Source organism: Sphingomonas sp. TREG-RG-20F-R18-01 (genome assembly GCF_022662475.1).
Taxonomy (GTDB): domain Bacteria; phylum Pseudomonadota; class Alphaproteobacteria; order Sphingomonadales; family Sphingomonadaceae; genus Sphingomonas.
Genome location: NZ_JAKNQQ010000011.1, coordinates 1 through 55,250 on the forward strand (window position 1 = coordinate 1; position 55,250 = coordinate 55,250).

The window sequence follows — 55,250 nt, forward strand, 5'->3', positions numbered from 1 at the left end:
GCGTCGACATCAACGATCCGATCTTTGCAAAAACGGGCTCATCCAAGGGCAAGCGGCTAAGGTGCTTCCTTCAGACCGCCGATAATAAAACCGCAATCCACGCGCTTCAGGCGCTCTGGCAATACCGGTGTGATCTGATCGCCTTGAACGAGTTGGACGACCCGATCTCGAATGCTGAGGCGCGGTTGCTCACCGTCGTTCAACGGCTGAGCGAATCCGCGAACGTGTCGCTAGTGACTCCGCTGGCGAAGGTGTATTCCGCGCAGCAATTTCTCGACCTCAGACGCGAGCTAGAACGGGTCCGCGATTTGCTCCCTCATCCGCGCGGGACGGCGTTTGAGGGCTTCCTCAAGCATGCGTTCGATGTTTTTGGTCTCGCCGCTCGCAACCAATTCAAGATCCGTCACGAACAGATCGACGGCAGCTTCGTGCTCGGTCATGAGACCTACCTGCTCGAAGCCAAATGGCATAAAGGCCGCATCGACGCGGCGACGTTGCGCATCTTCCAGGCAAAACTCGAAGCTATGTCAGCTTGGACGCGGGGCGTGTTTGTCAGCTTCAACGGCTTCACACTGCCGGGCCTGGACAGCTTCGGTGGCGGGAAAAGACTGATCTGCGTCGACGGCAAAGATATTCACAGCGCCCGCGTCCGCGAAATTCCACTCGACACCATGCTCGAGAGAAAAGTCCGACATCTCGCGGAGACGGGCGAACCCTTTATTCCGGTCGCACTGCTATTCCCGGAGCGGGAGTTGAAGCCCGACCCGCCGGGCCGCTGAGCCATCGTCATGACGTCAATTCACAGCCCCGCCTCGCCGGTGAAAGGCTGTCTCAAACACCCCACCGCCAACTACCGTCTCCTACTCGGAGGTGGAGGTGTGCCACGTGGCACATCCCGATCCGGTTGTGGCTCGTTTAGCACACGATCCCGTGCGTCTTTGACCCGTTTCTCGGCATCGCGAAGCATCATATCCGGCACCGTCTCGATCCGCGCGCGCTCCTGAATGAACTTCCGGACATGGCCGGCGAGCTGCCGGTCTTCGCGGTTGCCGGTACGATCGAGGCGGTCCGCCGCGGCCTCGTAGCGCCGTTTCGTGTCCTGCCACCGTGCCCGCGTCTTGGTCGCCAGCGCTGGCTGCTGGGCCTTGCCGAGCGCGATTTGCATCGCCTCACGCGCTTGCCGCAGATCGGCATCAGTAGGCTGGCGGGACGCACCGTTGCGTATGCGCGCGCGCAACTGCGTCAGCGCCATACTGGTGCCCGCCCTCCCCTGTCCCCGTGTATAGCGCGGCGTTGCCTCTGCCTCGACACCGCGACTGCGCAGCGCTTCGGCGAACGCCTCGCGGAATCGAAACAAATCCTCGCGACGGGGATCGAAGCGCTTGCGGTCCATTCCTTCGGCTTGAACCGTCAGATGGACGTGCGGCCTGGGTGTGTCGGTGTGAAGAGCGAGGACGTAGTCGTGATTGTCACCAATCAAGCGTTCGGCCGCTTCCCTGACGGACTCCCTCACCTTGTCGGCGTTGGTGCCTGCCGGCATCGAGAACACCATCGCAACGGCCGAAACCGATGTCCCCTGCCGCCAATAAAGCGGGTCGGACCATTCGTCCGCGATCTGATGCGCATCATCTTTCGACGTGATCCGCTCGCCATCCCGTGTCTCGATCGCGATGTCGCCGTGGCGGCCAATATAATCGAGATGCGCGGCTAGGTGCTTCGCGCCCTTCTTCCGCCCTGTCACCTTGACCAGCACCTCCGGCGTGCGGTGAACAACCCGCGCAAGAGTGGCCCGAACGGCCGAGGCTGTCGGTGCGACGTTATGTCGGGGGGCGAACGCCCCTGTGCCGTTGACGATGCTCTTGGCGTAACGCGCGTTCGGATCGCCCACGATGCGCGGCTTGAACCGCGGTTTCATTGCCTCCCACAGCTCATCCTCGCGCTCGCCGAAGGGCATCAGTCCGCGACCTCCCAATAGGCGGCGTCGCCACGAAGCGCGCCGCCCAGCGCGTCGACCTGTTCCGTGATCTCCTCGCGCATGTCGGCAATGCGACGCAGCTCCCGTTCGATCTGCAGGCCGCTGTCCGCCATAAGAGAGGCGTTGCCCGCCTTCATTGCCTGGTTGAGGTTTCGTCCGATGCGTTGGAGCTGCATCCGGATCGGGGCGAGCGCATCGCGCAAACCGTCGTCGACGTTGCCTTTCAACCCCAAATGACGTCGCACCAGTGCTTTGATCCAACGCGAACGGTCGACGCCGCGATCGGCCGCTCGCCGATCGAGCAGCGCCAGCTCGGCATCGGTGAAGCTGAGCGTCACGCGGTTACCGGCACCATCCGCGCGTGGCGCGATCCGAGGTGCGTCGATCACCTGTTTCAATGACTGCTGAAGCACGGTCCGGAGGAGCGCGCTCCGCCCTCCCCTACCCTCTGCGACAGCATCGAACGCGGCCAACAGGTCGCGATCAATGCGCGCCGTCAGCATCGCGTTCGGTTTGGTTGGGGATGCAGGTTGCGAGGCCGCGGTCATATCACAAAAGGATAATGTAATACGGCAACCACAGCAATACCTATCCTGCCATTAAACATCCCCAACTAAAATCCTTCTCGCAAGTGTGCCACGTGGCACACTCAATCAGTCTTGAATGAAGCGATTTCGCGGAAGGAAAGAAGGTGTGCGAATGCGGGCGAAGATCACCATCGGCGCTCTCCGTTCAACGGCTGGCGATCAGCGCCAACTCACGATCCGGGGCGTGTCTTCGCCGTCGAAGTGGAGTAGCGCTTCCACGACAATCGCACGCTGACCATCCACCTCGATCGTCGGCCGCTCGATCTTCTGCTTGCCACCCTTTGCCTTTGCGGACCGGGGGGCAGGGGCACTCGCGCTAGAGACCGCCGTCAACGGGACCGGTGTCGCATCCTGAGCGCGCTCGGCAAGCTCGTCCCTAATCTCATCCGTTGTCGGAGCGGGAGGATTGACCGGGGTTTCGTCGCTCGCTATTTCAGGCTCGCCCTCCGCGCCTGGTTGCACGACAGGCGCGGGGGCAGGAGCCTCGACCGGTGCGCTCGTCTTCTTCGCTCCCACGTCGCGCGCTAACCGTTCGCACGCCAACACGGTCATATCCTCGGTCGCCGTGTTCGCGATAAAGGTCCGCGTTGCCGCATCGTCCACCTTGGCTGCCTGGGTAAGGGCAACGGCGCTCCGCATCGAAATATCGGCCAGCAGCGCAGAGATGTAGTCGGGGGCGCTTGCGAGGCCATGATACCGGGTCAGCAGCGTGCGGTTCCGGCCTGTCTGCCGCGCTAAGTCCGCGAGCGTGCGGCCAGACGCAACCTCCTTGGCGACGAATGCCACCACGTCGGCTGTCGACAGGTTTTCGCGCTGATCGTTCTCGATGAATTGGTCGATGCGGACCTGCGCGGGATCGTCCGCCTTGGCGACGATCGCGCGAACCTTGATGCCGAGTTGCTTGCATGCGCGCCAGCGACGTTCGCCGAACTGGATGCGATAGCGCCCTTCCTCGTCCTTCGGGGCGACCGTTACAGGCTGGAGCTGACCTCGCGCTTCGATCGTCCCGGCCATCTCGTTGATCGTAGCCGGATCGATGTCGCGCCGGACGTTCTCGGGATCGGGATAGAGCTGATCCGGATCGAGGAGCAGAACACGATCGGCGTCTGCGACCTCGGCCTTGTCACTGAAGACGTCGAAATTGTCGAAGTCCATTATCCGTTGCTCCCGATCCGGGTCATGGCTTCCTCGAGAAAAGCGCGCATCGCCGGCAGCGATCCTCGCACGTCCTTGTTCAAGCGCCACACTGGCACGCGCTCTTGAAGCGCCTGGCTGTAGTGTGCGCGATCGGGGAGGTAGCTGGTGAACAGGTTTTTGCCGACCTTTTCCCGGATCGCCGCGAGCATTTCCATCTGCGCGCGATCATTAGCCTTCACCCGGTTGGCGACCAGGCCAGCGACATGGATCGGCTTCGTTCGACCGCGCTGGTTTACCGTGGCGATCGAGTCCGACACTTGCTTGGTCGATGCCGGACCAAACGGCCCCAACTCGACGGGAATTATCAGCGAGTCCGCTACCATCAGCGCCGCGAAGTTGATCCAGGACCAGGAGGGAGGCGTGTCGATCACGCAGAAATCGAACGCAGGACCAAGCTGCGGAAAGTTGGTCCGGATGTTTCCGAGCGCCTTCGTGTAATCCGCGTCATACTCGCCGCCCATGCGGTTCGAGTAGATCGACAGGCGAGGCGCGGAAGCGGGCGGCGAGTAGCGGGGCTCGAACAGAGGCTTGCACGTGCCGAGGCTCTCGAACTCTGCCAGCGCCGCGGTCGCGTTGCACTGGCGATCAAGGTCGAGGAACAAGACGCGATGGCCGGCGTCGGCCAGAATCCAGGCCAGATGGCAGGCGATCGTCGTCTTGCCGGCGCCGCCCTTTTCTACGTTGATGGCAATAGTCTTCACGTCCTACCAGCCACGATCCGACAAGTTGTTCCAATGGTCGTAGCCGCGGTAGTTGGAATCGGTGCGCGTGTTGCGCCGCGCCTCTTCGTCAGGCGTGTCGCCGCTCCAGACGCGCGGGTTCTCGCTGCGGCCCATACCCGACAGCAGACCCCAGCCGAGGAATACGAGAAACCCGATCGTTAGTAGGTGGTCCAACATGGCCTCAGCCTCCGTCGCCTTGATGAAAGGCCGATCCTGTAATAAGTGGTATCTAAATCCTCGTCAATATGAGATACCAACAATTCTATGACGACGAATGACTCTAGCAAGCTCGGCTCGGTCGGTCGCCCGCGGATTAACGCAGAGCAGACGATGGCCCGATTTCCGCCGGGGACATTGGTCCGGATCAAGGCATTGCTGCGCCCGGGAGAAACAGTTGCCGATTTCATGCGCGAGTCCGTCGAGATGGAAATGCGGCGGCGGGAAGGGCCGCCGGTAGGCGGCCCCGACCGTACCTAGTCGCGGTCCTCCGAACCCTTGGCGAGGATCGCGAAGCCGTCAGCGATCAGCTCGACCGTATAGCGCTTGCCATCGGCCACGTCGTAGGAGTTCTGCCGAACCCGGCCGGTGATATGGACTAGATCGCCCTTCTGCGATTTGGCGGCGCGCTCGATTAGCTTGCCGAACACCGTCACCTCGTTCCAGTGCGTGTCCGTCACCCACTCGCCGTTCTCCTGGCGGTTGTAGTTGGCGGCGACGCTGACCTTCGTCACCTTGTCATGCTCGGTGATCTTGCCAACCCGGCCGATGATCCGAAACTCCGCGATGTTCTGCATGGTCCTGTCCTTCGATCGATCAGGCTAATTCCTGATGGGAATTGAAGGGGAGCGCGGGCGCCGCGATCAAGCGAAAAAACGGAGGGTCCGCGGAGCGGAAACAGTAGGCGAAGCCGGTTATTCGCTTGATCGTAGAAGGCGGCGAGCGCCCATTTTTCCATCGACATAGGAATAGCCGGGCGAAGGGCTCGACCTGGGCCTTCGCGATCGGTGTGGTGTCGGCCAGTGCCAGGATCTCGGTATGTGGTGACGATGGCGCCAGTTCGGTTCGGCCTGCGGGGAAACCGGGTGTCGACAACGTAGAAAGGGGATGATGCCGGTGACTACCGCGCCGCCCTTGTTGGGAACTTGGCGCTACGGCCGCGATCATGCCCGAAAAACGGTTCGACCAAGCACTAGCTCAACCATTTGGGCGCAACAGAAGACGCATGCTCCCCTCGGGAGCACCGCGCCGTAGGCGCGTCCGCCGGTTGGGCTTGGTGTAGGTGGTGCTGTGGAGTGTCCCGGTTGGGTTCTGCGTCTCTTTGCCGTCAGGCATTAGAGCGTTGGCCGGCTAGGCCAACTCCACTTGAACATAGAATAGATGAATCTGGGAGCGGTTGACCATTTTTTTGAGACTCTTGTTTCTCGATGCCGATGGCGAGGCGCATCATGACGCTACGCAGGCCGGCGTCGTCGATGTCCTCGGCGACAACTTGGCGTGGCGAGCGCCATAGCCGCATCGCCTCGATCTCTTCGATACGATCGGCATCCCGCTGCACCACGTCGTCCGGCAGGGGAGAGGGGCGGAAGCATCGCGGAAGGAAGCCGACCAGACGGTTCGGGAACCGCATCCGATAGACGTTGGACGTTTGCTCGAAGCGCGCTTTCGGGCGATCGGGCGTCGGTTCAACCGGGACGCATCGCCGCTGCTTGTCGAGCAACCCCATCTTGGCAAGGATCGACAGGCCGCGCCCCACGCTCGCACGCGACAACCCAGTGTGTGTCTCGATCCACTCCCAAGTCGGGAAAACCTTGCCGGCGCAGGTGCGGGCGAGCTGCGTAAGCTGCTCGAACACCCGCACTGCCGCGGGCGTAATCAGCGTGACGAGGCGCTCGGTCTCGGTGAGCTGGCGAGCCTCAGTGCGGGCAAGGCGCCGGATAGCGTTCTTGCGCTTAAGCAGCTCGACGGCGTTCCGATAAAGCCGGTCGGTCTCGCCCTTCGCGTAGGTGTAGAAGAAGTCGTCCTCGAACGTGCCGGCCTTTCGACTGTGGGGATGCACATGCGCACGCGTCGGGTTCGGTGCGCCAGATCGCGACCTGGCCCGCTCGTTCGTCACCCTTTCGAGCACCATGAAGCTCGCGCGCGCAATCGTAATAGCTCCCATCGTCCGTCCCCTCTTCGGAGGCCGGGACCAGGCAAAACAAGAGCGTGGCGCGAAGCGCGCTCCCTTGAACCGAGGCTCGAGAACGGGTATGAGGAGGGTGTCTTACGTCCCGATCGATGCCGCCAAGCATCGCTCATCACGTTCCAGGGTGCCCGGCCTCGTGCCGGGCATTCGTTTATGTGGTCACGGCCGTTTCCTGTTTTCCGCCGCACGCCTACCGCGATCGACATGATGATTTTTGCAGAAATCACGTCGCCAGCGAACAACTACAATTCGTGCTTTGGCGGACTGGAGCCGAAAAAAACTCGTGCTTTTGCGGACCTGAAGGGCTGCCGTTCGTGCTTTTGCGGACTGGCTCTCGTGCTTTTGCGGACCGGTCTTCGTGCTTTGAAGGACCAGCGACACTGTGACCGCTTAGCCGATTCGGTAAGCCGCTCAGGAAGCGGGCAGCGACGCCTTGGGTGTAATCGTCACCGTACTGGCGGCAGTCGTCCGCCGGGTTCCCTTTAGTGTCTCCACAGAAGGACCGTCACCCATGGCGATATGGTAGTCCGGAATGCAGTTCTCCTCCGCGATGCTCTTCATCACGTGGCGAAAGTGCTTCAACGAATTCTGGTAGCCGAGCTGGAGGCGCAGATCGTCCAAGCCCACTTGGACCGCGCCGTCTTGGCACGTGGATCGCGCGACTTCGTAAAGCCGACGTTCGACCGGTCCTAGCTGGAAGTAGGACGGAGAATATTCCAGCACGCGGCGATCGCGGAGGATCGCGCGATAGAGCCAGTCGCACAGGCGGACCTTCACGCCCTTCAGGCGCTTTTCGCCCCGCGCGTTCTTCTGATAGTGAAGCTGGGCTTCCGACAGCCAGGAAAAGAAGCCCGCCTGTCCCTCGCCGCCAGCCTCGATGTTGGTCTTGATCTGGGTGCCCTGCAATCTTTCCAAGGCATCCGACAGCCGCGAATAGGACCGAGCCGAGCCATTGACGCCTGTGACGCGGAACAGGTCGTGGGCGGTGAAGTAAAAGTCCTGTGCGACGGTCTCTCCGGCGTCGAGCTTCGCCACCAGAAGGCTGGCGATATAGAGCAGTACTTCCTTGTCGTAGATGGTCGCTACGCCACGGGGACCGGGACCGATCTCGATCGACACCGATTCCGTCTTGTAGATCAGCGACCGCTTCCACGCCGTCTTGGTCAGCGCGAAGAAGGGATACGCCATCAGCGACTGCTCGCCGCGGATCTCTGTCAGCAAGGGGCTGTCGAGGACGAACAGGTCGCCTTGGCCTGGAGCACGAGAGCTCATGCGGGGACGTCCATGAGCGGCACAGTCCCTCGGGTCCGCGAAAGCACGAAAGGGAAGGGGCCGCGGTCCGTGAAAGCACGAAGGAGGGAGTGCCCGCCCTCGTAATAAGGCGTCAGGCATCCCCTTGGATAGCAATTCTCGTGCTTTCGCGGACCTACGTCGCAGATGGCAGCATCGACGCGTCCCTGTCTCGCAAACGATCGGGGCTGTTGAAAAACACCGGGCACGTTGATCTCTTCCCTACATTTCGCTTCCAAGGATAAAGGAGCGGCGCCATGATGGGCACGGCTTGCGATAACGGAAGGTCCGGGCCGGGCTCCCGAACCATAGATGGCATGTTGCCGCGCGACCACCTTCTTCGACGTGTCGACCGGCTGCTCGACATGGGCAAGCTGAAGGCCGCGTTGGCCCAGCATTACAGCCAGCGCGGTCGCCCCTCGGTTGATCCCGAGCTGCTGATCCGGATGGCGCTGGTCGGTCGCATCTACGCTATCAGGTCGGAGCGTCGACTGTGCGAGGAGCTGCGCTACAATCTCGCTTACCGCTGGTTCTGTCGCCTTTCGGCAGGTGCATCCGTCCCGCATCATTCTACCTTCAGCAAGAACCGGCATGGCCGCTTCCGCGATGCCGACGTGTTCCGTTTGCTGTTCGAGAACACGGTCCAGCGCTGCATCTCGAAGGGGCTGGTTGCCGGCAAAGACGCCGCGATCGACGCATCGTTCATCGCCGCGGATGCGAGCTGGCAGCGCAAGGTACTCCCGGTCAACCTGCCTGACGCGAACTGTGCGACCCGCCCGGTGCGCGAGTGGCTGACCGATCGGGCGAGGGCTCCAGCGCCGCTCACCGACATGAACAAGGGCTTCCCAGGCGTGTCGCGCACTGATCCTGCCGCGGCTTGGTCGGCTCGCACCGTACGAGGGCGGTTCGGCTATGCCCTTAATGTCCTGATCGATACTCCGAGTGGAGCCGCGCTCGATGTCGAAGCGACTCCCGCCCGCTTCGCGGACGAGGTGGACGCGGGACGCAATATGCTGGTGCGAGCCGCTGATCGGTTCGATTACCGGCCAAGACGTGTCGCCGCTGACAAGGCTTATGGCAGCGCCACGTTCCTCGCCTTCGTACGCGATCAAGGGGCACTCCCCCACATTCCTGTGATTGAGCGCTCCGAGCAGACCAAGGGGAAGTTCGCGCGCGAAGCGTTCACCTATCATCGCGATCGTGACTGCTACACCTGTCCTGCCGGGAACATGCTCGCGCACCGCGGTTTTCACCGGCCGACCGGGGTGCATCGATATACCGCCCGACCGAACGACTGTCAGGCATGTTCCTTGCGCAAGCAATGTACGGGGGGCCGTCACCGCGGGCTGTGCCGTATGGAGGACGAGGACGCACGCGATCTTGCGCGGGCCGAGATGCGAACGGGCCTGTTCAAGCGATCGATGCGGCTGCGGCGCGGCGTTGAACGGCTGTTCGCCGATGCCAAGGTGAAGCACGGGATGACCCGGCTCCATCTCCGCGGCCTTCGAGGGGCAGAGGAAGAGTTTCTTGTCGAAGCGGCCGTGCTGAACCTCCTGCTGTTGGCGCGGTCGGATCATGCTGGCTCCCGATCGCTCGCCGGGAAATGTCGATAAAATGTTGAGCGGCCGACTTGCAGCAGTTTTGCGACCTTGGCGGGACTATCACCTGCCGCGAGCAGCTTGCGCGCAGTGTCAAGCATGTCGGTGGTCATCACAGATTTGCGGCCCCCGCCGGTGCCACCTCTCGCGCGAGCCGCTGCCAGGCCAGCGATCGTCCGTTCCTTTATCAACTCGCGCTCCATCTCGGCGACCGAGGCGAGAATATGGAACAGCAGCCGACCCGAAGGAGTGGCCGTGTCGAACCCGTCCGTCAAAGATCGAAAATCGACCTTGCGGGCGGACAGGTCGGCCGCCAATTCGATCAAACCTTGGATCGAGCGGCCAAGCCGGTCGAGCTTCCAGATCACCAGTGTGTCGCCGGCACGCACGAACTCGAGGGCTTCAGCCAACCCTGGCCGGTTTGCCTTCGCGCCGCTCGCCTTGTCGGTAAAGAGCTTCTCACACCCGGCTTTGGTCAGTGCATCGGTTTGCAGCGCCAAATCCTGATCGGCCGTCGAGACGCGCGCGTAGCCGATCAGCATTTGTCCCGAAACTCCATCCCAATCAGCCAATTTCGGGACTTATATTTCGGGAACAGGTTTTGGGAAAGCGAAACCTGCTATCTGGATGCTTCGGAGGTTCGATGCCAGCCGTCCCGTTGGAGGTTCCCAATCGGGAAAGCGCTATACCCGCATAACGTGTCAGGTGTCGTCGCATCCGCAGTCGCAGACGAAACGTAATTAACCGCATGACGTGCCGTCCTTCCGCTACATGGGGACCGTAGGCGCCTATACGTTCGCAAGGTTGCGGCGGAGCGCACCTGCCGGCTCACGTGAGCGAGCATCGGACAGGAAGGGCGACCGTGGGAGCTAGATTTCAGTTCCGTCCCGGCAGAGCGGCACTGGCGATGTGCTGTTCGCTGACGATGGCGAGCGCAGCGCAAGCCCATGTGAAGTGGTTCTGCGGCGTCATTGACCGCTCGCTTCCGCCAGCAGCGCCTCGCGACGTGCTGTCGCCTACTTTTCTGCTGGCAGTACCGCTCTTCGCGATGCTAGTGGCAGCCGGCGCCCTGCTCGACGCTGTTCTTGCCCGAACCGCGCTGGGATCGGCGGCAAGGTTCACAGGCAGGGACGCGATCGGGGAACTGATCCTGCGCGTCGGCATGTCCGCCTACGCGGTTTGTCTCTGGGCCAATCTGGCCGTGGTGATGTGGGCGGACAGCTCGGTCGGGTCGATTCTCACGCCTGACCTTCTTGGTCGCGGGAGGGTTCTGGCTGGCGTCCAGCTCGCGTTTGCAGTGCTGGTGCTCATCCCCCGCGCGTCCATTCCCGCCGGCGCCGCGCTCGGTGTCCTCTATGCCACCGGCGTCGCGCAATACGGCGCGTTCTACATGATTGATTACCTCTTCTTCCTGGGCGCTGCGGCTTATCTGGTGATGAGCGATCCCTGGCTGAAGCGACATTCGGGCGCGGGCACCCGGCGGCTTGCCGTGCTGACCGTCAGCATCGGCGTCAGCCTGATGTGGACCGCGATCGAGAAATTCCTGTTCCCCCAATGGACGATAGCGATTCTCCTCCATCATCCCGCCATCACGGCGGGATTCGAGCTGCCGACCGTCACCACGATCGCCGGCTTCATCGAGTTCAGTCTGGCATTCTATGTCCTGGTCGGGCGCGACATCCTGATCCGGGTCAGCATCGCTGCGCTAATGGCGTTGTTCATGCTGGCGATGCCGGAGTTCGGCATGGTGGACGTCGTCGGGCACATCCCGCTGATCGCAATCTTTCTTGTCCTGCTCTTGCATGGCGAGACGTCGATGCAGCGACAGTTCAGACGCGGCGCTTCAAGCGTCTTCGCCTCGGCAGGGTGGGTCACGATCCTGTATATCATCGTGCTAACCGGGATGACGCTCCTCTATTACGGCCTCCACGCAGTTTCTGCGGCAATCCGGTCAGCGTGATGTGCAATGCTCTGTTTCGGGATCGACCGTTCATGCGCTTCTGAAATCACCATCCCAGTGGGAATGCGCCGGCCGTTTCGACCGCCGTTCGTTTCCGGCAAAGGTAGGTCGCCGCCTCTGACTGCTGTTGTCCAAGCCCAGCCCCGGCAGGAATTATGGTGCCGGTTTGTTACACCTCGAAACCCCAAAGAGCCGACTTCGGGAAGGTGGCTTCACAACCCGAGGTTATGACACCACCACACTGCGCCCTTCAACGGAATTGTTTTCAAGGGAGACGCTGAGCCGTCGTGTAATCAACAACCTCAAAGAAATTTGCGGTCTCGTGTGGCTTCATTGGCGTTCATGCGTTTGAGGCCGTAACGACCCAACCTGCAATGCATTCCGGGCGCATCTCCAGCGAAAGAATCCTCATGGCCGACGCGATCTCCCATTCTGCGATCCGTTACACGCCCGCTATCGAAAAGCCGGAGGCCGATGAGGGGGAAACCATCAGGGGCCTGAACGAGCAGTTCCATCTCATTCAGGAGCAGACTGCCAAGGATTATGGTTCGGCCGTGCGCGGTGTCCATGCCAAGGCGCACGCGATCGTAAAGGGCCGGATCGAAGTCCTGCCCGGGTTGGCGGCACCGCTGGCACAAGGGCTTTTCGCCACGTCGGGCTCCTACGATGTGTTGATGCGGTTCTCGACATTGCCGGGCGATATTCTCGACGACAGCATCAGCGTACCGCGCGGCGTAGCGATCAAACTGTTCGACGTTTCTGGCGACCGCCTGCCGAGTTCCGAGACGGACAGCACGCAGGATTTCGTTCTCGTCAACGGCCCTGCCTTTGCCGCCCCCACGCCCAAGGCGTTCCTCGCCAATCTGAAGATGCTGGCCAAAACCACTGATACGGGCGAGGGTCTGAAGAAGGCCCTGTCGGCGACGTTGCAGGTGGTTGACGCCGCACTGGAAACGATCGGGGTCCAGAGCCCTACGGTCCAGACGCTGGGCGGTGCGCCGAACACTCACCCGTTGGGCGAGACCTATTACACGCAGGTGCCGTTTCGCTACGGCGACTATATCGCCAAGCTCTCGCTGGCACCGGTGTCGCCGAACATGACGGCGCTGACGGGTGACAAGGTCGAAACCTCGGGTCGCCCCGATGCCCTGCGCGAGGATCTGGGAGAGGTGCTGATCGAGCAGGACAGCGTCTGGGAGCTGCGGGTCCAGCTTTGCACGGACCTGGAAGAGATGCCGATCGAGGATGCTTCGGTCATCTGGGACGAGAAGAAAAGCCCGTTTGTCCCGATTGCCCGACTTACCGTTCCTGCGCAGATCAGCTGGGAGCATGGAACCAGCGACGGTCAGGACAAGGCGATCGCGTTCAGCCCATGGCACGGCCTTGCCGCGCATCAGCCGATCGGAGGCGTCAATCGGGCGCGCAAGCCGACCTATGAAGCGTCCGCAAAATTTCGCGGCGAATTCAACGGGTGCCCGATGCACGAGCCGCGTTCGCTCGGCGATGTTCCCGCAAAGGCCATGACGATCGACTGAAACGTGCGGGAGAAAAGCGCTCCCACGCCGCCCTCGGCACATGCCGGAATTTTGTGCTGATGGCTTCACACTCCTGTGTTCGCGTGAGGGGGCAATGGCACAAACGTCAGAGCATTCGTCAAATTGCTCTTGTTTACAACGCGCTACAGCGGGCACATCGATGCGACTAACCTCGGCTTCTCCATCCGACATATTTCTCTCAGCGAAGGCCGGCTCGGTTCTGATGCAATCCGCCGCGAGCGAGGCGCGGCTGCACCTGATCGAGCAGTTGGCCCGAACAGGTCAGGGGGAGCAGGATGCGTTCCGCACGGTGTACGTTCTGACTTCGGCCAAGCTGTTTGGTATATGCCTGCGCATTTGCGGGGACCGCGCCGCTGCCGAGGACGTGCTGCACGATGTCTACATGATCGTCTGGAAGCGCGCTGGAACGTATGAGCCGTGTCTCGGCAGTCCGATCAGCTGGCTGGCGACCATCGCTCGAAACCGTGCAATCGACTGGCGCCGCAGTCAGACAAGACAGGCCGCCGTGCCGCTCGACGACGCGCCCGACTTGCCTGACCCAACGGTTGATGCCGAAGCGGGAATGCTGCTCGATGAGGCATCGCGGGGGGTTTTCGCCTGCCTCGCCGCGCTGGAAAGTCATCAGGGTAACGCGATCCGGAACGCGTTTTTCCATGGTTTTACCTATGCGGAGCTTGCCGAACGCCATTGTGTGCCGATCGGCACGATGAAGAGCTGGATACGCCGCGGTCTACGACAGATGCGCCACAATCTCGAAGTAGCGGGTCATTAGGCGACCGTGGCTTAAAAGCAGGCGCATATCGTTCCGCTCGCGATGCACAAACCTTAGCGTCCAAACTGAACGGTTGTGACACTAAGCTCGTACAGCGATCCTTCTCAGAACACGCGAAATGTCGGTTTTGAGAACCCGTGAGCTTTCCCTCTTCACCATCCCTTTCGGGACAGCGCAGGCTACCCTCGAGCGTTTTGCGGGCAGCTCGCGGTATCGGTGAAGAGCTAGAGACGATCCGCAGGGCCGTGCTATGCCGGATCATCTTACCGCTTTAGCAGGACCGGTTCGTCAGTGCCCCAATCATCCAGCTCGACAATGACGGCCGACACAGTCTCCTGGAGCGAGCTCAACGTCGAGAATGGTCAGTATGACGACTTTGCACGGCTGGCGGCACAAATCTGTGCTGCCCCTGTCGCGCTGGTAAGCGTTGTTGAGGCCGGTCAACAGGTGCCAAGAGCCAGTATCGGCATTCAAGCATCGGTAGCGCCTCTTGAGGAGGTCATCTGCCAGTATACGATCGCCAAGCGCGACCTGCTGGTTATTCCCGACCTTGCTGCTGATGCGCGCACGACCACGCACCCGCTGGTCACAGCCAATCCAGCGTTCCGCTTCTATGCCGGCGTGTTTCTGGCCGGTGTCGACGGCAAGCCGCTCGGCACTCTGTGCGTCATGGACCGCGCCCCGCGCCCCCAAGGGCTGACCGACGATCAGGCAGGGGCGCTGGCGGCACTGGGGCGACAGGTCGTGACGCTGCTCGATCTGCAACGCGAGCGCTCGCGTTTCGAGGCCGTGTTCAACAGCGCGGTCGATTACGCGATCATCGTTATAAACCGGGACGGCAAGATCACCGACTGGAACGAGGGCGCGCATCAGATTCTGGGCTGGACGCCGGAGGAAATCTGCGGCCGCGATCTCGATGTCTTTTTCACCCCGGAAGACCGGAAGGCCGGCATCTCCGACAAGGAAATGGAAAGCGCGAGGGTCAACGGTCGCGGCATCGATGAGCGCTGGCACCTGCGCAAGAATGGTGATCGCTTCTGGGCCAGCGGCGAGATGATGCCGCTGCGCGGACCAGATGGCGAGCTTCAGGGCTATGTGAAGATGCTTCGCGACCGCACGGAGGTACGGCTCGCCGACGAGCGGCTGGAGATGGCGCTGACCGCCTCAGGCGCTGTCGGGCTTTGGGACTGGATGGTCGACACCGACTTACTGCATGGCGACGCTCATTTCGCCCGTCTTTATGGTCTGGATGCAGCACGGACCAACGCCGGCCTGACCATGGAAGAGTACCAGCTTCATGTGGTCGAAGAGGACATTGCGCCCTTGCGTGCCAAAATCCGCGAGGTGTTCGACGCCGGTGCCGATTTCCTTGTCGAATACCGTCTTGCCATCCCCGGCGAGCGTCTGCGTTGGGTCGAGTGCAAAGGGCGTATGGTCCACGACCAACACGGTGAACCGGTCCGCTTCTCTGGCACGGCTGTCGATGTCACCGGACGCAAGGATTACGAGGAGCAGCGCCAACTGCTGATGCATGAACTGTCACACCGGGTGAAGAATACCTTTGCGATGGTGCAGTCAGTGGCGTTTCAGACGTTGCGCGGCACGGATCAGGCGGTGTCCATGGCGCTGCAAAGCCGGTTGGCAGCGCTGAGCCGCGCCCATGAAGTGCTGGTGCAGACAAGCTGGTCCTCGACCACGCTCGCTGAGCTGATGGAGCGTGTGCTCCGGCTTGAGGCGGAAGGGGAACGGTTCCGGCTTACCGGCCCCGACCTGCTGGTGGGTTCGCGCGCCGCCCTGTCGCTGTCGCTGCTGTTGCACGAGCTTGCGACGAACGCGGTAAAGTACGGCTCGCTGTCCGTGCCGCAAGGCTTCGTTCGGATCGAATGGTGTACCGATGGAGACACGTTCTGCCTCTCCTGGCGTGAAGAGGGCGGACCGCCTGCTACTGCTTCCACGCGCACCGGCTTTGGGTCGCGGCTGATCGGCATGGGCATTGCCGGTGCGCGGCAGTCCAACCTTGACTACACCGAAGCGGGATTACGCGCAGTCTTTCACTGCCCCCGCACATCGCTGGAGCAGGACTGACGCGCGGCGAGCATCAGCAGCATCTGGCTGCGCTGATCGCTGCGATCACCCGCTCGGGCTGGACCGGTTTCTCCAGGATTGCAGATGCGTAGTCGCAGTCGATGCAATCTAAAGCGGTTGCGGTGATGAAGATCACAGGAATTGCGCCCATTTTCGATCGAATGGCGGCAACGGCGTCTGGTCCACGCTCGCCACGTAGCAGGTTGACGTCAGACAGGATCAGGTCGGGTGCCTGGTTATGTGCGGCATCGACCGCACTCTTGACCGTATCTGCGATGGTCGATGAGGTTGCACCGGCCATCTCTGCCAGTGCCGCCACATATTCCGCGATCAGCGGCTCGTCCTCAATTACAAGCACATGACACATCGACGCTTACCTTCCGATGCGTCAATGCGCAGGTGGGCGTTTAGTCCCGAAGCAGGCTCGATTGATGTCACCTGAAGGCTGGCCGCATTCAAACTGGGACATTGCCGGATATCGGCCTCATATTGTCGGGCACCGAATCCAGTCCTTTTTCAACAGCCCCGATCGATTTTGATACGCGACCATGTGAGAACGTGTAGCAAGCTCCAGGCGCGTATCAAAACACTTTCTCGAATGGGGGCGGTCGTGATAGTCGCGATACATGAGTTTTGAGAACGGTTCATGCTGATTGGCTATGCGCGGGTCTCCACGCCCGAACAGGATCTGACGCCCCAACTCGAAGCGCTGCGCAACGCTGGTTGCGAGCGAACCTTTTCCGACAAAGCGAGCGGAGCGAAGGCAAACCGTGCTGGTCTGGCTGAAGCGCTGTCACACGCACGCGCTGGCGATGTGCTCGTCGTATGGAAGCTCGATCGTCTCGGCCGAACGATGAAAGGGCTCGTCGACCTTGCGGCCGATCTGGCTGATCGTGGTCTCGGACTCCGCTCCATCACGGATGGGATCGACACCGCCGGCACTGCCGGCAAGCTAGTCTTCCATATCCTGGCCGCCATGGCTGAAATGGAGCGCGACCTGAATCGAGAGCGCACCACTGCAGCGCTGATCATAGCGCGGCGGGACGGCAGGGTAGGCGGACGAAAAACGGTGATGACTCCCAAGCGCCTCGAAGCGGCGCGCAAGCTTCTGGCTTCCGGCATGGCGATCCGGGAAATTGCGCCGGCGATCGGCGTCTCGGTCCCGACACTCTATCGTCACTTCCCGGCGCCCACGCAGGAGGCGATCAATGCGGAAAGTGACGGTGCTACAAATGGATCATAACTGGATAATTACTCGCGCCACCAATATCCTGTAAGCCATAGCATTCGAGGGAGGAAGAGAACGCGGGTATTGAACTTAGATATTAGACAAGTGTTTTTTGACCGGTCGCCTAGATTACTCTTCGCGCGGACTACTCTTCCGGCGCATCAAATCGGCTATGGTTGGGTGGCAGCTGTCGCCAGACCAAGCAGCGCTTTATCGATGGCTACTACATCCGGATCGTCCGGGGCAAAGCCATAGCGTGCGGCAAGTACCGCAGGCCGGAGATATCCCACTTTTGTTACATCGCCGTCCCGCCAAACGAGCATTCGTTGGGGAAGATCGAGTGCAATTGCCCTATTGCCTTTGATCAGCGGCGTTCCAAGGTTTGGATTGCCAAAAATCACTACCGTAGTGTCGGGGACGACTTGCCCGGTGCTGCGTGCGTTAGCGGCGTGATCAACTACGGCCACAATGCGACCTCCACTTGCGTTGATGCGAGTCCTGAGTTGCAACACCACGTCAGTGACCGTCCGTGGCGTTGAACTCACCTGCCAGTCGCCCGGAGGTGACACTTGGGCAGTCGCGGGGGCGGTCATCAGCGCTAGCAATGTTACGAGCTTTATCATGTCAGCCTCTGCACTTGGGGGATCGTAGTTCCGAGGTTTTGTGGCCAGGCTCACAAGCTAGGCCGTTAATGGGGTCAGGTTTTTGACCTTTCCCGAGGTACTCAGTCCCGGAAAAATGAGCTGTCGCAAGAATGACAGCTTCTCATCTGTGACCGCGGCTTAGGATTGCATCCGCCACCTCAGTGAGCGAAGCACCTGCCACTGTTGGTTGCGGCACGCCATCAAGCACGAGGGGGGCGTTGATCCCGCGCGTGACCAACGCAGCATTCCATCCGAACGACTGCGCACCGATCGTGTCCCAAGTATGGGCGGCTACAAGCCATGTGTCGGTTCGTGCTGCCTTCATCGTATCGGCAACCAGTTGGTAGGTCGCGGGCGACGGCTTGAACCGGCGTGCTGGTTCGACCGTGAAGCGTCGGTCGAACAGCGCCCCTAACCCAGCCTTGTCGAGCGGGTCTGGCCCCGGTCCGGCAGGCGTGTTGGTCAGTGTGACTAGCGTGAACCCCGCAGCCTTCAGGCGATGCAACGCAGCGGACACGTCGTGATGAACTGGGAGATTTGCGATGAGTCCACTCAGCTCCTTCACCTGCGCGTCGGTGATCGGCACGTGGTAGATCTCGCCGAGCATCCTGAGCACTCCGGCGCCCAGTTTACCGAACGGCACATAGTCGCCATTTAGCGACAGCGTCTCCGAATAGAGGATCAATTGCGCGAACCATTCCCGCATCCGCCCTTTGCTAGAGAAGATGCGGGTGAACAACGGCTCTAATACATCGATGTCCAGCAAAGTCTCGTTGACATCGAAGACGATCAGGGGAGCAGTCATAGGTCGTGGGTTCTTTCCCTGGGCTTGGGCTGGATAGGTAAGGGCCGACACAGTGAGCAGCCCGCCTAGGCCAACCACGCCGCGTCGGGTGTAATTCGTATCGTGCCTTTCGTCGCTCATAGTGGCACTCTTTTCAGAATAGACGCGATTAGAAACGGGTGGTGAAGCGCACCAGCCATTCGGGCGACCAGTCTGTCAGTGCGGCTTCCAGCATGCGATCAAACCCGGTGAGAATTGATAAGCCGATCGCCAACAAGACCAGTCCCAGCACAATTTTGCCGACCTTGCCGGCAGAACGCATTCCAATGCGCATCCGGCGCATGGCGGACCCCGAGGCAAACCCGATGATGACGAGAGGTGTCGCTGCACCGATCCCAAAAGCCATCATGACAAGCGCAACCGTGCCCAGATTATCCCCCTGTGCCGCCAGCATCGACGCCGCACCTAGCGTCGGGCCGACGCAGGGAGCCCAGACCAGCCCCAGGAGGACACCCATGGCACCTTGTCCAACGAGGCCGTTCCCCTGAAATCCACCGGTTAGGCGGTCCGCCCAAGCGCCGATCGGCGCCACGGCAGCGGCAAAGCGCGTCTGCAAGGATGGTATCATCAGCAGCAAACCGAATGCGATGAGAATGGCTCCGCCGAACGCCCGGAATGCGTCACCATCCAGCCCGATCGAGAAGCCGATCGTCGCAACGAACAGCCCCACCAAGGTGAAGCTGATCGCCAGCCCCGCGCCTAATGCAAGCGGTCCAAACCGATGGCGGCTTTGTGCGGTGCCGAACACGATCGGCACCAGCGGTAGGACGCAAGGCGAGAGGATCGACACCACACCCGCCAAGAAAGCGAGCAGTGGGTTAAGCCCGGTCACGCGACCGGCGAGCGGATCAGTTTTTCGATACGGGCCGGATCGGTATCCCCAACTGATCGGCCGGTTTCACGTAGCCCCCGATATGCGATGAGCGTGCTCTGACGGCGAACACCCAGCTTCTGCCAGTCGGACTTTTGCGTGTCGAAATTGAGCCGGAACACAACCATCTTGGTGGCCCAGGGCGACTTGACGATCCGCTCGATCACGGGCGCTTGCGCCTTACAGGTGGGACACCAGTCCGCGTAAATATCGATCAGGATCGGCCGGCCCTGTTTTTGTGCCAGCGCGAAAGCGCGTGTGTCGAACGGACGCACCTCCGCCGCCTGTGCCGGTGCGACGACAACCATCGTGGAAGCGGCGATAGCGGCGTACATCATGGGAAATCGCATAGGCCGGTTCCTTGTGAGTGGAGAAGTTGGTGCAGCCGCAGTGGTTGCACCTCGCTACCCATTCGGCTGAAAACCGCTGATAGTTACAGGCCGGGACATTTCTTGCATGTCGCGCACCACCCAGCGCGACGGACATGCCCAGACTACGACTATCAACCCCGTGTCGATCCTATCGGCACGGGTTCGCACAGGTTTCGGCGAGAGGAAGGGCTTCATCGCGCGTCGGATCCGGATCGAGTTCGATCGCTCGGACCGTCGGCGCCACTTGAGGTACGGCGACGCGAAAGGCGATGAAGAAGAACAGTGGGTTAGGCAGCCAATAACGCCAGCCGATCATCCGATCCCGCGTTCCGTCCGCTGTGACGAAGTCGAGCCAGACATACAGAAATTTGTACAAACACAGCCCCGGGATCCACGTCGTCCGAAACCCGTCGGTCTTCAGACAACGCCGCGCGATGTAATAATTGCCCTCGAACGGTGTAATACCCCAAAGACCTATCTCGCCCTCGGCGATCGTCTCGCCATCGGGCTCGTGGATGAGGCGGATATGACGCGCCACCGCCGTCACCAGCGCAACAGACGTGGGCCCAGGATGGCGCCCGACAGTCCCGACACCATCATGCCGCCGGTGTACCACACCAGCAGGAACGGCGCGGCAGCTTCCGGGCAGTAGAGCGCGTAGATCACGCAGCCCATCGCGCCGGATGCGACACCCGCGAGGAACCCGGTCAGCGCGAGCCGCGTCGGTGCGAGCCGCCCGAACGCCCACAGCAACGCGGCGAATACCGGCGCGCTGAGCGCCACCGTCGTCACCAGACAGGTTCTCCAGCTCGTACCCAGGATCAGCGCGACACGGTGTGCCGGGGCGAGGTGTGCCATCTCCATGGATGCCGCGGCCAGTACGACCATGAATGGTGCCAGTAGCCACGCCCAGCGCAGCCCGATCCGCTGTCCGGGCCTCCCCGCAGGCAGCAACAAGCTGGCCGCGATCGCGGTCATCGCGATGGCATAAGCAAGCTTGACGGCAAATACCATGATGCCCGTTGTCGCCACGGCGCGCAGCGGCGTGCCCATAACCAGGTCGAGCGCGATCAGCGAAACGAACCCGCCTGCAAGCAGCGCGCCGGCAATGCGCCACGCCGCGGTCCCCGACCGCACCGGCCGGGTATCCGACGCTAGCGAGGCGATCAGATCGTCGGTGGTCATCATCGCTTTCCCTGCATCATCGCTCGAAGTTTCCGGATACCGCGATGCACGCCGACCTTGATCGATGTCTCGGTCTGACCGGTGCGCTCAGCAGCCTCGGAGATGGCCATGCCATCGATCCGGGTCAGGCGTATCGCGTCCGCCTGCTTTGCGGGCAGGATGGCGAGCATCCGGTCGATGTCGAGCCGTGCGAGCACGCTGTCACCTTCGCCCTCGACTCCGATCTCAGGCACGTCGGCGATCGGCACGGTTGTGCGGATGCCGCAACGGCGAAAATGATCGATCAGCTTGTAGCGTCCGATGCCATACAGCCATGCCGTGAACGGCAGCGCCGGGTCATAGCTCTCGCGACGGGTATGGATCGCGATCAGCGTATCCTGCACCAGATCCTCCACATCATGAATACGTCCGGTCAGCCTTCGGCCGTAATAGGCACGCAGGCGCATGGCGCAGGCCGACAGCAACACGCCTTGCGCGCGTCGATCCCCCGCCATGCCGGCGACCATCAAAAGCTTCAGCTCTGCCTCTGTCATGTCCACCGGTCGTTATAGCTTTCCATTCGCAGTGGGCAGCGCGAAGGTTACATCCGAATTATTCGTGCCTCGAAAATCACAGCCTGTAACCTTCGAAGGGGTCGATGCGGATCAGTCGTCGTGCCGTCGCGGCACGCAAACTTCGCATTGGAGCATCCTCATGAAGACGATTAACCTCACCGTCGCCGCCCTCGCTTTGTCGAGCCTCGCTTCCGGTGCCGCGCTTGCGCAGTCCCAGCCGATGGCGGGCAAGATGGGCGTGAAGGGCATGGAGAAGTGCTACGGCGTCGCACTCGCCGGCAAGAACGACTGCAAGGCCGGCGCCGGCACGACCTGCGCGGGAACGTCAAAGGTCGATTATCAGGGCAACGCCTGGAAGATGGTCAAGGCCGGCACCTGCACCAAGATTTCCACGCCCCAGGGCAAAGGTTCGCTGAACGCAAAGGCGGCCTGATCTCATGCGCCCGACCGCCGGTATCGGCTTCAAGCCCGAGCATCTCGACGCCGTGCTACGATCCCCGGCGGTCGGGCTGTGGCTTGAAGTTCATCCCGAGAACTACATGGTCGATGGCGGCGTCCGCAAACGGACGCTCGCCGCGATCGCGGAGGCATGGCCATTATCACTGCACGGCGTCGGCCTGTCGTTGGCCGGCGACATGGCACCCGACCCTGATCATCTGGCCCGGCTTAAGATGCTGGTCGATACGTATCGACCGTTCATTGTGTCCGAACATCTCGCTTGGTCGCGCAGCGGCACGACCTTTTTTCCCGACTTGCTGCCGTTTCCGCGCACGACACAGGCGCTGCACCGGATCGGGGATAATATCGACCGGATGCAGACCACGCTTGGCCGAACCGTGCTGGTCGAGAATCCGTCGCTCTACCTTCACCTCAACGGGCATCAATGGAGTGAAACGGATTTTCTTGCCGAACTGGTCGCTCGGTCAGGATGCGGTTTGCTGGTTGATGTAAACAACGTCCATGTGTCGGCAAGCAACCTTGGTTATGATCCACGCGTCTATCTCGACGCCCTGCCGGAGGATGCGATCGGCGAAATCCATTTGGCCGGACACACCCCCGACAACGAACATGGCGATGCGCTGCTGATCGACAGCCATGACGCGCCCGTGGCGGAGGCGGTATGGGCGCTCTATCGCTACCTGATCGACCGGATCGGCGAGACGCCCACCTTGATCGAGCGTGACGGCAACATTCCGCAGTTCGAAGACCTAATGAGCGAACGGGATCGTGCGGCGGCAATCCTCGACACGGCACGGTCGTATAACCATGTCTGAACTTGCCGACTTTCAGGAGCGGTTCGCCGTCGCGATTGTAGCAGAGCCGTCAGATGAGGCGTTGGCCGCACTGCCGGGATTCGCTGTCTATCGCAACACGTCGCTTTCAGCTGCGATCGACGCGCTTGCCGCCAATTACCCGCGGATCGAGGCGCTGCTCGGACCAGCGGCGTTTAGCGAAATCGCGCTCGAATACACGCGCGCGTACCGGCCCGATACACCGCTGCTGGCGACCTATGGAACATCCTTCGCCGCCTATCTGGACGCACATCCGATCCGGACCGAGCTGCCCTATCTCGCCGATGTCGCGCGGATCGACCGCATGTGGACCGAGGCATTCTTTGCCGTTGACGCCCCGCCGCTGTCCGCAGAGTCCTTCGCGGCGATCGATCTCGGTGCAGAGCCCGATCGTGTCCTGGCGCTGCATCCTGCCTCGCGCCACGCCTGGTTCGATAGTCCCGCCGCTGCGATCTGGCTCGCGCATCAAGAGGACATGGTCGAGCCTATCGACATCGCGTGGCTGCCCAGTGGCGTTCACCTTACCCGCGCCGAGTTTACCATCGTCGTCGAAGCGGTGCCGAAGCCGGACATCTTGTTCCTCGATCTTCTCAATCGGGGCGTGCCCGTCGTCGAAAGCGCCGAGCGGCTCCTTACCGCATGTCCCGACGCCGATCTGGCGGCCATCGTCGCGCGGCTGCTGTCGCGCGGCGCGCTTGAAGCCTTTCTTTCATAAGGATCGCCTGTGATGACTCCCGATGTCACCGACGCCCCGCGCTGGCGAATGCCCTTCGCCCACGCGGCACGACTGGCCGGCACGCTGTTGCCGCCTTCGGCCTTACTGCTGGTGCAACGTCTCGCCGTGGCGGCCGTGTTCTTCCTGTCGGGGCGCACGAAGGTCGAGGGGATTTTTACGATGAAGCCCGAGACAGTCGCGCTATTTCAGACGGAATACGCCCTGCCGCTGATCCCGCCGTTGCCCGCCGCCTGGCTGTCAGCAACCGCCGAGCATGTGTTTCCCATCCTGCTCGTCCTTGGGTTGTTCACCCGGCTGTCGGCGACGGCGCTGCTCTGCATGACACTCGTAATCGAGATTTTTGTCTATCCCGATGCGTGGCCGACCCATCTGAGCTGGGCGGGATTGATGCTGCCGCTGATCGCGCTGGGCGGGGGCCGCGTGTCGCTGGACCGCCTGTTTCGCATCCCCTGATCGTACGAATATGTAACTTTCCTAGCCGTCGCAGCGAATAGGTGACTGACACAGGCAGGAGATAACAGATGGGAAATGTCGCCAAGTCGATGGTTGCGGCTTTCGCCGCTACGGTCGTCCTATCCGCCATGATGGTCGTGAAGGCCATGATGGGCATCATGCCCCAGCTCGATATTGCCGCGATGCTGGCATCGATGATGGGTGCTCCCGGCAACCTCGCGCTGGGCTGGCTGGGACACTTCATGATCGGCACGATCGGCTACGGGGTAGTCTTCGCGCTCTTGGCCGGGCGACTTCCGGGAAGCTTGATTGTGCAAGGCGTCATCCTGGGCGTGATCGGTTGGCTGGTGATGATGATCATGATTATGCCGATGGCAGGCGCCGGGTTGTTCGGCCTCAACCTTGGCATTGCTGCACCGATCATGACGCTCATGCTTCACATGATCTTCGGTGCCGTTCTCGGAGCCGTTTACAAGGCAACGACTGCGAACACGTGATATCGAAGACTGATCGAGGGCAGGCGAGGCTGTAGCAGATGCGTTTGGTATCCGCTGTGAGACGACCTCTTGCCTTCGACAGGGATCGTCGGCCCGCCGGCAGAATGGCTATATGACCTATACGCATGACGTGATCGTTATCGGGGCTGGCGCAGCGGGGCTGACCGCAGCCGGCGGTGCCGCGATGTTCGGGCTGAAGGTGGCTCTGATCGAAGAGGCCGAAATGGGCGGTGAGTGCCTCAATACGGGCTGCGTACCTTCCAAAGCCTTGCTCGCGGCCGCGGCCCGGGCGCAAAGCGCCCGCGACGGTGTCCGCCTTGGTGTGGCTCTCGGCATACCGGACGTAGACTTCAGCGCCGTGCGTGCTCATGTCAACGCTGCCATCCTGGCCATCGCCCCACATGACTCGCAGGAGCGTTTCGAGGGGCTTGGCGTGGATGTTATCCGAACCCGAGCGCAGTTTCTGGACAGGACTACGATCCAGGCTGGCAATCGCCGACTGAGAGCTCCCAGGTTCGTCGTCGCGACAGGCTCTAAGCCGCGAATCCCGGATATCCCGGGTCTTACCAGCCTGCCGTTTCTCACGAATGAAAACCTGTTCGAGCTCGACATTTTGCCCGAGCACCTTCTCATACTGGGCGCAGGCGCAGTTGGCTTCGAAATGGCGCAAGCGTATCGTCGTCTTGGCTCGAGGGTGACGGTGGTAGCGCCGGGTGCACCCCTCGGACGCGACGATCCGGACGCGGTTGCCCTTGTGACCAACCAGCTCCGTATCGAAGGTGTGGTCCTGGAACTCGGGCGGGAGGTGATCGAAGCCAAGCGCACCGAACAAGGGGTGAGCCTTGTGCTGGATGACAAGCGATCCGTCGCGGGAAGCCACCTCCTCGTTGCGGCAGGGAGGGTATCGAACATTCAAGGTCTGGAGCTCGCGGCCGCAGGCGTCGAAGCGGGGAAGGACGGCATTGTCGTGGATGCGCGGCGCCGGAGTAGTAACAAGCGCATATACGCGATCGGCGATTGCCGCGCCGGCCCCCGTTTCACCCATGTCAGTGGCTATGAGGGTGCTCTCGTTGCGGCGGACCTGGCTCTCGGCATCCCCGGCAAGGTCGACTGGCGCGCGTTGCCGCATGTTACCTACACCGACCCAGAACTTGCGCAGATCGGTGTGACGGAAACTGAAGCGCGCGAGCGTTACGGGCGAATAGACGTCATACGGGAAGACTTTTCCGAGAATGACCGTGCGGTCGCAGAAGGTGACGTGCGGGGCTTCATGAAGCTCGTGCGGTATCGAGGCAAAGTCATAGGGGTGACGATCGTCGGCGCGCACGCTGGCGATCTCTTGGAACCTTGGTCTCAAGTCATCACCGGAAGAACATCGACCTTTGCGCTCGGTTCGGCCGTCATTGCATACCCGACCCGGTCAGAAATCACCAAGGCTGCCGCGTTCGCTGCGCATGAACCGCTTGTATTCGGTGCCTGGCCGAAACGCTGGGCGCAGCTTATCTCCGGCGCTCGCAGGCTACGTGGATGAGTGGTTGGTACGACTGGGTGCTCGCGACCGGGCGCCAACATGGCGTCGACCCAATCGTGTTTGCGACGATCTATATCGGTGCCATCCCGTTCTTTTTTGCGTCGCTTGGCTGGCTGGTGCGGCGAGGAAAAGCGGGCCGATCGACAGTGTTACCGGTCATCTCTGCGGGTCTCTTTTTCTGTTCGGCGTACCTCTACTTGGCCATCGCTGGCAGGGGCATCCCGGCGTGGGTCTGGATTTTCCTTGCCGTCCTAATACTTTATGGGGCTTGGTCGACGATCAGAAGTGTGCGCGGCAAGATGCGCACCTCCAGACAATGACCGCCTTTGTCCGGACGCTGAAGGGGCCTGAGGCTTTTCGCTCGCCCCAGCGTTTGTTTTTTCCAGGCGAAGCCAGAGAAGGTCACGCATGAATATCGAGAATAGCCGCCGTTATTATGGTGAAGTGCTGACCGGGTCGGCCGACCTGCGTACTGATGCTTGCTGTACGGCGGACGCACCTTCTTCCGTGATCCGGACTGCACTCGCGAACGTGCATGAAGAGGTTCGGGCGCGCTATTATGGCTGCGGCTTGGTGGTGCCTGATGCGCTGGGTGGCCTATCGGTGCTCGATCTCGGCTCCGGGTCCGGACAGGACGCATATCTTATCGCGCAAATGGTCGGCGAAGATGGGAGCGTTACTGGCGTCGATGCGACGCCCGAGCAGCTTGCGGTCGCCAACCGTCATCTCGAATGGCACGCAGAGCGATTTGGCTATGCCAATGTGCGCTTCCTGGAAGGTGATATCGAACGGCTCGACGAGCTGGGCCTTCCGGATGCCAGCTTCGATGTCATCGTCTCGAACTGCGTCATCAATCTGGTCGCGGACAAGGCGGCGGTCTTCCGTGCCGCACACCGGTTGCTCAAGCCGGGTGGAGAACTCTATTTCTCGGACGTTTATGCGGATCGTCGTGTGGCCGCGGAGCTGTTGCAGGATCCCGTGCTGCACGGGGAATGTCTGGCCGGGGCCCTCTATTGGGGAGATTTCGACCGATTGGCCAAGCAGGCCGGCTTTGGTGATCCACGGCTCGTTACCGATAGGCCACTTGGCATCGGGGACGCGGCAGTGGCCGAAAAGGTGGAGGGGCACCGGTTCTTCTCGGCAACGTACCGGCTTTTCAAGCTCGATGGCCTAGAGCCTCAGTGTGAGGACTATGGGCAAGCAGTACGTTATCGTGGCACGATCGCAGGATCGGAGCGTGCGTTCCTTCTCGACGGACATCATCTTATCGAAGCGGGAAGGCTGTTCCCGGTTTGTGGAAATACCTGGAAAATGCTGGCGGAAACACGTTTCGCCGAACATTTCGAGTTTTTTGGGGATTTTAGTCGGCACTTCGGCGTGTTCGCCGGGTGCGGCACGACGCTTCCGTACGCCAGTGAAGGCGCCGACATCAGCGTCGCGGCAAGTTGCTGTTGAAAATTCTTCTGACGGGTGCCGCGGGATTACTCGGCGGTGAGGTCGCGGCGCGTCTGGTGGGCGAGGGTCATCGCGTAACTGGCCTGGTCAATCGGAACAGGGAGGTACGAGCCAATGACGGCATTCCGGTAGCCGACATAACGCTGCTCGCTGGTGATCTAGCAGCTGAGCGATTGGGTTGGGATGACGCGACCTGGAACGGAGTGGCGGAAAACCAGGATCTTGTCGTACATTGCGCCGCGATAACCCAGTTCGATGCACCAGAGGCGCTACATCGCGCCGTCAATGTGGAGGGCACAGCCCGCATTGTCGATCTTGCTCGGGCAGGCGGGATGAAGCTTGTCCATATCAGCACCGCTTATGTTTGCGGCATGCGTAACGGCCCGGTGATGGAAGAAGCCCGGGACGTCCGCTTCCCTTTCGCCAATGGCTATGAAGTTAGCAAGGCAGCCGCCGAGGCGCTCGTGCGCGAAAGCGGTGTCCCCGCCGTGATTGCCCGACCGAGCGTGATCGTCGGCGAGTGGGCAAGCGGGGCCATCCGCCAGTTCGATACGATCTATGCAGCGTTCAAGCTTATCGCTCAGGGGCGTGTGAGAATTATGCCTGCGACAACGGAAGCGACGATCGATTTCGTGCCGATCGACCACGTTGCAGGAAGCATTGTCAATCTCGTCGAGCACATCGACGCTGCGGTCGGCAGCACTTGTCATCTCGTCTCGGGCGCGCCCGTTCCGATCGAGACGTTCCGCGCGGCGATAGCGCGTATCCCGCATTTTGCGACACCGGAATTTGTGAACCCGATCGACTTCGACCCTACGACATTGCCCCCGCTCGAACGCCGCCTCCATACGCGTGTCACTGGACTATATTCGAGCTATTTCCAGCGCGACCCACGTTTCGATGACACCCAAGCCCGAGCGTTGACGGGCCGCAAGTGCTCCCCGGCCGACGGGGCGTTCTTAAATCGCTTGATCGACTATGCGATAGGAACAGGCTTCCTGCCTAGTGAGCAGGGCGAGACGAAGGCCCGCGCAACGCCTTGATCGCTTCGGGGAGGCTCACCGCTAATGTGGTCGCGGAGATCACTGTCGCAACCTGACACCAGCTGCACAATTTCTTATTCTCCTGCCATTCCTTAACTGCCATCGCGCTGCACAAGGCGAAGTCTCCCGCGGCTTTTGCAGCGGCAACCACCGGCAGCGCTGGATTCTGCTCCGCGCGGTCCTTGCCGCCTGCGGCGATAGCCATTGCTGTGAGGCCGTAATTTACCAGCATCATCGGACCATCGGGTTGCTGGAGGTTGGAGTAAGCGTAATCGGAAGCATCGACCTTTTCCGCATCCCACACCTTACCGGGCAGGATGTCCGGCAGCCGCTTCGACAGTCCAGTTTGGTATGCTGCTACCGCTGCGGCTACGAAGGCTCCGCCCAACGACAAGCCGATGCCGATCCTGCGGCGCGTAAGTTCCGGACTGGTGCCGTTACGCAGTTCGTCGCTGAGCTGCGGCGGGGAGAGAAGTTCGATGCTCATGATACGATATCCTGTGATCGATGCTGTACGGTAGAACGCTCAAGAGCTGGCGTCGTGCCGGCAGGCGACGGTACCCAAGCATTGCGTTCGGGGCCAAACGGCATAGCGAGCGAAGCTAGAAGACCCGTTTCCGACGGTTTGCGATAAGCCGGCACTCCGATCGCGATCTCGTCTTGCGGTACGTAGAGCCGGAACGTGCCATGCAGGTGATCCCAGAATGAGAGGCCGCTTGACCAATTCGAGTTGGTCTCGGCGCGCATGGCCGAGTGATGAATGCCGTGCATGCGTGGAGTGGTGACGAACCGGGCGAGGAGATGCTCCCACCGGGCAGGCAGCGCAAGATTGCTGTGATGAAACCAGACGGACAGGAAAAACCACGCCTGCCAGACTCTGAGCGCACGCGAAGATACCCCTAACAACACAACCTGCGCAGCTCGATATGGTGCCGAGATTGCCATGTCCGCGGCATGGAAACGTAGTGCCGTGGTGGTATCCAGGTCCATGTCGACGTGGTGGACGAGATGGAAACGCCATAAAAACGGCACCTTGTGGGTAGCGATGTGCCAGAGATAGATGGTGTAATCCATCATCAGCACCGCCGCGGCATCCCTTAGCCAGGGGCTTACAGGCAGCCACTGAGCTATCCCCTGACGCTTTGTTTCAGCGCGGCGGGCAAGCGGCTGAGTGATCGGTTTTTCAACGAGATTGATGACGGCCATACTCATCGTGCCAAGCATCAGGTTGACGATGCTACGGCCCGGCTCGGCCTGTGTCCTGCTCCGCAAAGGTCGACGCTTTTCGGCAACGAAGATTGCCGTGACAGCCAATCCTACCGCTGCGGCACCTGCGGCAAGAAGCACCTGATGTGTCTTGGGCTTGCCTGTCATGATGATACAACAACGACTGTCGATACAAGTTGCCGGGTCTGGTGCTATCTTAAGCCATGGCTATCCCACGCGTTGTCCTCTTCACCCGCTATCCCGAACCTGGGCGCGCCAAAACGCGACTTATTCCGGCTCTAGGCCCCGAAGGTGCGGCTGCCCTCCATCGGCGCCTGACCGAACATACGTTGGCGGCGGTGCGAGCGTCGGACTTGCCACACGAGTTGCGTGTAACTGGCGCACCGCCAGATGCCTTCCTGGAATGGTTAGGTCCGGTTGAAATAGCGGATCAAGGTGAGGGCGACCTGGGCGAGCGCCTCGAAAGAGCTGGGCCGCCATATCCAACGCTATTCATAGGCGCCGACGCGCCGGACCTCAGCGCCGATCTCCTTGTCCAAGCCTCGCAGGCGCTCCTTAACCGCACAGCCGTGATCGGGCCTGCCGAGGACGGTGGCTACTGGCTTCTAGGCCTTGCGCAGCCGATCACAGGTATCTTTCGGGACATCGCCTGGAGCAGCGATAGGGTGTTCAATCAGACAATCTCGCGACTGGCTGCCACTGGTGTTACGCCCGAGCTGTTGCCACGGCTGTCAGACTGCGATCGACCGGAGGATCTGGAACGGTGGCCGGGTTTGACGACATGACTGACGTTGCGATCGTCGTCCCTACCCTGAACGAGGCTACCACGCTGCCCCGCCTCGCCCGCCTGCTGGCGGCACTGGATCCGCAACCGGCAGAGGTGCTCGTCGTAGATGGTGGCAGTACAGACGGCACAGCCGCGCTCGCGCGATCGCTTGGCCTTGCCGTTATCGAGCACGATGCGTGCGGCCGCTCGGTTCAGATCAACCGCGGCGTGTCTGAGGTTTCAAGTCAGTTCGTGTGCGTACTCCATGCCGATACCTCGCCACCGGACGACATGGTGGCGGTGATCAGCCGCACGCTTGCGGACCGCGACATTGCTCTCGCCGGCTTCACTCCCCTGCTGAGCGGCCCGGACAAGGTGCGGTGGGCGACGTCGTTCCACAACTGGATCAAGACCTGGTATGCGCCGTTGATCATGCGTCCGCACCTTTTCCTGCGCGGGGTACGATTGTTGTTCGGCGACCATGCCATGTTCTTCCGCCGTGCCGATTTCCTTGCCGCGGGCGGCTGTGACCCGGGTACGCCCGTGATGGAAGAAGCGGACTTGTGCGTGAAAATGGCGCGCTTTGGTCGCGTAAGGCTCGTGAACCGAGTGATCTTGACCTCCGATCGGCGGGTCGCCGCCTGGGGAGAGTGGAAGGCCAACTGGATCTATTTTACCGTGGGAATCCGCTGGGCGCTGGGTGTCCGTGCCCGGTTGGGCGACAGCTACCCCCACGTGCGGTGACTATGGCAAACGACACGGCTGATCAGGAGGCGAGCACAGCGCCCCCTCCTGAACATGCTGGCTAGCCAGGCTGGATTTGGGAACCGAAGATGCACCCGACCGTCCTTCTGCTAAGCCATAAGGACGAAGATATGTCTGTACCGACCAAATTTGCCGCGGGTGCTGCGTTTCCCGATGTGACCTGGAAAGCCGTGGACGGGACGGATGTCATTCCGGCTAAGGCGCCGGGTTGGCGAATGCTCGTAATCTACCGAGGTAAGCATTGCCCGCTTTGCCGCAAATATCTTGGCCAGCTCGATGAAATGCGCGGCCAGTTTGCCGATGCCGGGCTGACGGTCTGGGCGCTGTCATCCGACCCGCTCGACCGGGCGCGATCGGAGGCGGAAAAGGAAGGGTGGAGCATACCCGTCCTGGCAGACCTTTCGGAATCCGAGATGCGGATGCTTGGTCTTTACATCTCATCGCCCCGCTCGCCCGACGAGACGGATCGCAACTTCGCCGAGCCGGCAGTGTTCGTCATCAATCCTGCCGGCAAGGTTCAAATCGTGGACGTTTCGAATGCCCCCTTTGCTCGCCCCGATCTCGCGTCCCTGCTGGAGGGCATCCGCTTCATTCAGGCAAAGGAATATCCTGTGCGAGGAACCGCTGATTAGTGTCGGCAACAGATTGCTCAGCCAAAAAAGTGATATCGTCGGCGTAACCAAGGCGACCTGGCGTGCGAATAGCTAATAGCTGGATTCACTTGGAGAGCGTCTGATGGATGAAGAATTACGCGCATTATTCATCAACTGCACGTTGAAGCGATCAACGAGTCCATCGCATACGCAGGCGTTGATGGATAACGCGATAGCCATCATGACGGCGAACGGCGTAAGCGTGGAGACCATCCGCGCCGTCGATCATATGATCGCTCCTGGCGTCCAACCGGACATGACCGAGCATGGTTGGGACCGGGATGACTGGCCCGGAATTCAGAAGAAGGTCATGGCAGCCGATATCCTGGTCCTGGGCACGCCGATCTGGCTGGGGGACAAGTCGTCGATATGTACGCGAGTGATCGAACGGCTTTACGGGTTTTCGGGCGAGACGAACGACGCTGGACAATATGCGTACTATGGCCGCGTCGCTGGCTGCATCATCACCGGGAACGAGGACGGCATCAAGCATTGCGCGATGAACATCCTCTATTCTCTACAACACCTTGGCTATGTCATTCCACCTCAAGCTGATGCAGGCTGGATCGGGGAAGCTGGCCCAGGGCCGTCCTATGGAGACGATGATCAGGTTGGCGTGAAAAACGAATTTACCCAGCGCAACACGACGTTCATGGCGTGGAATTTGATGCATCTTGCACGAATGCTGAAAAAGGCCGGCGGCATCCCCGCATATGGTAACCAGCGATCCGAATGGGATGCGGGCGCGCGTTTCGACCATCCGAACCCGGAATATCGATGAAGAGCGGCGCCGGATATTTCTGTGCTCGATCAAAGGCCGCGGGACTAATCGAGGCGTTAGAGCTGGATGGTTAGCTTTCCCGATCCGTCGTGTTCGCCCTTCCGTCTCGCTGCAGCCGCCCCGCTTGCGATCGAGAAGTTTCGTGATCCCGGCATCACTGCCAAGGGAGAAATCCGCGCAAGTGTGTCGATGGTCGGCTTGACGACCCTGTGGTTCAACACCGGCACATTGTGCAATCTGGCGTGCGCGACCTGTTATATCGAAAGCTCCCCCACCAACGATGCACTGGTCTATCTGTCCGTCGAAGAAGTGGCTGCCTACCTGGATGAAATCGCCGATCTGAAGTTACCGACCCACGAAATTGGCCTGACTGGCGGCGAACCATTCATGAACCGCGACATCGTACCGATCCTGACGATTTGTTTGGAGCGCGGATTCTCGGTGTTGCTCCTTACGAATGCGATGCGTCCGATGCGAAGGCACGAAACCGAGTTGCTCGCACTGAAGAAGCAGTACGGCGACAGACTGATTCTGCGTGTCAGCCTCGACCATTACAGCTCTCAAGCACATGAAGCCGAGCGCGGTGCCGGGACGTGGGAAAAGGCGATCGATGGGCTCCGCTGGCTGGCGAAGAATGAGTTTCCCATTGCCGTCGCAGGGAGACAGATCGCTGGCGAGCGGCTCGACGAGGCACGGATCGGCTATGCGACGTTGTTCGCCAGCATCGGGTTGAGGCTTGATGTTACTAACCCCGATCAACTGGTGCTGTTCCCCGAAATGGATGCAGAGGCCGATACGCCAGAGATCAGCGAAGGGTGCTGGTCGGTCCTTGGCAAGTCCCCCTCGTCGGTCATGTGCGCATCGAGCCGAATGGTGGTCAAGCGACGCGGCGCTGCCCGTCCCAGCGTCGCTGCCTGCACCTTGATCCCGTATCACCCCGGTTTCGATCTCGGAACCACACTTGCTGAGGCAAGCAGACCTGTCGCTCTGAATCACCCTCACTGCGCGCGCTTCTGCGTTCTCGGCGGAGCGAGCTGCAGCGGTTGAGTTAGCCTGCGCGAGCCGCTGTCACGCGCCCGACGATAGCGTCCAGTTTCTGCAGCATAGCCGTGTCGTAGTGGCGACTGTCAGTCAGCAGGGATTGGTCGAGAACCGTGTCGATCGACGACGCTTCTCGTTGTTCCGGCAATGCGCGAGCGAACTCGACGACCAACCGCTTTGCCACCGCCGCGTTGGTCGTAAGCTGGGCGATGACGTCGCCGACTTGGACATGGGCTGTGTCGCTACGCCAGCAATCATAGTCGGTGACCATGCCGACAAGCGCATAGGGTAATTCCGCCTCTCGGGCGAGCTTGGCTTCGGGCATTCCGGTCATGCCGATTACATCGCATCCCCATTGCCGGTACAATGCGCTTTCTGCCTTCGTCGAAAACTGCGGGCCTTCCATCGCCAGGTAAGTGCCACCTTCGGTGGCATCTGCGCCCGCGGCAGTCGCAGCGTTAGCTGCGTATCGCGAAAGGCGCGGGCAAACCGGCTCAGCCATCGAGACATGCGCGACCATACCCGGGCCAAAAAAGCTCGCGTCCCGATGCACCGTGCGGTCGATAAACTGGTCGACGATCACAAAGCGCCCCGGTGCGAGCTCCTCTCGCAACGATCCCACCGAAGATATGGCGAGAATATCGGTGCAGCCGGCGCGCTTCAGCGCATCGATATTCGCGCGCGCGTTTACTGCTGTCGGGGGCAGATGGTGCCCTCGACCGTGACGCGGCAGGAAAACAAAGCGAACATGTCCTATGCGACCGCGCAACAGCTGATCGGACGGCGCCCCCCACGGCGTGCTGATATCAAGCCATTCTGGCTCTTCCAGCCCTTCGATCGCGTATAGGCCTGATCCACCGATAATGCCGACTGTCCAAAAAGATCGTAGGGTCATAGTATCTCCGTTAAACTGGTGCATTCGGAAACAGCCAGCTTGCCACGAACGATCCCGCAATTGCGCCGGCGAGCTGTGCAAGGATGAATCCTGGGACATCGGCCGGTGCGATCCCGGCAAAGCTGTCCGACAATGACCGCGCGATCGTAATCGCCGGATTGGCGAAGCTCGTGGACGACGTGAACCAGTAGGCTGCGACGATGTACATAGCGACGGCCGCAGGGATCCCATCGGGACGGTGCTTCGCGGTTCCGACGATCGTCAGAATCAACCCGAACGTCGCGACGAACTCGCCGGTCCATTGCCCGATACCATGACGCGCCTTGATCGATGTCTCAAGGATCGGCGCATCGAACATCAGATGCACCACCCAGACACCAAGCAGACCGCCTCCAATCTGCACCAGCACGTAGGGTACTGTATCCCACCAAGCGAGGTCGCCCCGAATGGCTGCTACCAGACTGACGGCGGGATTCATGTTCGCGCCTGAAATCGGGGCCAATATGCCGATCAGGACGAAGAGCATCGCGCCTGTTGCGATCGTGTTCGCGAGCAGGGCTACTCCGCTATTCCCGCCAGATAAGCGTTCTGCCATAATTCCCGACCCGACCACGGCCGCGAACAGAAAAAATGACCCGAGTGCTTCCGCACTCAATCTTCGCGAGAGATTAGCAAGCAAGTCCTTCTCCTGGTTCACGCCTTCGTGCTCGTCGGGGCTTGCGCAGCCTACACCGATTTCAGTCCGCCGTTACAATCGGCTATCGAGCGTCCGTTCAACACGAAGCAATCGCAGAAGAGCCCGGCCTGGACCACACGGATCGAACCGGTCGCGCGCTAGGCGGCGCCGATCGGATCGGTATACCTGACACCATGTGTAACCGTGCCCGCATGTCGAATGAGCCCGAGACCCTTTGGGGATCGGCCGCGAAATTGTTTATCGAGCGGCCTCGCGACAACCGGTTCGATCCGCGCGAGCTGCGGCCCAAGAGCCGCAACTATGTGATCCGCGAAGAGGGTAGGGAACGCGCCTGGGACGTGATGTCCTGGGACGTGCTTGGCGGGAAGGCGGCATGGCCGATGACCAACGTGCGCCAGCTCGGGCTTTCGCAATGGCGCAGGCTGGCAGAGAAGCCGGAGAACCGCTGCCTCGTGCCGCTGACCGAGTTTTGCGAGTTCACGCCTGACAAGCATGACCTCGGCGACGGCAAACCACCGCTGAAAGGCGAGATGTGGTTCGGGGTGACCGATCAGCCGGTGTTCGCGGTCGCGGGGTTCTGGCAGCGCGCGGAGGGCGGAAATGGCTTTACGATGGTGACGTGCGACCCGAACACGCTCGTTGCACCGATCCATCCTAAGGCGATGATTACGATCCTGGAGCCAGAGGACGTCGATACCTGGCTGCGCGGCAGCTATGATGAGATCGTCGCCCTGCAGAAGCCTTACGACGCCACCAAGATGACCGTGCGCGGGCCGATCTTTCCGACCAGGCGCGACCAGCGCTAGTCACCGCGGATCGCTAGCGGCTCCGGTCTTTGTTGGGGGGGGCAGGCAATACGATGTGGTCGGGCGAGTGACCGATCTCGGTATCCAGGGAGCTCCCCATCTTGATGCGCTCGGCAACGAGGTGGCGGGTCGATTCTGCGATCGTACCGACCGTGCGAACACTTTCTCCACGCTCGCGGGCCGTCTTCATTGCGGCGTCGACGATTGCCTGAGCGGGGGCGAGGCGCGGGTCGGCGTTGTTCCGCTCGGCGGTGTTTTTCAAGAACTCCGCCGCTAGCCGTTCCTGACCCGGCGCGTGGCCTGGGGGCAGGATGGGTCGTTCGAGCGAGCGAACGGCACGCTGAAGATGCCCGGGCTGCTGAGAATTGATCTGGACGCCGAGCGCGGCCCCGATTTCACGGACGCGCTGGAGCGGGGTCTGCTGGGCATTGATGACGGCATCGACCTGACGGACGCCGAGATAGGTGAGCAGGTGCGATTGGTAGACCGGTCCTTTGGCGTGCCGAACATAGGCAAGTTCGGTGCGCGCGTTCGCGATCTCGGTGGACGATGCACCCTCTTTGATGAGCCCGCGCAACCGGTCGGCCGCCTGCTGGCGGGCGGCCGGTAGGTAACGCTCGAGCTCCTCGCGGGCTTTGCCCAAGGTCACACGGTAGCGTTGGCCCTCCGGCGGGGCTCGCTGGGGGAGCATGGCCATTCCGGCAGGACCGACGCGCGCCTCGGGGGCAAGGTCGCGCCGGACTGCCGCAGCAGCGAGGACAGCCGCCATGCCGCGATGATCGCCGGTGAGAAAGCCGTGGCGCGATGCGTCCATCCAGGCGGTCTTGTCGATCGACGCGATGCGGATCGGGTGTCCGGCGTCACGCGCCAGCTGCGCTGCGTGCTGGCGCATCGTCCGGCCGTTACCCTCGCGGAAGGGATGGACGGCGTTCATCTCGTTGATGTGGTTGCCGAGCCGGTCGAAGAACTCGTCACGCGAGAGGCCCCGAAAGTTGTTCTTCGTCGCCATGTCGGCGAACAGCTTGTCCATTTCGCGGGCGATATAGGGCACGTGCGCGAAGCTGGAGCCGCCCTTGGCGATGTTGACGGTCCGGTCCCGGCCCGCCCAGTCGTAGAGATCCTGGAACAGGTGCTTGTGCAGGGCGCGATAGCCATCGGCCGTGGCCGGGAAAGACAGGCGCGCGGCCTCTGCGCCGCGCGCCAGCGTAAAGCGCCTCTCGGCTGCGACGAGCGACTGTTCGTCCGCGATGCCGAGCCGGTTCCGGAGCGTGTCGGTCCCCGGATAGGTATAGGGATCGCTGGCCAAGGTCAGGCAGCGATCTGATGGGTTCCGGTCTTGTAGAGACTGAGGATGATCGAGGGCATGAGGGAAGGCGGCACGCCTTCCTCGAGCATCATGGCGAACATCTCGTCTTCGTTGGCGGTGGGCGTCATGTCCTCGATGACGAGGTTGGCGCGCGCCTCCTCGACGTCCTCGCGCCAAAGCGCCACCTGCTCCGGGGTGCCGCGCTCGAAGTCCATCGAGCGGATGCGCTCGCGCAGCGTGTCGAGTTCGATCTGGGTCATCGCGTCATCCTTTCCGTGTTGGATACTACGCTCACCGCCGCGATTCCTCAATAAATCACTTGGCTCCTCGCCTTTCGGATGGGACGATCCGCACTCTCGCAAGCGCGGATCGTCCGCGTCGCGACCATCAATACTCGCCTGCCAGCATGATGGTCAGCACGCGTTTGGTCTGCTGCTCGTCCCACGGCGCTTCGCTGCCGAACGTGAGGCTGGGATCGTAATAGTCGATCTTCCAGAAAACCGTCTCCGAAATGGCATACTCGTCGTTCGGCCGATGCTGTGTCCAGCGGCTGCCGGCGAGCTGATAGATCGCGCCGAAATCATGCTCGCCATAGGGGTCATTGTCGCAATCGAAGTCGGTGAACCCGACGATTGCCGCGAGGGCGGCGAGGCGATCCGCGTCGGGTAGGGCATGGAAGCCCATGGTCACGTTGGCGATGGATGCGGTGCCGGGGAACTGACGTGCTGCGTCGTTCAGTCTCCGGATGGTGTCGAGCTGCTCGGGGGTGTGCATGATTGATCCTCCTTCTGGCATGGGCCGCAAGGCCGCTCGGCCTCACGGCCCTGCCTGTCCGGCGAGGACGGGATGGGGAGGGGGAGCGAGAATCTTGTCGCTGGCGCGGGCGAGCCGCCCTAGCGCGGCCGGTGCCCTCGGCGCCGGGTGCCGCGCTCGGCGGATTACACGGGCGGCACGATTGTCGTTCGGGAACGAAAGGGCGGCGCCCTTGGCGTTCCCCGCGGCGAAGCCGCCATCGAATGAGCGTCCGCCCCGGCGGTCATTACGGAGCCGGTCGCCAATCGGAGATCGCGCGGCTATCCAGGCGCTCTGATAGGGAGAACACCATGAACAATGCCGAACTTGCCGAGACGCTGGTTGCGAACCACAATCTGAGCAAAGCCGATGCCCGCAAGGTCGTGGACGATCTGATGGCCGCGATCGTCTCGGCCGCAGCTAAGGGCGAAGAAGTGTCCTTATCCGGTTTCGGCAAGTTCAAGATCAAGGACAGCCCGGCACGCGAAGGGCGCAATCCTTCGAACGGCGAGACAATTCAGATCGCCGCCTCCAAGAAGCTGACGTTCGTCCCCGCCAAAGCGGTCAAGGATGCCCTGAACGGCTGAGCCGAGCGTGGCTGCGCGATCCGCGCAGCCACCTTAACGAACACGCGATTTTCTGCTTTCGTTCTCGGCGCCGTTGATTCAGAATCCGGCGATGCCGATCATGCCGGAACATCGCTGGCTCTACCCGATCGATTGGCCCGAGCTGTCTCGGCTGATCCGGTTCTGCCGCGCCAAGGGTCGGTGCGAGCATTGCCGGCGTCCGCATGGCGCCCGCGTCTTCCACCTCGGCGACGGTCGCTGGTGGGACACCGATCACCGGCATTGGCGGGACGGGAGGGGACGGCGCATCCGCGTACCGGATCGCGATGTCGCGGCGATCGTCCGCACCACGCGGGTGTATATCGCGTGCGCGCATCTGAACCACGATCCCGGCGACAACGCGCCGCGCAACCTCGCCGCGCTTTGCCAGCGATGCCACATGATGCACGATGCTGCCGAGCATCGGCGCCGGCGCTGGCTCAACGCCTATCGGCGCCGCGCATTGGGCGATCTGCTCGCAAAACTCGATCGACTACCGCCCCTGACTGCGGCCGAAGCGGGATTCTCCCGCCCGTTGCGCCTTTCGTGAAGTCGCTACGGCGCCGCCCGGCCTTGGTCGGGCGGCGCCCGCGGGCCTGAAAGGGCAGCGGGCGCGCCAGTCCGCCAGGGCTGGCGCGCCGGCGACGGGGGCCGCTGCTCACGCGATACGGAGAAGAGATTGGGGTCCGATTGTCACCGGACCCCGATCCTGCGTTTATGCCATCTGGTCGTCCATCATGTCCTCGTGCTCGATGTCATCGGCATCCGCCTCGGAGTCGAAGCCATCGGCATCAACCTCGCTGCGGTCGAACGCGCCGATCTTCATCGGGGCGGGAAGCCAACCGGCGGGCAACCGCTCGGACACGTTGACAGCAAGATCGGCCTTTTTCTTGATGGTCGAGCAATTTTCCGCGCTGGCCGCACCTACCTCGTCGCGCAGCAAGTCGATCAGGGCAGCGCGGCGCATCTTGTCGAACAGCCCGATAGGGGCGGTCCAGCGTGCGGCGATGTTCACACCGCTCGCGCGTGCGATCTGCTCGAAATGGTGGTGGCGCTGGCCGGGAGCACCGCCCGCGAACACCGTGCCGTCGACCATCATCGCGACAAGCCCGGCGAGCAACGCCATCTTGTCATCGCTCGCCATGCCCCGAATTGCCTCGAACCGACCTTCGGTCGGGATCGACGCGAAGCGTGTCGCCATCGCGTCCTCGACGGCAAGAACGTCGCTGGTCGCCATCAACTCGTCCGGAACGTCGGTGGTGACGGTCTTGGCCTGAACCTCCAACGCCATCTGGAAGCTGTGCGCGCCGTGGAGCAATTGGCCTGCAAGGGTGTCGAGCATGATGTCGAGCGCCAGTGCCGGGTCGGCCGCAACCGCCTCCTGCACGATCCGCGTCTTGATGCGCGTGAGGTCGGCGAACAGGCTGTTGGCGTAGAGCGGCGTCGGGCCGTCACGGGTCGTCTTGGGCTTGGGTTCGGCCTTCGCCCGGTAGAAGCTCTTGCCGAGCGATCCGTCGCGCGACACCCAGAGCGCCACGCCGCCTACGGCCACCTGCTCGCGGGTAAAGGCGCGCAAGCCCTCGGTGATCGCGTCGCGCTCGTCGGACAGCGGCTCGATCCGTTCGCTGTCTTCGCCCTCGGCCTGTGCGATGGCGTCGATCTCGGCATCGATGGCGGCAAGCCGCTCCGCTTCGGCTTCGGTCGGCTCGCGGGTGGCGGGGTACATGCTGCCCTTCATGTAGAGGTCGTAAGGGCGTTCCGGTTCGGCGCGGACCTCGTGCCACCCGACGGCGCGATACTCGTCTGCGAGTGTGTCCAGCTTCTCTTCTGCCAGTTCCTGCACAAGCTCGGGCTGGTCGGCAAAGCCCTCCGATCCTTCGGAGAACAGGTCCACGGTGACGGTGCCGCCCTTGGCCTCGTAGGCTTCCCGCCCGACAAACAGGAACGCGCCGCTGGTGGTGTCCACCTTCTCGGTGGTGAGCATCCGGCGGATGGTGTGGGCTTGGCCGTTCGCCGCCTTGCAGACCTTCACTTGAGTGTCGTGATCGTCGGTGAGGGTGAGCGCGCGCGCCGCCTCAAGGCTCAACTGGTCCTTGGCGATCAGGTCGATCAGCGCCGGGGCAAGCGCGGACAGGCGGAGCATCTTGTAGACGAAGCTGACCGCCTGACCGAACCGGGCGGCAATGTCCTCGGCGTCCATCCCTGTGTCGCGGAGGGCCGCGAAGGCACGGATGCTGTCGGCGGGGTGCATATCCTCGCGCTGGAAGTTCTCGGCCAGCGACAATTCAATGGCTTCTTCCTTGGTCCGCAACTCGACCGGGAAAGTATCGCTGCTCTTGATCCGCTTGCGCTTCCCGAGGATTTTGAGCGCACGATAGCGCCGCCCTCCGGCGAAGACCCACAACAGTCCATCGTCCTCATAGGCGACGAGGTTCTGCAACAGGCCATGTGCCTCGATGTCGTCGGCCATCGCCTCGACGGCAGATGGTTTCACGCGGCGCTGGTTGAGCGGGGAAAGGCGAAGCTGGGCGAGCTTGGGATGGATGATAGCCATGATGATACTCCAATCTGATGTGTTGTGATGCTGGGGGAGGGGTCAGCCTTCGAGGCTTGCGAGTTCGTCGAACTCGGCCGAGGCGCGCTGCGCGCTGCCGCCTGCGTAGGTGACGCCGGTGCGTGGATAGAAGAACACGCGCTCGCCCTTGCGATAGGGGGTGCCGTCCGCGCTGGTGCCGGGGGATTTCGCCCGTTTCCAGTACGGGTCGCCGGTGTATCGAGTGTAAGCCATTGTCCTTTCTCCTTCTTTCGAGGCGCAGCCGGTTGCCGCTGCAACCGGATCTGCCTCTCCGGCGAGGAGCGGGATGGGGAAGGAGGAGCTAAATCGATGGCCTGGCGCGGGCAGGCCGCCCTAGCGCGGCCGACGCCTACCAGGCGTCGGGTGCCGCGCTTGGCGGACCACACGGGGCTGTCGATTTTGCTTCGGGAACGAAAGGGCAGCAGCCCTTGGTGTTCCCCGCGCCGGCGGGCCTCCGGGGGAGGGCTGCGGCGCTCTACGGGCTAAGTGCCGCGCATCGGCGCGGGGCCATAGGTGTGCCACGTGGCACACCTCACGCGAGGATCGTCACCCGTATGGGCCGAGACGCCGGCACGGTGGCTCGGTCGGCGCGCATGCGCCGATAGAGCCGTGCCCGGCAGGGTCGCGCCCGCACGCCGCTTAGATCAGGCCCAGATCGCTTCTGCGTCCCAGCCGGCCAAGAACCCGCCCTGGATGGGACTTGCGAACGGCATCGCCGGGAACGCTTGCCAGTGCGCCTTCATCCGTGACGGCCAGGATGTCCCGGGATTGATCCGCCTGACGAAGTAGCTGGCAACGGCTGCGGCACCATAGACACGCGTACGCCGCTCCAGGTCGCTACCGATATGCACGAGCTGCGGTGCTTCGAACGGCTTGGGCACCAGTGGCTGATTGATGATGCCTGCGTTCCACAGACGGGCATGATGCGCGCTGATGTTGCGCACGAAGGCGAGCGTCTTGATCCAGCTCACCAGCGTGTTGGGAAGAAGGCCGTAACGCTTGGCGATGGCGGCACGATCGTTGGGATGCGCCATCTCGAGCAACCAGGATAGGGTTCCGAAATCCCATGCCTCGACCGCCATCCAGATCGGCACGGGCGGACTGTAGGTGGCGTAGAACTCCTTGATCCAGTCGTCCTTGGAGCGGGTGATCGCCCCATCGGCCTTGGCGAGCCAATTCTGGTGCCGGGTCCCCCCTCCAGGCATCGCCTGGTTGGCACGATGGGTGTCGAGAAAGGCAGGCGAGCGGTGGGCGCACGGGTCGCGTTTGCCCATGGCGTGTGCGAGATCCACGCGCAGCGCGACCTCGATCCGCTCGATCGCGTCGAGGAAGAGGAGGCGGAGCTGCTTGTCGAACAGGTAAAGATCAACCGCGTGGCGGAACTCGGCACCTGCCTGGAACTGCTCGGTGCGGATGGTCAGCGTCGCGTCGGCGGGATCGGGGACGAGCTGCTGGAACGGCTGCCAATAGGGCGTGAGGCGGCCATAGCCGATCCGCTGCAGGTGGAGGACGGCCCTGGCCTGATCGGTCACGACCAAGCCGCGCTGCATGAGAAGAGCGAGCTGGTCGGCGAAACTGAGATGGGGTTTGGTGTAGGGCGGAAGCATCCGGCCCAGATATGAAGAAGGCCGCCCCTTGATGCCAGCGGCAACAGAGGGGACGGCCATGTTGCGTCCGATATATGCGTGGGCGCATGAGGATTCAATTAAAAGTTGAAAGCCGGTCAACCGCTGCTCGCGTGTCGCCCCCTTCGCCATAGGGCCGCGATCCGTGCCAGCGGATCATCGGCGCCGCAGGCGCCGGCGCCGGTCACGACAGGGAGCGGCGCGGCCCGGCCCACCCCGGCAATCGCTCCGCTATATGCCCTCGCCCTCCAACCCGCGCCATGGCCGGAGGGCAGGAGCGGTTATGCAGCTTCTTCCATTTCGACCGCGTTCTCCGCACCCATCCGGCTCAAAAGCCAGTCGGCCGCGGCCTGCGCCTGCGTGGCGGCGGTGAAGATGCATCGCTTGTCGTTGCGTAGCGCCTGTAGCCAGCTCGCCAGATAGGCGGCGTGATCCTCGCGGTCGTGGAGCTTGATGCCGATCGCGCCGCTGACGAACGCCGCCCCTAGCTCCGCGACCAGTTCCTCCCGGGCATAGTCCTCGCGCTTGGTCGAAAGCAGCGTGGGACGAGCAAGCCGATCGCAATGGCCGGTCGCGTGGCAAAGCTCGTGGGCGAGGGTCGAGTAATAGGCATCGCTGGTGTGAAAGTCGGCAAACTCCGGCATGACGACATGATCGCCACTCGGTTGATAATAGGGCTGCGAGCCATGGTGCCGGACGGTAACGGGAACGCGCCCGAACAGTGCATCTAGTTCGGCGTCGCGCTCGTCCGGGTTGGTGGCGGTGATGATCAGCGCGGGGGTGGGATATTTCGCTTCTATGCCGTCGATCTGCTCGGCATTGAACACGGTGTAGCGCTTGAGGAACGCGACCTCCCGCTTGCCATCCTCGCCCCGCTTACCGGCCTGATCGCCCTTGGCGTCGTCCACCACGATCTTGTTGGCATACACGACCGTCGAACCCTTCTCGCCCTTGCGGACGCATCCACCGAGCGCGATGGCCTGCTTGAAGGTGAGCCAGTGCGGGGAAGCGTAGCCCTTCGTCATCGCCGCGACCCACAAGGTCAGGACATTGATCCCGCGATAGGGAACGCCGGTCGAGCGCAACGGGATGCTGGGGGCGGTACTGCCGTTCCACGATTTCGACCAAGGCCGGGTGCCCGCCTCGATCATGGCGATCATCTGGTCGGTGATTTCCTGATAGACGTCGGGACGATTGTCGGTGATCCGTGCCATGATTTTTCCTTTCCTTTGAGGCTGAAAGCCGGTCGCAACAGCAACCGGCTCTGCCTTTCCGGCGAGGAACGGGATGGGGAGGGAGGGCGAGAATCTGACCACTGGCGCGGGCGAGCCGCATTAGCGCGGCCGACGCCTACGGGGCGTCGGGTGCCGCGCTTTGCGGATTACTCGGGTGGTCTGATTGTCGTTCGGGAACGAAAGGGCAGCCGCCCTTGGTGTTCCCCGCGCTGCTTGGCCTCCGGGGGGAGGGCAGCGGGGCTAACGGATCTGCGTCGCGCCGTAGGCGGGACTCTACCCGCACTTAGCTCAGTGCGGTCAAGACTGGCGTCACCTACGGCCAGGTGGCTATGAGAGTAACGCCATCCGGCAACATATATCGATCAGGATCAGGACCAAGCGGGAATGGCGCGACTCTCAAAGGCAACCCTGCTTCGGAATATGGTCGGCGCGCTGGCATCAGCCGGATGGCAGGTTGAGGTTCTGAGCGAGCGCAACGTCCATCCTATGCTCGTCGTGATTCGTCGTGACGATATCGTCCATCGGCTACGCATCTACATCTGGAACCTAACCCATGGCGGCGGCGCAGCACGGCCAAAGCATGAGTATCGCATCCAAGTTACCAGCGGGGTAACTCGGTTCGAGCAAATGACCGGCGAACATACGCTGATCTTGGGATGGAGCGAGGAGTTCGGCGTCTTCGCAGCGTTCGACTTTGACCGTCACGCCCAACCGCTCGGGTCGTCGCCCTCGCTACAAATCAGCAGCGCGGCGCTACAAACGGGTCAAGAACAAGGAATAGCGGCGCGCGAGAAGGGCAACAGAGAAATCGCTATAGCGGCGCGATCTGAGTTTATGAGCGATTACATTGAGCATCGTGCATTATTACATAACGCCGCTCAGGCTCAGCAGATCGTCGATCGCATCCGCGCCGATCACTTCGCGGTGTCGAAAGATAATCCTCTTACAGCCCAGTTCGACGCGACACTTGCCAAGATATCGGCCGGGAAGTCTGAAAGGCTTGGGTCGAGAGAAGAAAGCGAACAGCGGAACGTCGTAATAGAACGCTTGGATCGGCTGGAGAAAGAACTTGATATCCTTCGTCAGCGCCCAGGAATGATGGGTCATAATCAGCCTCCCGAAGATCAGCAGATTGAAGATGAGACAGCGCTCATCGCAGCGTCCCGTGACATCAGAGACGAGCTTCAAAAGGACCAGCCATCGGTACGTAGAGTAGCTGAAAAGGGCCGATTTCTCGCACGTGTCGCCGGGCTTTGGCGAAAGGCAAAAAGTGAAGGCAAGAAGGCTGCCGGAGTAGCCGTCGAGAAGGTCCGCGAGCGCGCCGTTGAGGCGACGATCGGAACGGCCGTAACCGGCGGGACCTTGCTCCACAACGAGATCGGGACCACGCTCCATGCGGCAGCTTCAAGCGTGGCAACATGGCTGAATTTGATTTTCGGCTGAGCGATCCGCAAAAGCCTATCACTATAATTATGAGGCCAGCGTGGCATACGAGACCGACTTCTATTCTTGGTTCAGTACCTTCCTCAAAGACGAGGGCCTGCAATTCTCGAAGTCTGGCTTTAAAGGCGGCAGTTCGCTCGGCAAACATGAGATTGACGAGGAAGAGGGCAACTGGAGCAATATGAACTACAGTGGCGGCAAGCCGCCGCGCTGGCTCTTCCAAGTCAATGCAACAAGCGACCCGATTAAGGCCCGTTACCCAGACAAGGTCGACGTCATTGGTCTTGGCGGATCGAATACCGCACAAGGAGATAAGGCAGGACTCGCGGTTCGGGTACTCCCCCTTATCAAAAGCGACGCTGGCTACGAGCCGCGACCCGAATTTGAAGCAAATGCGATCTTCGTTTTCCATGGTGCGCTCAGCGCAGGATCATCGTCCGACTCGTTCAGCTTCAACCGGAAAACGGGCGAATTGTATCGAATGGGAGAACCGCAGCCCTATATTTTTGCGGCACTTCTCGGCATCCACGAGCCTGCCGAATACATCGAAGTGGATACTGACGGAGAGACACATCAGCTTCTTTACGAAGCCATGATGGACGCAATCAGCGCCGCGGTGTCAGTGCGGTTCAAAGGAGACGATCTTCATCCAATCGAGTTCTTTGACCTGGCCGATGAAGACGGCTTGGAACGCCTCAAGGACGCTGTCGAACTTGCATGGCAATCAGCCGGCCCGGCTACGCCTCCATCGACTGAAAATGGGGATAACGTGGCGACCGATCCTTACGATGTTGACGAGCCCGTTGACCTGAGCGCCATTACCATCCCTGAAGATGGCGATCTGCTCGGCATCGATCCAGCGGTTTATCGGCAGATCAACGCCGCTTTGCGCTCTGGCAAACAGCACCTCATGTTTTACGGGCCGCCAGGCACTGGGAAAACCTCCATCGCGAGATGGGTTGCCTCGTCTCTCTCACAGGAATGGACATTGATCACCGGCTCGGCCGATTGGTCGTCTCAAGACATCATAGGTGGTTATCAACCTATCGGTGGAGGTGAGATCGGGTTCGTGCCTGGCGTGCTGCTCAAAGCGTTCGATCAGCCTCTCATCATCGATGAGCTCAATCGCTGTGACATCGACAAGGTACTTGGTCCGTTGTTTACGGTGCTCAGCGGCCAAGAGAGTACACTTCCCTATCGGGTTGATGTGTCAGACAAGGATAGCCCGCAGTATTCGATATTGCCCCGTCCTGCAACATCGGTTGAAAGCTACCAATTTGCGCCGTCTCACGATTGGCGACTGATTGCTACTATTAACTCCATCGACAAAGCAGCGTTATACCAAATGAGTTACGCACTAACTCGGCGGTTTGGCTGGATATTCGTTGACGTTCCAGCCGATCTTACTGGCTTTGTCCGCGCATATATTCAAAAGACGGACCTTGCAAAGCCTGGTTCGACAGATGCCAGCTGCCCGTTGGGAGAAATCTGGACGGGGGTCAACGCCGTGCGTGTGATCGGCCCCGCGCCGATCATAGACATGATCAAGGCTATGATTTCGCTAGATCCTGACATCGACTTTATGACCCTTCCTAGCTCCGATCAGGTAGTTACCTACATCGACGCCATAAGCATGTTCATCCTGCCGATGTTGGATGGAATCCTCGCGCAAGAAGCGGAACAGATCGCTACCGCGATCATCAACGCATTAGGGGTCGAGCCAACCGAAGCCGCGGCCGAACTGATTGAGCGTCTGATGCGGGGTGCTGCTGTATAATGGCGGCCGACCCTGGCGAGGTCACGGATTACATTAGCGGACTGCTTTTGCGGTATTTCAAGCCTGCGATCGGCGCTGGCGTGTCTAAGCCAAAGCTGACGTTCGCGCGTGATCGAGATCTGCTGCTCCTGTATTGGAGTATATCGCCGACAGTTCGGGCATTATGCACATACGTGATAACTCATCGTCATGAGACGGCGAGCTTCCTCACCACGCGCCGTCGCTTTGATAACGCCGCAATTCGTGGCCGAATTGATGCGAGAGCAACAGTCACTGAGCGACTGGTGTCAGGCGACTCAGCGCGTCACGTTTTCCACGAGCCCGTTCGATCCGTGTCGACCGGCCCGAATTACGTGCTTGCTTGGGTAATCCGGCAGGCGGTTCAGATATCCGATCGCTTCCTAGCCATGCTCCCCATCAGTGCAAGCTACCGCAGCCATGTTGAGACCTCCGTGAGCGACCTCGGGGCTGTCAAGCGGATCGAGGCTCTCCGGGCAATCATGAGCGAAATTCACGTCAGTAGACGACCATCGGCTCAGGCGCTCCGGGAAGCGGCTCGATCGCGGAAGCAGACATATGTTCTAGCATACCGAGCATATCAGGAATTGATCGCGATCGAAGCCGGTGACGCTTCAGCGATCGAGCGGCTGCTCGGTGCGACGCTATTAGCCCCAGCCGAAACCTGGCGCCGGTTCGAACTTGCGGTAGGACTAGCGATTGCAAGCGCGCTGGAAACAGCCTTGTCGATGCCGCTCGAACTTAGCTTACTTGCATCCGACACTGGGAAACCGATAGCCACGGTGGGTCGGCTTGAGGTCTTCTGGCAAGCCAAGACTGACTTCCACGTCTACCCTGTCCTTGAGCCTAGCGAGAACGTCTCAAAACAAATGCTTGCACAATACGGGATGAGGTATGACTCCGACAGACCAGATTTGGTCGTGGTCGATACCAACGCTGCAGAAGTATTAGCAGTAGTAGAGGCAAAGTTCTTTACTGTTGAAGGCGAAGACGCGCGAGACCGATTGCGCGAGGCTCTTCATCAGGTTGTTCGCTACGCCCGCGCGTACCGAACCGACATGGTCGATGTTCAGTCGCTCTTATCGACGTCCGTTATCGCTTTAGCGAACAAGCCTACTTTACCCGATGACGAGGGCATGATCGCGCCAGTCGTCATCGGGTTCGACGACGTCCTTAGCCCGCGGCGGCTCGTCGCTTGGGCGAAGCAGTGGGAGGCGCCTTCGCTGGCACAGGCGCCTTCGCTGCCACAGGCGCCTTCACTGCCGCCTTCTTCCCTGATTTGATCTCCGGCGGACGGGTCTGCCCGCCATTCTCGAACAGATTTACCTGGTCGTCGTCGATTGGAACCGCACAGGGCTGATGAATCGTATATGGGACACTACGGTCACGAGGTAGCGGGGGTGCGGAGGGTGAGAACCGGGCTACCGCGCCCTTCAGATAATCCTCTGATAACTCCGTGCACACCCACTTGCGTTTCAGGGTTTCTGCCACCGCACCCGTAACGCATGACCCGCCAAAGGGGTCGACTACTAAATCACCAGGGTTTGTTAGAAATCGAATAAAATATTCTGGAAGTTGAGAAGGAAATCTAGCCGGGTGAATGTCCAAATCTTTCTCCCTGCAAAAGTCCTGATACGATCCGTTCGACTCCGTGTTAGCAATGGCAAGAAGGTTAGGCGGCACCGATCCGCCGTTATCCTTGCTAAATTTGTCCGAGATAAAGTGACCTGATGGACGGAGTTTCGAGGTGTATCCATCGCGCAGAAGGCCCTTCATCGAAGCACTGTACGGTGCGAGGATCCGCCTGTTGCTTGCTTTCGGCCACGGCGTTAGCGACAGCCACCATACGGTATTAACCGCATCTTTGACCCGGACTCGACGCACGTTCACCCATTCCGCAGGAGTAGGGAGCTTTGACGGGTTCCACCAGTAATGCTCTTGGCAAAGATGGAAGCCAAACTCTTCACAAAGCATGATCAGCAATTTAAAGTGATAAAGGCTTCGCGTTGGCTGCCCTGGCTTCCAGGCACCGCCAATATCAATGACTAGGCTGCCGTTGTCCTTTAGAATCCTTCGGAACCCAGCAGCGAACGGCCTGAACCATTCGCAATACTGCTCGGCATCCTCATTGCCATAGCTTTTCTTTCTAACCAGCCCGAAGGGTGGGGACGTCATTATAAGGTCGACGCTTTTGGGTTTGGCAACACTGTGGAGATAGGAAAGAGCGTTACCATGAAGCATCGACCCGTACTCGGTCCGTTTGAACTCCCGCACCATCGAGGCAGGATAATCCGCGGCCGTTTCGGCTTCGAGGGTCCCGGGCAACAGTGCGCGGTTCGTCTGGGTATGAAGGTGACGGACGTAGTCGCTGATCGTGTCAAAGCCTAGGTCAGTCGCTGCGCGGGTCATAGCGTCGCGTTCATCGGCGGTGAGGCGGACCGTGGTCGTTTTATCCCGTGGGTTCTCGGCTTTGGGGCGGGACATCAAGCATTCCTTATTGCAACACGCTTACTCCCTAGCTCACGGGTTTTCGCGTTACAACATGGAATGATCTCCGTTCGGCGCATCTTGCTGATTGGAGATATTAGCGTCGTATCTTGACGTGCCACGTGGCACACCTTCTGATGATCGCCCCAAGGTGGGCAGCATCAGCCTAGCCGTTCGTCACCCGGATTGGGAAAACCTGCGAGCGGGATCTCGCGGCGCCGCGTGCCCGAGCCGCAGAGGCCGAAGGCAGCCCTGCCTACTGCTTAATCGTCCCGACCGCGCATCCGTCCGGCACCGTCGCCCGTTCGATTGCGAGCTGCCGCATCCTTTCGTAGTCGACTCCCCACAAGCCCGCCCGCTGTGCTGCGGCCTTCTGCATCAGACCGACATAGGCCCCACCGGAGAACATCCGGTAGTCGACCGCATAGCCCTGAGCAACCATCGAGGCACCGACACTCGCCTTGTTCGCAGGGAAGCGACACGCCAAATTCAACCGGCCGTAGCTTTTGGGATCCGTCCGGCACTGATTTTCACGCCGCAATGCATAATCGAACATCGATACCGAGCAGTCCAATCCACCGTCGCGCGCTGCCAGGCGCTGCAACGCATCCGTCGCTATCGCTTTGAGCTGCGGCCGATCATCATCCGGTGCATCGATACCGACGATCCGCACCCGGCCATTTGGGAACTCGACCGTATCTCCGTCGATGACCGTCGGCGTCGGCGAGATGAGATGCGTCTTCGCCGCTTCCGCAAGCTGCTCCTTGTTGTGCGATATCGAGTAGATCGCGACGACCACGAAGGTCGCGCCCATCATCCACTTCTGATGACGTGGCACGCTCGGAAAGAGCTTCATATCGTGCGTATTTCGCGCAGGAGATCGTTCCAGTCGCCTGCATGGGGCGGCAACTTGCTGACGAGTTGGCGGCCGTTGGCCGTCAAGTGCGGGGTGGCGCGCTCAATCGCGCGCGCCGCCTCGCCCCCATGCTGGCTGTAGATGACGACGGTGTGGATGCTCTCGGGGATAGCGATGGCCTGATATCGCTCGATCCCCAGCACCGGCCAGACGAACTGGCCGTCGCCGAGCATGTTCATCACGCTAGCGGCGTCCTCAACGCCTTCAGCGAGCCGCAGGATGCCGTCGACGGGGATGCCGCCCCAGCGTACCGCACCGCAGCCGGGATTGCCCAGCATCCGCTTGGGCTCGGCCATATCGGCTTTGCTGCGCCCGTCGGGGGACAGGAAGGTGCGATGGATCGCGATGACGCCGGTATCTTCCTCGATCGGCACGATCAGCGCCGGGGCGAACGCCTTGGCGGCACCCGCACCGCATTGGCAGCGCGGATCGAACCTGCCGACTACACCGGTAGGTACGATCGCGCGCGATCGAAGATAGCGATCGGCGAGCGTCCCGGCGAAAGGCTCGGCATGGCGCCAAACGGCAAGGGCGACCTTGTTGAGGTCCGACTTGCTCTCCTGTCGTGTGCCGGGATCGTGATCGGTGGGAGCAAGTATCCTGCCGGATCGCAGCGCCGCCATGATCGCGTCGGCGGTACAGCCGGCGAAGCAATGGAACAGGACGGCACGCTCGCCGACGCGGACGGACAGGCTCGCCGTGCTGTCGGCGTGCGCCGGACAACGACACATCGCCGATGCGCCATGCCATTTTCCGCCGAGCTGGCGAACGATGCGGTCGGCCTGTTCCTCGATCGTGGCGGTCTGACGTCCGGCCATCTAAGACACCCCCTCGTTGGAGAGGCATACTTGCTACCGGGGGCTGCCGCAAATCACCAGCGAAAAGGCATATAATCGCTTTGGGGAATCGAATGGAATTGGAGCTGATACTTGAGCGCGAGCTGACGACGATGCGACCGCCTGGCGGAGCCCTGACCGACGTACACGTGTGCCAGCGTGACTCCGGTCAGTGGTATATCAACGTCCGCGTGAGCTGGCGCGGCACTGCGCTCTACCACGTCGGCCTTTACGACAAAAAGCGTATCCGACTGTATAAGAAGGCTTCCTCTGCCATTCGTCACATCGTTTTGGGCTATGGCTATGATGAGGTGATCCACGTCCACCCCTGCGCCGACGTGCACGACGAGAAGGCATTCTAACGCGATAGACCGAAAGGTTCATTGTGAAGCTTTGGTCATTTTCCAGCTAGGCAGCGACAAAAACGGGATTTAGACTGTTTTCACGCAGGAGTGAAAGCATGCGAAATCGCTTGCCCGTGTCCAGAAGGCTAATCGCCTCGGATGGCGCGTGGGCGAAGTCGGGAGTTCCTCTAGTCTCCTCGAATTCGGTGCGGTGATGACGCTCCCGGCCGCAGTCGTCATGGGTCTCGCCGCGCAATGCGCGCCGAATGTTGCACCCATGACCATCGCGGCGATCGTCCAGACGGAAAGCCAGGGCTTTGATCTGGCGATCAACGTCAACGGCCTCGGCCGAAAGGTGGCGCAGCCGACGAGCGTCGCACAAGCGATCGAGATCGGCCGCAGCTACGTGGCACAGGGCTACTCGGTCGACCTTGGCCTAGGCCAGATCAACTCGCGGAACATGAAGGCCCTCGGACTGACGTGGGACACCGTGTTCGATCCCTGCACAAACATCGCCGCGGCCGGGGCAGTGATCGCGGGCAACTATCACAAGGTCAGCGCCGGGCTTCATCCCGAACGGGCGCTGCGTATCGCCTTGTCCATGTACAACACCGGGTCGCAGTCGCGTGGCTTTGCGAACGGCTATGTCGGCCGTGTGGTCGGGAATGCCGGCATCTCCGACGGTATCCGACCAGTAGCGGTCAGGATCGCGGCGCTGACGCCCGCCGACGCCGGCAAGCCTGCGAGCGCAGCAGCGCAGCTCGCCGACCTCGTGGCAGAAAACACGTCCGAAGCGGGGCAGCGGCTGGCCGCCCCAATCCCACCGCCGCCATCGTGGGACGTGTTCGCGACGGCAGCTTACGCGCGAGCTCGCGCAGGAGGAGAAGACCGATGAACCTCGTATCGCTCGGCGCGCCGGCGCTTGCCCTTCGCTCGCATGTCACGGCCCGCGTGACGGCCATGACACCGCGGCAACGCAAGGTTGGCCGTCTCCTGACGCTGTTTGGTCTGGTGGCGCTTACATCGCTGCTCTCGGCCGAGCCGGCGTTCGCACAGAGCAACCTCGAAGGGTTCGGCACGAAGGTGCTGGGTCTGCTGAGCAACGGCTTGTTGCGCACGATCGCGATCATTGCGCTCATCGCGGCCGGGCTCGGGTGGCTGACGGGTCGCGTCAACACTGGCGCGCTCGTCACCGTCGTCATCGGCATCGCGATCATCTTCTCGGCGCCGTGGATCGTGGACCAGATCGCCGGCTGACGTTGCCGGGGGCGGGCTGCTCTGCGCGGCCCGCCTCCGCCTGTATCGAGTGGAGTATGTAGGCGTGGAAGAGGACCGGGAGTTGATGGCACGCAATCCGCTGTTCCTGGCGGTGACGCGGCCTGCGCTGTTCGCCGGCGTGCCGATCGAGGCGGCGGTGGTCGTGCTGCTCGCCTCGGTCATCACGCTGATCGGGACGTCCAATCCCGTCTATGGTGCGGTCGTCGCCGCGGTGATGTTTGGCCTGTCGCGCCTCATCGTGCGCCATGACGTCAACGCCTTCCGGCTGATCTTCCTGTGGGGCCGCACCAAGGCGGCCAACCGCAACCGCGTATTCTGGGGCGGGTCGAGCTACACTCCGCTCCCCCTCAAGGGCATCAAGCGCAAGGGGTTCGGCCGCAATGGCTAAGGCAAACCGCCTTTCCGATCAGGTGCCGATGAAAATCGCACTGAAGGAAGTGCTGCCGACCAAGTTCCTGCCATATGCGCGCCACGTCACCGACGAGGTGGTGGCACTCGATTCTGGCGCGATCATGCTGACGTTCGAGCTGCAGGGCCGTGCCTTTGAGACGGCCGACGTCCGCGATCTGAACGACTGGCACGCGAAACTCAACGTGATGCTGCGCAACCTCCACGACGATCGCCTGTCGATCTGGACGCATCTCGTCCGGTCGAGGGTGGAGCAATATCCGGGCGGCAACTTCCGCTCGCGCTTCGCCCGCGACCTCGATGCCGCCTACTTCGCGCGGATGAACAAGGAGCGGATGTTCATCAACCGCTTCTTCGTGACGCTGGTGCTGCGCCCGTCGATCCACGGCGCGGACAAGCTCGTCCAGATCTTCAAGAACAAGACGAGGGCGAACACGGAAGCCGACGCGATCGACGCCGACCTGCTGGAGGCACTGGAGGACAAGGCGCGCGATTTCGAGCGGCTGATGGATCGCTGCTCGCCGCGTCGACTGGCGATCTACGGTCACAACGGCCTCAAGTTTTCCGAGACAATGGAGGTGGCGGAGATGGTGATGACGGGCCGGCATCGCCGCGTTCCCGTCATCCGCGGCCACCTGGGGAGTGCGCTGTACCGCCAGCGGGTGATCTTCGGTGGTGAGACGGTCGAGGTCCGTGACGCCGATCGCAGCGCCTTCGGTGGCATTTTCGGCATCCGCGAGTATCCGGCGTTCACAACCCCGCGGCAGTTCGAGTCCTTGCTGGCGGTCGATTTCAGCTTCGTGCTGACGCAATCCTTCACCTTCCTCGGTCGCGCCGCGGCGTCCGAACGGTTCCGGCTGCGGCAGAAGCAGATGGAGAATGCTGAGGATCGGGCCGTCAGCCAGATGCTCGATCTCGTCGACGCAGCGGACGATCTCATGTCCAACCGCTTCGTCCTCGGCGACCACCATTTCACGCTCGCGGTCTATGCGGAATCGCTCAAGGGCCTGCGCGACAATATGTCGATCGCTCGCGCCGCGCTCGCTGATACCGGCATGGTCGCTGCCCGCGAGGGGGCGGCGTTAGAGGCCGCCTATTGGAGTCAGCTCGTCGGCAATTTCGCGTGGCGAGCGCGGCCCGCACCGATCACGTCGCTCAACTTCGCGGCGTTCTCGCCTTTCCATACCTACCCGGCTGGGCTCGCGACCGGCAATCACTGGGGTGACGCGATTGCGCTGATGAAGACGAGCGCGCGAAGCCCCTATTTCTTCAGCTTCCACAAGCGGGACATCGGACACACGCTGATCGTCGGCCCGACCGGGGGCGGCAAGACGGTCATCGTC

At 61.5% G+C, this 55,250-nt stretch carries 63 protein-coding genes (1 of these 63 running past the window's edge); 32 read left to right on the plus strand and 31 right to left on the minus strand.

All coding sequences use genetic code 11. The features are described 5' to 3' along the window. A partial coding sequence (locus L8K25_RS19185) for a restriction endonuclease (RefSeq protein ID WP_242140604.1) occupies positions 1–779 on the plus strand: 779 nt, incomplete at its 5' end. A gap of 71 nt (positions 780–850) precedes the next feature. Here L8K25_RS19185 and L8K25_RS19190 read toward each other — a convergent pair. From L8K25_RS19190 to L8K25_RS19225, 8 genes are all read right to left on the minus strand, one after another. Next, the gene (locus tag L8K25_RS19190) at positions 851–1,954 is read right to left on the minus strand and encodes a relaxase/mobilization nuclease domain-containing protein (RefSeq protein WP_242140605.1); all 1,104 of its coding nucleotides are present in this window, start codon (positions 1,952–1,954) and stop codon (positions 851–853) included. After that, entirely contained in the window at positions 1,954–2,523 is a 570-nt protein-coding gene (locus L8K25_RS19195; protein WP_242140606.1) for a hypothetical protein, read from the minus strand. Before L8K25_RS19195 ends, L8K25_RS19190 begins: the two co-directional genes overlap by 1 nt. A 198-nt stretch (positions 2,524–2,721) precedes the next feature. Beyond that, positions 2,722–3,717: a ParB/RepB/Spo0J family partition protein gene (locus tag L8K25_RS19200; RefSeq protein WP_242140607.1), complete on the minus strand. Its 996-nt coding sequence runs from the start codon at positions 3,715–3,717 to the stop codon at positions 2,722–2,724. Next, on the minus strand, positions 3,717–4,460 hold the full coding sequence (locus L8K25_RS19205; protein ID WP_107955911.1) for a ParA family protein: 744 nt from the start codon (positions 4,458–4,460) through the stop codon (positions 3,717–3,719). Before L8K25_RS19205 ends, L8K25_RS19200 begins: the two co-directional genes overlap by 1 nt. Positions 4,461–4,463: 3 nt before the next feature. After that, positions 4,464–4,658, minus strand: coding sequence for a hypothetical protein (locus L8K25_RS19210; protein ID WP_242140608.1), 195 nt, complete (start codon positions 4,656–4,658; stop codon positions 4,464–4,466). A gap of 296 nt (positions 4,659–4,954) precedes the next feature. Then, positions 4,955–5,275, minus strand: a complete 321-nt coding sequence (locus L8K25_RS19215; protein ID WP_242140609.1) for a single-stranded DNA-binding protein — start codon at positions 5,273–5,275, stop codon at positions 4,955–4,957. A gap of 530 nt (positions 5,276–5,805) precedes the next feature. Further along, positions 5,806–6,642, minus strand: a complete 837-nt coding sequence (locus tag L8K25_RS19220; protein ID WP_242140610.1) for an RNA replicase — start codon at positions 6,640–6,642, stop codon at positions 5,806–5,808. A 435-nt stretch (positions 6,643–7,077) separates the two neighbouring features. Next, positions 7,078–7,938 (minus strand): replication initiator protein A, encoded by an 861-nt coding sequence (locus L8K25_RS19225; protein WP_242140611.1) that lies wholly within the window; start codon positions 7,936–7,938, stop codon positions 7,078–7,080. A 335-nt stretch (positions 7,939–8,273) separates the two neighbouring features. Here L8K25_RS19225 and L8K25_RS19230 point away from each other — a divergent pair, with 335 nt between their 5' ends. After that, entirely contained in the window at positions 8,274–9,569 is a 1,296-nt protein-coding gene (locus L8K25_RS19230) for a transposase (protein WP_242140612.1), read from the plus strand. On the opposite strand, the gene L8K25_RS19235 is transcribed toward L8K25_RS19230, so the two are convergent. Then, positions 9,530–10,096, minus strand: coding sequence for a recombinase family protein (locus L8K25_RS19235; RefSeq protein ID WP_242140613.1), 567 nt, complete (start codon positions 10,094–10,096; stop codon positions 9,530–9,532). The two genes, L8K25_RS19230 and L8K25_RS19235, sit on opposite strands and share 40 nt — an antisense overlap. Before the next feature lie 383 nt (positions 10,097–10,479). Between L8K25_RS19235 and L8K25_RS19240 the strand changes: the two genes are divergently transcribed. From L8K25_RS19240 to L8K25_RS19255, 4 genes are all read left to right on the plus strand, one after another. Continuing rightward, positions 10,480–11,514, plus strand: coding sequence for a hypothetical protein (locus L8K25_RS19240; protein ID WP_242140614.1), 1,035 nt, complete (start codon positions 10,480–10,482; stop codon positions 11,512–11,514). 410 nt (positions 11,515–11,924) lie between these two features. Continuing rightward, a complete protein-coding gene (locus L8K25_RS19245; RefSeq protein ID WP_242140615.1) occupies positions 11,925–13,049 on the plus strand; it encodes a catalase family protein in 1,125 nt (374 codons plus the stop codon). A 223-nt stretch (positions 13,050–13,272) separates the two neighbouring features. Further along, the gene (locus L8K25_RS19250; RefSeq protein ID WP_242140616.1) at positions 13,273–13,842 is read left to right on the plus strand and encodes a sigma-70 family RNA polymerase sigma factor; all 570 of its coding nucleotides are present in this window, start codon (positions 13,273–13,275) and stop codon (positions 13,840–13,842) included. A 315-nt stretch (positions 13,843–14,157) separates the two neighbouring features. Next, positions 14,158–15,927 carry a PAS domain S-box protein gene (locus L8K25_RS19255; protein WP_242140617.1) on the plus strand — a complete coding sequence of 590 codons (1,770 nt, stop codon included), beginning with the start codon at positions 14,158–14,160 and terminating at the stop codon, positions 15,925–15,927. A gap of 13 nt (positions 15,928–15,940) precedes the next feature. On the opposite strand, the gene L8K25_RS19260 is transcribed toward L8K25_RS19255, so the two are convergent. Next, a complete protein-coding gene (locus tag L8K25_RS19260) occupies positions 15,941–16,294 on the minus strand; it encodes a response regulator (RefSeq protein WP_242140618.1) in 354 nt (117 codons plus the stop codon). Between the two features lie 279 nt (positions 16,295–16,573). On the opposite strand from L8K25_RS19260, the gene L8K25_RS19265 reads away from it, so the two are divergent. After that, positions 16,574–17,170 (plus strand): recombinase family protein, encoded by a 597-nt coding sequence (locus L8K25_RS19265; protein WP_242140619.1) that lies wholly within the window; start codon positions 16,574–16,576, stop codon positions 17,168–17,170. Positions 17,171–17,325: 155 nt separating this feature from the next. Here L8K25_RS19265 and L8K25_RS19270 read toward each other — a convergent pair whose 3' ends face one another. The 7 genes from L8K25_RS19270 to L8K25_RS19300 all read right to left on the minus strand — a co-directional run bounded on the left by L8K25_RS19270 (position 17,326) and on the right by L8K25_RS19300 (position 21,537). Then, entirely contained in the window at positions 17,326–17,778 is a 453-nt protein-coding gene (locus L8K25_RS19270; protein WP_242140620.1) for a DUF302 domain-containing protein, read from the minus strand. Positions 17,779–17,920: 142 nt separating this feature from the next. Then, on the minus strand, positions 17,921–18,604 hold the full coding sequence (locus tag L8K25_RS19275; RefSeq protein ID WP_242140621.1) for a haloacid dehalogenase type II: 684 nt from the start codon (positions 18,602–18,604) through the stop codon (positions 17,921–17,923). A gap of 148 nt (positions 18,605–18,752) precedes the next feature. Beyond that, positions 18,753–19,475, minus strand: coding sequence for a cytochrome c biogenesis CcdA family protein (locus L8K25_RS19280; protein ID WP_347341165.1), 723 nt, complete (start codon positions 19,473–19,475; stop codon positions 18,753–18,755). Continuing rightward, positions 19,472–19,864: a thioredoxin family protein gene (locus L8K25_RS19285; RefSeq protein ID WP_242140623.1), complete on the minus strand. Its 393-nt coding sequence runs from the start codon at positions 19,862–19,864 to the stop codon at positions 19,472–19,474. The genes L8K25_RS19280 and L8K25_RS19285 overlap by 4 nt, the downstream gene beginning before the upstream one ends. A gap of 169 nt (positions 19,865–20,033) precedes the next feature. Further along, positions 20,034–20,423, minus strand: coding sequence for a hypothetical protein (locus L8K25_RS19290; RefSeq protein WP_242140624.1), 390 nt, complete (start codon positions 20,421–20,423; stop codon positions 20,034–20,036). Positions 20,424–20,428: 5 nt separating this feature from the next. Further along, positions 20,429–21,073, minus strand: a complete 645-nt coding sequence (locus tag L8K25_RS19295; protein WP_242140625.1) for a DUF1109 domain-containing protein — start codon at positions 21,071–21,073, stop codon at positions 20,429–20,431. Next, a complete protein-coding gene (locus L8K25_RS19300; protein ID WP_242140626.1) occupies positions 21,070–21,537 on the minus strand; it encodes a sigma-70 family RNA polymerase sigma factor in 468 nt (155 codons plus the stop codon). Before L8K25_RS19300 ends, L8K25_RS19295 begins: the two co-directional genes overlap by 4 nt. 226 nt (positions 21,538–21,763) lie before the next feature. On the opposite strand from L8K25_RS19300, the gene L8K25_RS19305 reads away from it, so the two are divergent. The 9 genes from L8K25_RS19305 (at position 21,764) to L8K25_RS19345 (ending at position 28,631) form a co-directional block, all read left to right on the plus strand. Beyond that, positions 21,764–22,057 (plus strand): DUF2282 domain-containing protein, encoded by a 294-nt coding sequence (locus L8K25_RS19305; protein ID WP_242140671.1) that lies wholly within the window; start codon positions 21,764–21,766, stop codon positions 22,055–22,057. Between the two features lie 4 nt (positions 22,058–22,061). Beyond that, entirely contained in the window at positions 22,062–22,898 is an 837-nt protein-coding gene (locus L8K25_RS19310) for a DUF692 domain-containing protein (RefSeq protein WP_242140627.1), read from the plus strand. Then, positions 22,891–23,631, plus strand: a complete 741-nt coding sequence (locus L8K25_RS19315; protein ID WP_242140628.1) for a DNA-binding domain-containing protein — start codon at positions 22,891–22,893, stop codon at positions 23,629–23,631. The genes L8K25_RS19310 and L8K25_RS19315 overlap by 8 nt, the downstream gene beginning before the upstream one ends. Positions 23,632–23,679: 48 nt before the next feature. Beyond that, complete coding sequence (locus tag L8K25_RS19320) at positions 23,680–24,105, plus strand: DoxX family protein (RefSeq protein ID WP_242140672.1); 426 nt, start codon at positions 23,680–23,682, stop codon at positions 24,103–24,105. A gap of 68 nt (positions 24,106–24,173) precedes the next feature. Then, positions 24,174–24,602: a DUF6789 family protein gene (locus tag L8K25_RS19325; RefSeq protein ID WP_242140629.1), complete on the plus strand. Its 429-nt coding sequence runs from the start codon at positions 24,174–24,176 to the stop codon at positions 24,600–24,602. Between the two features lie 112 nt (positions 24,603–24,714). Continuing rightward, positions 24,715–26,133 carry an FAD-dependent oxidoreductase gene (locus L8K25_RS19330; protein WP_242140630.1) on the plus strand — a complete coding sequence of 473 codons (1,419 nt, stop codon included), beginning with the start codon at positions 24,715–24,717 and terminating at the stop codon, positions 26,131–26,133. Beyond that, the gene (locus L8K25_RS19335) at positions 26,130–26,453 is read left to right on the plus strand and encodes a hypothetical protein (RefSeq protein ID WP_242140631.1); all 324 of its coding nucleotides are present in this window, start codon (positions 26,130–26,132) and stop codon (positions 26,451–26,453) included. The genes L8K25_RS19330 and L8K25_RS19335 overlap by 4 nt, the downstream gene beginning before the upstream one ends. A gap of 88 nt (positions 26,454–26,541) precedes the next feature. Further along, positions 26,542–27,588, plus strand: coding sequence for a methyltransferase domain-containing protein (locus tag L8K25_RS19340; RefSeq protein WP_242140632.1), 1,047 nt, complete (start codon positions 26,542–26,544; stop codon positions 27,586–27,588). Beyond that, on the plus strand, positions 27,585–28,631 hold the full coding sequence (locus L8K25_RS19345; protein WP_242140633.1) for an SDR family oxidoreductase: 1,047 nt from the start codon (positions 27,585–27,587) through the stop codon (positions 28,629–28,631). Before L8K25_RS19340 ends, L8K25_RS19345 begins: the two co-directional genes overlap by 4 nt. Here the strand turns inward: L8K25_RS19345 and L8K25_RS19350 are convergent. After that, positions 28,591–29,118 (minus strand): vitamin K epoxide reductase family protein, encoded by a 528-nt coding sequence (locus L8K25_RS19350; RefSeq protein WP_242140634.1) that lies wholly within the window; start codon positions 29,116–29,118, stop codon positions 28,591–28,593. The genes L8K25_RS19345 and L8K25_RS19350 overlap by 41 nt on opposite strands. After that, the gene (locus L8K25_RS19355; RefSeq protein ID WP_242140635.1) at positions 29,115–30,005 is read right to left on the minus strand and encodes a sterol desaturase family protein; all 891 of its coding nucleotides are present in this window, start codon (positions 30,003–30,005) and stop codon (positions 29,115–29,117) included. Before L8K25_RS19355 ends, L8K25_RS19350 begins: the two co-directional genes overlap by 4 nt. Positions 30,006–30,061: 56 nt before the next feature. Here L8K25_RS19355 and L8K25_RS19360 point away from each other — a divergent pair, with 56 nt between their 5' ends. The 5 genes from L8K25_RS19360 (at position 30,062) to L8K25_RS19380 (ending at position 33,870) form a co-directional block, all read left to right on the plus strand. After that, on the plus strand, positions 30,062–30,643 hold the full coding sequence (locus tag L8K25_RS19360; protein ID WP_242140636.1) for a TIGR04282 family arsenosugar biosynthesis glycosyltransferase: 582 nt from the start codon (positions 30,062–30,064) through the stop codon (positions 30,641–30,643). Beyond that, positions 30,622–31,368 (plus strand): glycosyltransferase, encoded by a 747-nt coding sequence (locus tag L8K25_RS19365; protein WP_242140637.1) that lies wholly within the window; start codon positions 30,622–30,624, stop codon positions 31,366–31,368. The genes L8K25_RS19360 and L8K25_RS19365 overlap by 22 nt, the downstream gene beginning before the upstream one ends. 89 nt (positions 31,369–31,457) lie before the next feature. Then, on the plus strand, positions 31,458–32,021 hold the full coding sequence (locus L8K25_RS19370; protein WP_242140638.1) for a peroxiredoxin-like family protein: 564 nt from the start codon (positions 31,458–31,460) through the stop codon (positions 32,019–32,021). A 103-nt stretch (positions 32,022–32,124) separates the two neighbouring features. After that, on the plus strand, positions 32,125–32,823 hold the full coding sequence (locus tag L8K25_RS19375) for a flavodoxin family protein (RefSeq protein ID WP_242140639.1): 699 nt from the start codon (positions 32,125–32,127) through the stop codon (positions 32,821–32,823). A 66-nt stretch (positions 32,824–32,889) separates the two neighbouring features. Further along, positions 32,890–33,870 carry a radical SAM protein gene (locus L8K25_RS19380; RefSeq protein ID WP_242140640.1) on the plus strand — a complete coding sequence of 327 codons (981 nt, stop codon included), beginning with the start codon at positions 32,890–32,892 and terminating at the stop codon, positions 33,868–33,870. A gap of 1 nt (position 33,871) precedes the next feature. On the opposite strand, the gene mtnP is transcribed toward L8K25_RS19380, so the two are convergent. Beyond that, complete coding sequence (gene mtnP / locus L8K25_RS19385; protein WP_242140641.1) at positions 33,872–34,759, minus strand: S-methyl-5'-thioadenosine phosphorylase; 888 nt, start codon at positions 34,757–34,759, stop codon at positions 33,872–33,874. Positions 34,760–34,769: 10 nt separating this feature from the next. Further along, the gene (locus tag L8K25_RS19390) at positions 34,770–35,456 is read right to left on the minus strand and encodes an MIP/aquaporin family protein (protein WP_242140642.1); all 687 of its coding nucleotides are present in this window, start codon (positions 35,454–35,456) and stop codon (positions 34,770–34,772) included. A 173-nt stretch (positions 35,457–35,629) separates the two neighbouring features. Here L8K25_RS19390 and L8K25_RS19395 point away from each other — a divergent pair, with 173 nt between their 5' ends. Further along, complete coding sequence (locus tag L8K25_RS19395; protein WP_242140643.1) at positions 35,630–36,262, plus strand: SOS response-associated peptidase family protein; 633 nt, start codon at positions 35,630–35,632, stop codon at positions 36,260–36,262. Between the two features lie 13 nt (positions 36,263–36,275). Here the strand turns inward: L8K25_RS19395 and L8K25_RS19400 are convergent, their stop codons facing one another. The 3 genes from L8K25_RS19400 to L8K25_RS19410 all read right to left on the minus strand — a co-directional run bounded on the left by L8K25_RS19400 (position 36,276) and on the right by L8K25_RS19410 (position 38,342). Beyond that, on the minus strand, positions 36,276–37,568 hold the full coding sequence (locus tag L8K25_RS19400; RefSeq protein ID WP_242140644.1) for a Fic family protein: 1,293 nt from the start codon (positions 37,566–37,568) through the stop codon (positions 36,276–36,278). A gap of 2 nt (positions 37,569–37,570) precedes the next feature. After that, positions 37,571–37,828 carry a hypothetical protein gene (locus L8K25_RS19405; RefSeq protein WP_242140645.1) on the minus strand — a complete coding sequence of 86 codons (258 nt, stop codon included), beginning with the start codon at positions 37,826–37,828 and terminating at the stop codon, positions 37,571–37,573. A gap of 127 nt (positions 37,829–37,955) precedes the next feature. After that, positions 37,956–38,342, minus strand: a complete 387-nt coding sequence (locus L8K25_RS19410) for a DUF3768 domain-containing protein (RefSeq protein WP_242140646.1) — start codon at positions 38,340–38,342, stop codon at positions 37,956–37,958. A 329-nt stretch (positions 38,343–38,671) separates the two neighbouring features. Between L8K25_RS19410 and L8K25_RS19415 the strand changes: the two genes are divergently transcribed. Then, a complete protein-coding gene (locus L8K25_RS19415; protein WP_242140647.1) occupies positions 38,672–38,947 on the plus strand; it encodes an HU family DNA-binding protein in 276 nt (91 codons plus the stop codon). 91 nt (positions 38,948–39,038) lie between these two features. Further along, positions 39,039–39,515: a hypothetical protein gene (locus L8K25_RS19420; RefSeq protein WP_242140648.1), complete on the plus strand. Its 477-nt coding sequence runs from the start codon at positions 39,039–39,041 to the stop codon at positions 39,513–39,515. 165 nt (positions 39,516–39,680) lie between these two features. Here the strand turns inward: L8K25_RS19420 and L8K25_RS19425 are convergent, their stop codons facing one another. From L8K25_RS19425 to L8K25_RS19440, 4 genes are all read right to left on the minus strand, one after another. Next, positions 39,681–41,519 (minus strand): ParB/RepB/Spo0J family partition protein, encoded by a 1,839-nt coding sequence (locus L8K25_RS19425; RefSeq protein WP_242140649.1) that lies wholly within the window; start codon positions 41,517–41,519, stop codon positions 39,681–39,683. A 42-nt stretch (positions 41,520–41,561) separates the two neighbouring features. Continuing rightward, complete coding sequence (locus L8K25_RS19430) at positions 41,562–41,753, minus strand: hypothetical protein (RefSeq protein ID WP_126720324.1); 192 nt, start codon at positions 41,751–41,753, stop codon at positions 41,562–41,564. A gap of 431 nt (positions 41,754–42,184) precedes the next feature. Then, positions 42,185–43,207 (minus strand): Abi family protein, encoded by a 1,023-nt coding sequence (locus tag L8K25_RS19435; RefSeq protein WP_242140650.1) that lies wholly within the window; start codon positions 43,205–43,207, stop codon positions 42,185–42,187. A gap of 239 nt (positions 43,208–43,446) precedes the next feature. Further along, complete coding sequence (locus L8K25_RS19440) at positions 43,447–44,379, minus strand: zincin-like metallopeptidase domain-containing protein (protein ID WP_242140651.1); 933 nt, start codon at positions 44,377–44,379, stop codon at positions 43,447–43,449. 405 nt (positions 44,380–44,784) lie between these two features. Between L8K25_RS19440 and L8K25_RS19445 the strand changes: the two genes are divergently transcribed. The 3 genes from L8K25_RS19445 (at position 44,785) to L8K25_RS19455 (ending at position 48,921) form a co-directional block, all read left to right on the plus strand. After that, the gene (locus L8K25_RS19445; RefSeq protein WP_242140652.1) at positions 44,785–45,843 is read left to right on the plus strand and encodes a hypothetical protein; all 1,059 of its coding nucleotides are present in this window, start codon (positions 44,785–44,787) and stop codon (positions 45,841–45,843) included. Positions 45,844–45,883: 40 nt separating this feature from the next. Next, a complete protein-coding gene (locus L8K25_RS19450) occupies positions 45,884–47,620 on the plus strand; it encodes an AAA family ATPase (RefSeq protein WP_242140653.1) in 1,737 nt (578 codons plus the stop codon). A 605-nt stretch (positions 47,621–48,225) separates the two neighbouring features. Then, positions 48,226–48,921 (plus strand): hypothetical protein, encoded by a 696-nt coding sequence (locus L8K25_RS19455; protein ID WP_242140654.1) that lies wholly within the window; start codon positions 48,226–48,228, stop codon positions 48,919–48,921. Here the strand turns inward: L8K25_RS19455 and L8K25_RS19460 are convergent. The 3 genes from L8K25_RS19460 to L8K25_RS19470 form a co-directional block, all read right to left on the minus strand. Beyond that, positions 48,812–50,122: a site-specific DNA-methyltransferase gene (locus L8K25_RS19460; RefSeq protein WP_242140655.1), complete on the minus strand. Its 1,311-nt coding sequence runs from the start codon at positions 50,120–50,122 to the stop codon at positions 48,812–48,814. The two genes, L8K25_RS19455 and L8K25_RS19460, sit on opposite strands and share 110 nt — an antisense overlap. 259 nt (positions 50,123–50,381) lie before the next feature. Then, a complete protein-coding gene (locus L8K25_RS19465; protein WP_242140656.1) occupies positions 50,382–50,942 on the minus strand; it encodes a thermonuclease family protein in 561 nt (186 codons plus the stop codon). A gap of 35 nt (positions 50,943–50,977) precedes the next feature. Next, complete coding sequence (locus L8K25_RS19470) at positions 50,978–51,859, minus strand: toprim domain-containing protein (RefSeq protein ID WP_242140657.1); 882 nt, start codon at positions 51,857–51,859, stop codon at positions 50,978–50,980. 92 nt (positions 51,860–51,951) lie between these two features. Here L8K25_RS19470 and L8K25_RS19475 point away from each other — a divergent pair, with 92 nt between their 5' ends. From L8K25_RS19475 to L8K25_RS19495, 5 genes are all read left to right on the plus strand, one after another. Then, positions 51,952–52,239 carry a hypothetical protein gene (locus tag L8K25_RS19475; protein ID WP_242140658.1) on the plus strand — a complete coding sequence of 96 codons (288 nt, stop codon included), beginning with the start codon at positions 51,952–51,954 and terminating at the stop codon, positions 52,237–52,239. Positions 52,240–52,387: 148 nt separating this feature from the next. After that, on the plus strand, positions 52,388–53,116 hold the full coding sequence (locus L8K25_RS19480; protein WP_242140659.1) for a lytic transglycosylase domain-containing protein: 729 nt from the start codon (positions 52,388–52,390) through the stop codon (positions 53,114–53,116). Then, on the plus strand, positions 53,113–53,478 hold the full coding sequence (locus L8K25_RS19485) for a TrbC/VirB2 family protein (RefSeq protein ID WP_242140660.1): 366 nt from the start codon (positions 53,113–53,115) through the stop codon (positions 53,476–53,478). Before L8K25_RS19480 ends, L8K25_RS19485 begins: the two co-directional genes overlap by 4 nt. A gap of 85 nt (positions 53,479–53,563) precedes the next feature. Next, positions 53,564–53,887 (plus strand): VirB3 family type IV secretion system protein, encoded by a 324-nt coding sequence (locus L8K25_RS19490; protein ID WP_128456002.1) that lies wholly within the window; start codon positions 53,564–53,566, stop codon positions 53,885–53,887. After that, positions 53,880–55,250, plus strand: partial view of a VirB4 family type IV secretion/conjugal transfer ATPase gene (locus L8K25_RS19495; RefSeq protein WP_242140661.1) — the 5' portion only. Its footprint extends 1,020 nt past the window's final position; the window shows 1,371 of its 2,391 coding nt (coding positions 1–1,371); its start codon is at positions 53,880–53,882; its stop codon lies off the right edge, out of view. The genes L8K25_RS19490 and L8K25_RS19495 overlap by 8 nt, the downstream gene beginning before the upstream one ends.

Coding starts and splice junctions, on each gene's coding strand:
- L8K25_RS19325 (WP_242140629.1), top strand. CDS start 24,174: ATGGGAAATGTCGCCAAGTCGATGGTTGCGGCTTTCGCCGCTACGGTC.
- L8K25_RS19380 (WP_242140640.1), top strand. CDS start 32,890: ATGGTTAGCTTTCCCGATCCGTCGTGTTCGCCCTTCCGTCTCGCTGCA.
- L8K25_RS19225 (WP_242140611.1), bottom strand. CDS start 7,938: ATGAGCTCTCGTGCTCCAGGCCAAGGCGACCTGTTCGTCCTCGACAGC.
- mtnP (WP_242140641.1), bottom strand. CDS start 34,759: ATGACCCTACGATCTTTTTGGACAGTCGGCATTATCGGTGGATCAGGC.
- L8K25_RS19335 (WP_242140631.1), top strand. CDS start 26,130: ATGAGTGGTTGGTACGACTGGGTGCTCGCGACCGGGCGCCAACATGGC.
- L8K25_RS19350 (WP_242140634.1), bottom strand. CDS start 29,118: ATGAGCATCGAACTTCTCTCCCCGCCGCAGCTCAGCGACGAACTGCGT.
- L8K25_RS19475 (WP_242140658.1), top strand. CDS start 51,952: ATGGAATTGGAGCTGATACTTGAGCGCGAGCTGACGACGATGCGACCG.
- L8K25_RS19440 (WP_242140651.1), bottom strand. CDS start 44,379: ATGGCACGGATCACCGACAATCGTCCCGACGTCTATCAGGAAATCACC.
- L8K25_RS19315 (WP_242140628.1), top strand. CDS start 22,891: ATGTCTGAACTTGCCGACTTTCAGGAGCGGTTCGCCGTCGCGATTGTA.
- L8K25_RS19275 (WP_242140621.1), bottom strand. CDS start 18,604: ATGACTGCTCCCCTGATCGTCTTCGATGTCAACGAGACTTTGCTGGAC.
- L8K25_RS19260 (WP_242140618.1), bottom strand. CDS start 16,294: ATGTGTCATGTGCTTGTAATTGAGGACGAGCCGCTGATCGCGGAATAT.
- L8K25_RS19375 (WP_242140639.1), top strand. CDS start 32,125: ATGGATGAAGAATTACGCGCATTATTCATCAACTGCACGTTGAAGCGA.
- L8K25_RS19415 (WP_242140647.1), top strand. CDS start 38,672: ATGAACAATGCCGAACTTGCCGAGACGCTGGTTGCGAACCACAATCTG.
- L8K25_RS19395 (WP_242140643.1), top strand. CDS start 35,630: ATGTGTAACCGTGCCCGCATGTCGAATGAGCCCGAGACCCTTTGGGGA.
- L8K25_RS19245 (WP_242140615.1), top strand. CDS start 11,925: ATGGCCGACGCGATCTCCCATTCTGCGATCCGTTACACGCCCGCTATC.
- L8K25_RS19435 (WP_242140650.1), bottom strand. CDS start 43,207: ATGGCCGTCCCCTCTGTTGCCGCTGGCATCAAGGGGCGGCCTTCTTCA.
- L8K25_RS19410 (WP_242140646.1), bottom strand. CDS start 38,342: ATGCACACCCCCGAGCAGCTCGACACCATCCGGAGACTGAACGACGCA.
- L8K25_RS19195 (WP_242140606.1), bottom strand. CDS start 2,523: ATGACCGCGGCCTCGCAACCTGCATCCCCAACCAAACCGAACGCGATG.
- L8K25_RS19220 (WP_242140610.1), bottom strand. CDS start 6,642: ATGGGAGCTATTACGATTGCGCGCGCGAGCTTCATGGTGCTCGAAAGG.
- L8K25_RS19405 (WP_242140645.1), bottom strand. CDS start 37,828: ATGACCCAGATCGAACTCGACACGCTGCGCGAGCGCATCCGCTCGATG.
- L8K25_RS19310 (WP_242140627.1), top strand. CDS start 22,062: ATGCGCCCGACCGCCGGTATCGGCTTCAAGCCCGAGCATCTCGACGCC.
- L8K25_RS19200 (WP_242140607.1), bottom strand. CDS start 3,717: ATGGACTTCGACAATTTCGACGTCTTCAGTGACAAGGCCGAGGTCGCA.
- L8K25_RS19270 (WP_242140620.1), bottom strand. CDS start 17,778: ATGATAAAGCTCGTAACATTGCTAGCGCTGATGACCGCCCCCGCGACT.
- L8K25_RS19340 (WP_242140632.1), top strand. CDS start 26,542: ATGAATATCGAGAATAGCCGCCGTTATTATGGTGAAGTGCTGACCGGG.
- L8K25_RS19490 (WP_128456002.1), top strand. CDS start 53,564: ATGGCACGCAATCCGCTGTTCCTGGCGGTGACGCGGCCTGCGCTGTTC.
- L8K25_RS19250 (WP_242140616.1), top strand. CDS start 13,273: ATGCAATCCGCCGCGAGCGAGGCGCGGCTGCACCTGATCGAGCAGTTG.
- L8K25_RS19230 (WP_242140612.1), top strand. CDS start 8,274: ATGTTGCCGCGCGACCACCTTCTTCGACGTGTCGACCGGCTGCTCGAC.
- L8K25_RS19465 (WP_242140656.1), bottom strand. CDS start 50,942: ATGATGGGCGCGACCTTCGTGGTCGTCGCGATCTACTCGATATCGCAC.
- L8K25_RS19370 (WP_242140638.1), top strand. CDS start 31,458: ATGCACCCGACCGTCCTTCTGCTAAGCCATAAGGACGAAGATATGTCT.
- L8K25_RS19235 (WP_242140613.1), bottom strand. CDS start 10,096: ATGCTGATCGGCTACGCGCGCGTCTCGACGGCCGATCAGGATTTGGCG.
- L8K25_RS19305 (WP_242140671.1), top strand. CDS start 21,764: ATGAAGACGATTAACCTCACCGTCGCCGCCCTCGCTTTGTCGAGCCTC.
- L8K25_RS19330 (WP_242140630.1), top strand. CDS start 24,715: ATGACCTATACGCATGACGTGATCGTTATCGGGGCTGGCGCAGCGGGG.
- L8K25_RS19295 (WP_242140625.1), bottom strand. CDS start 21,073: ATGATGACCACCGACGATCTGATCGCCTCGCTAGCGTCGGATACCCGG.
- L8K25_RS19485 (WP_242140660.1), top strand. CDS start 53,113: ATGAACCTCGTATCGCTCGGCGCGCCGGCGCTTGCCCTTCGCTCGCAT.
- L8K25_RS19320 (WP_242140672.1), top strand. CDS start 23,680: ATGCCCTTCGCCCACGCGGCACGACTGGCCGGCACGCTGTTGCCGCCT.
- L8K25_RS19190 (WP_242140605.1), bottom strand. CDS start 1,954: ATGCCCTTCGGCGAGCGCGAGGATGAGCTGTGGGAGGCAATGAAACCG.
- L8K25_RS19425 (WP_242140649.1), bottom strand. CDS start 41,519: ATGGCTATCATCCATCCCAAGCTCGCCCAGCTTCGCCTTTCCCCGCTC.
- L8K25_RS19210 (WP_242140608.1), bottom strand. CDS start 4,658: ATGTTGGACCACCTACTAACGATCGGGTTTCTCGTATTCCTCGGCTGG.
- L8K25_RS19470 (WP_242140657.1), bottom strand. CDS start 51,859: ATGGCCGGACGTCAGACCGCCACGATCGAGGAACAGGCCGACCGCATC.
- L8K25_RS19215 (WP_242140609.1), bottom strand. CDS start 5,275: ATGCAGAACATCGCGGAGTTTCGGATCATCGGCCGGGTTGGCAAGATC.
- L8K25_RS19430 (WP_126720324.1), bottom strand. CDS start 41,753: ATGGCTTACACTCGATACACCGGCGACCCGTACTGGAAACGGGCGAAA.
- L8K25_RS19355 (WP_242140635.1), bottom strand. CDS start 30,005: ATGACAGGCAAGCCCAAGACACATCAGGTGCTTCTTGCCGCAGGTGCC.
- L8K25_RS19255 (WP_242140617.1), top strand. CDS start 14,158: ATGACGGCCGACACAGTCTCCTGGAGCGAGCTCAACGTCGAGAATGGT.
- L8K25_RS19420 (WP_242140648.1), top strand. CDS start 39,039: ATGCCGATCATGCCGGAACATCGCTGGCTCTACCCGATCGATTGGCCC.
- L8K25_RS19460 (WP_242140655.1), bottom strand. CDS start 50,122: ATGTCCCGCCCCAAAGCCGAGAACCCACGGGATAAAACGACCACGGTC.
- L8K25_RS19360 (WP_242140636.1), top strand. CDS start 30,062: ATGGCTATCCCACGCGTTGTCCTCTTCACCCGCTATCCCGAACCTGGG.
- L8K25_RS19285 (WP_242140623.1), bottom strand. CDS start 19,864: ATGCGATTTCCCATGATGTACGCCGCTATCGCCGCTTCCACGATGGTT.
- L8K25_RS19445 (WP_242140652.1), top strand. CDS start 44,785: ATGGCGCGACTCTCAAAGGCAACCCTGCTTCGGAATATGGTCGGCGCG.
- L8K25_RS19240 (WP_242140614.1), top strand. CDS start 10,480: ATGGCGAGCGCAGCGCAAGCCCATGTGAAGTGGTTCTGCGGCGTCATT.
- L8K25_RS19265 (WP_242140619.1), top strand. CDS start 16,574: ATGCTGATTGGCTATGCGCGGGTCTCCACGCCCGAACAGGATCTGACG.